The following is a 55415-nucleotide window of genomic DNA, read 5'->3' on the forward strand; positions in this document are numbered from 1 at the left end:
GGGCCTCGGCGACGTCATCGGCGACGGGTTCTGGGACCAGGCCGCGCAGCCTCTCCGCGAGCTCTCCGACTCGATCTTCCCCGGCATCCGGGACGGCCTCGAAGGCACCGCCTCGGCTCTCGGATCCTGGACCGCCTCGCTCGCGGAGGGCTTCCAGTCCTCCCTCTCTGGCGCAGCCCTTGAGCAGCTGTTCGGGCGGCTGAACGAGAGCATCGCGATCGCCTCGGGCGGCACGGGAGCTTTCACCTCGGCCCTCGTGGATCTGGGCCTCGTCGGCTCTGACTACCTCCCGCAGCTCGCGCAGTGGATCTCGGATCTCACCACCCGCTTCGGCGAGTTCGTCGGCGCGGCCGCCGAGGACGGGAGTCTGAAAGGCTGGATCGACGGCGGCATCACGGCCGCGCAGGAGCTCGGCTCGGTCCTGTTCTCGGCCGGGTCGATCATCTCCTCGATCGCTGACGCCGCGCAGGCAGCCGGTGGCGGCGGCCTGGCGACCCTCGCAAGCGGCCTCGCGGGTATCGCGGAGGCCGTCGCATCCTCGGGCGCTCAGGAGGCGCTGAGCACCTTGTTCGGCGGTGCGGCAGAGGGTGCCACCGGTCTCGCGACGGCCCTCGGCCCGATCGGGTCCTTCTTCGGCGTCCTCGCGCCGATCCTCGCCGACATTATGGGCGGCGTTGGCGCCGGCATCGGCGGACTGTTCTCGGAAGTCGCTGAAGCGCTCTCGGCCCCTGTCTTCACGACCGGCCTGACGGAGTTCTTCGACGGTCTGCTGGCCGGCATCGACGGCATCGGCCCCGCGCTCCCCGCTGTTGCGGAGGCCCTCGGCTCGTTCCTATCCTTCGGCGGCGAGCTCGCCTCTAACGTCGGTCCGCTGCTGGGCGAGGTGCTCACCCTTTTTGCGCCGCTGTTCACGACGATCCTGACGGAGCTCGAGCGCCTCCTCCCGGTCCTCGGTCCGGCGCTGGAGCAGATCCTCCGCGATCTCGTTCCCGCCCTCCTGCCGCTCATCTCGGAGCTCCTGCCCAAGCTCGTCGACCTGTTCATCGCCGCGGTCCCCGTGATCGTCGACGTCATCCGCGCGGTCTCCGAGCTGAAGCCAGTCCTCGACTTCCTCCTCGACGTTGTCGAGTTCGGGATCGGCCTGTGGACGGCGCTCCTGAAGGTCCTCGGCGACCCGACCGCGTTCAACGATCTGCAGGGCTTCATCAAGTCCGTCGACGGGCCGTTCGGGGACTTCATGCAATTCGCCTTCGACGCCGGCCAGCAGTTCGGGCAGACCGTCCGCGACATCGTCGACGGCTTCGCCGGCATGGTCGGCGACGGGATGGCGAACGTGCGGGACTTCGTGAACTCCGCCATCAGCTTCGTGAACACGGGCATCAGCGGCATCAACACGGCACTCTCCGGCCTCTCCGCGATCGGCCTCGACATCTCGATCCCGGGCATCCCGGAGCTCGCCGACGGCGCCACGATCAACCCCCGCGAAGGCGGCACCTTGGTCCGCGTCGCCGAAGCCGGCCGCGCAGAGTCCGTGGTCGACACAGGACTCCTCAACCGGCACCTGGCCGCGTCACTGCAGATGCAGCTCGCGCAGCAGTCGGCCACTCCGCCCGCGATCTACGTGCAGAACCCTTGGACTGCTGAGTACCACGAGGCGCGGATGGCGGATGTCTCCGACCGGCGGATCGGCAGCAGCAACGAGCGCCGGGACCAGGACACGTCGCGGGGCCGCTGGTAGGGTCCTACTGGGTAGCAGTCCTTCAGAGGGGGGCCTCGATCGTGCAGAATGACTGCATGGTCGAGGCTTCTTCTGTGTTCAACGTCCGGCAGGCGGCGAGGCGCATCAAGCGCGATCGCGTCACGGTCCAGCGGTGGCTCCGTGAGGGTCTCCCGCACGAGCGCCTCTCGGAGTACGACGTGCGGATCCGGGAGGACGACCTGACGCTGTGGCTGCGAACGAAGATCATGAACCAGCGGGCATCGCGGTTCGGGGAGCGTGCAGCGTGACCGCGTACTCGGTCCGTGGAGCTGCTCGGCGGGTGAAGCGGACCCGGACGACGGTTCAGAACTGGCTGCGCGAGGGGATGCCCCATCGCCGGCTCGGCACGCACCGTGTGGAGATCGACGAGGACGTCCTGACGGATTGGCTGCGCCGCAAGATCGTCGCGAACCCGTGCCGTCCGGGCGCCATGAACTACAACGCACGCCAGGAGCCGGTGACCGACCCGGTGACGGTCTTTCACGCCGCCTAAGCACTCCCGGACCCAAGGAGCCCCACAGGGTGCAAGAGGGCCGACAGGCGCGCCACCGCGGTCCGTTTCGCGCCCGGCGCTCCGACCGTCGCGATGTCGCGTCACCCTGGACGCATGACCACCAGCGAGCATCACCTCGTCACCGTGACCCGCCTCTGGGCGTCCGCGCCCGCCGTCGTCGGTATCTTCACGACCCGCGAGGCTGCCGAGACCGCTGTCCGAGACGCCCGGGGCGACGGCTCGAGCCCCGACAGCTACTCGATTGAGACGTGGTTGGGCATTCAGCACCTCGAGACCTGGCCTAGGAGCCGGTGACCGAGTCGCTCCGGGCCGAACGCGGCGCCTTCGCACCCTTCCGGGCCGGCATTAGTTCAGATCGCGAGATGCCCGTTCACTGGCGGCGTGGGGTATCAACCATTGGTGGTTCACCCGTACACTGAAGCCAGGTCAGCGAGAAGACATCCAGGGGACGTCTTCCCGGAGGGGGCATTTCCCCGAAGGGATAGCTGGCCGCCCTCTTACGACGCTCTTCCCCAGGGGAAGAACGTCCCGCGGCACGAAGGCTCGACGTACTCCTGGTACCACGTGCCTGAACGGCCCTCGACGTGGCGCTGAACAGCCCACAGCCCGTAGTCGGCCACCTGAAGACCCCAAGATGTACTCGCGTCCCACACGCAGAGGACGAACTTGCGATCTACCTGCGCGCAAACGTCTCGGAGCGCAGCTTCTGCCTCGCGCTGCCGCGCGTTGGTCCCCAGCGTCGCAACAACCACGACCAACGTGTCGCCTCGGTTAGACACCTGCTGGGCGATGTACTTGAAGTGCAGGAACCAGGCCATCTTGTAGAGGTACATCTCGCCGCGAGATCGCACGGTGTCGTACGCGTTGGCCTTCGCGAGGAACGTGCTGTCGAAGCGGGGCTGCTGCATCTTGACGGCCTGGAACATCGCGGTCCTCGTAGCCCAGGAGTCCTGCACTGCATGGAACCCCTTCGGAAGAGGCACGCCGGGACGTCCGCCCTGGCCCGCTGCCAGGGAAGCGCGCAGGGAAAGCCCACCCCAGAGCGCCTCAGGGTGGTCGGACCGGAAGACGGCGGTGCCAAATCCGAAGTAGGCGGACGCACCGGACTTAGTGCCGTAGTCGAGATTGCCCGTCTCGTCCGCGTAGATGTAGACGTTCCCCACACTGTCCCCTTGCCGTCGCTCTTCCTGCCATCCTCGCAGAGGCCACCAGGAGCCAGTGACGAAGCCGCTCTCGGCCCTTCACGCCGTCCGGTCACTGCAGGACGCTCGGGGCGCCTGAAGCGGGAGAAAGGCAATCATCGCGTCCCGACCGGATGGCTGTAGCCATAAGGTGAGCGACATGACAGCAGAGATGCGACGCGACATTGCGAGCTGGTGGCCTCGGCTGCCGGAGGACGTGCGATCAGAACTCGGCCAGAACCTAGACCGAGAGCCGATGAGCTCGAGCGCCGTCGTCGCAGTCACGGCCGCCCGTGGCTTCGGTCCCGCGGCGGTCACCTTCGTGGAGGCGGAACCCACCGAGCATCCCAGGTTCTTCCTCGCCCACGACGACTACGTATGGATCGCGGCGGCGACCGGGCAACTCAGAGATGACGGGCAGTTCCAGGCAGCGTTCCCGCATGACCCGGGCGCCATCGATCGAGCGGTGCCGGCCGACGACGAGGCGTTCAATCGGCAGTTCCCGCCGCCTGAGCGAGACATTCGCGACGTAGCGTTCTAGCCGTTCGGGTGATGGACCTGCATCGCTCCCTCAGTCCGCAGCGAGTCCGCAGGAGTCCCAATTCTTCGCCCTCAGCGCCAATCATCGGCTATCACTAGATCGCCGGAATGACGCCGATCCCGACCGCCCACCATCACCGCCAATCACTGGCGGAAAGTTCGAGCTGTACTACGGGGTCTGATCCCGCAGCACTGCCGAAGGGCCGTTCCTCCTCGGAGGGGCGGCCCTTCGCCGTCCCCGGCGCGCGGGCGTCAGCGGTAGGAGGGAGCGTCTCCCGCGGCCGGCCCGTAGAACAGGCGCTCGAAGACCGCGCGGGAGCGGCGGGTCACGCCGAGGTAGTCGTCCTCGAGTGCCGTCGCGGACCCGGCCGGATACTCGAGCAGGCGCGCGACGCCCTCGAGCTGCCGGCGGTCGGTCGGGAGGACGTCGCTGGTGCGGTTGCCCCAGAGCGTGGTGCCCGAGCGGACACGGGACGCGAGGATCCACGCGGCGCGCAGCCGATCCGCGTCCTGCGGGCCGATCATGCCCTCCTCCTCCGCGACCGCGAGGGCGGTGAGGGTCGAGGTCGTCCGGAGCGCCGGGGTCCGCCGCGCGTGCTGCAGCTGGAGGAGCTGCACCAGCCACTCGACGTCGCTCAGCGATCCACGGCCGAGCTTGAGGTGACGGCGGGGGTCGGCGCCCTGCGGCAGACGCTCGCTCTCGACCCGTGCCTTGATCCGCTTCACCTCGCGGATGTCGCGGTCGGAGACCGCTCCCGGGTAGCGGACCCCGTCAGCCAGCTCCTCGAAGTCCTCGATGAGCGCCTGGTCCCCCGCCACTCCCCGCGCCCGGAGCAGCGCCTGCGCCTCCCAGGTCAGCGACCAGCGGGCGTAGTAGGCGCGGTAGGAGTCGAGGGAGCGCACGAGGGGCCCGTTCTTGCCCTCGGGCCGCAGGTCGGCGTCGAGGTCGAGCGGCAGGCGGGAGTCCTCCGTGAGCCGGACCAGCTCGGCGACGACGAACTGCGAGTAGAGCTGGGCCTGGTGCGGCTCGGCGGTGCCGGGTCGCTGGACGTACATCACGTCGGCGTCGGAGCCGAAGCCCAGCTCCGCCCCTCCGTACCGGCCCATGCCGATGATCGCGAACTCCGCGTCGGCGCCGGGCCGGGTCGCACTGCCGCGCCGGATGGCGGCGAGCACGCCGCCCAGCAGTGCGCTGATGATGTCGGTGAGGCTGGTCGCGATCTCCTCGATCGAGCTGAGACCGAGCACGCCCCCCATGGCGGTCCGCAGCACCTCGCGCCGGCGCATCGAGCGGAGGACCGAGGCGACTGCGTCGGGCGTCTCGTGCCGGGCGAGCACGGCGCGCACCTCCTCGGCGAGCTGGGCGGCGCTGCGGGGGCGGAGGGCGTCGTCGTCCTCGAGCCAGGCCGCCGACTCCGGGATGCGGTCGAGCAGCTCGCCGACGAAGCGCGATCCGGAGAGCACCGTGGTGAGCCGTTTGGCGGCTCCGGACGAGTCGCGCAGCATCCGGAGGAACCAGGGCGTCCCGCCCAGTGCGTCGCTGAGGCGCCGGAACGCGAGCAGGCCGTAGTCGGGGTCCGGTCCGTCGGCGAACCACTGCAGCATCACCGGCACGAGGTGGCGCTGGATGCTCGCGCGGCGCGAGACGCCCGAGGTCATCGCGGCGATGTGGCCGAGCGCCCCGCGGGCGTCCGCGAAGCCGATGGCGGCGAGGCGCGCCTCTGCCTGGCCGGTGGACAGCTCGGCGCCGCCGTCGGAGAGCGCGGCGACCGCGGAGAGCAGCGGACGGTAGAACAGGCGCTCGTGCAGGCCCCGGACGCGGTGCTTGATCCCGTTCCAGACGCTCAGCAGCTCCTCCGCCGTACGGGCGAGCCCGCTGGAGCGGGCGAGGGTCCGCAGCTCGTGCTCGTCCCGCGGCATCAGGTGCGTACGCCGAAGGCGCCGCAGCTGGAGGCGGTGCTCGAGCAGCCGGAGTGCCCGGTAGTCCTGCGCGAACTCCTCGGCGGCGGAGCGGCCGATGTACCCGCGGTCGGCGAGGGCGCCCAGGGCGAGGAGGGTCCCGGGCATGCGGATCTCGTCGTCGGTCTGCCCGTGGACGAGCTGGAGCAGCTGCACCGTGAACTCGATGTCGCGCAGTCCGCCGGGCCCGAGCTTGATCTGGTAGTGGACGTCGTTCTGCGGGATGTTCTCGGTGACCCGCTCCCGCATCCGCTGCACCGACTCGACGAAGTTCTCGCGGGAGGCGCTCGACCAGACCTTGGGCGCGACCGCGTCGACGTACGCCCGCCCCAGCTCCTGGTCGCCGGCGAGCGGGCGCGCCTTGAGCAGCGCCTGGAACTCCCAGCTCTTCGCCCACCGGTCGTAGTAGGTGATGTGCGACTCGAGGGTGCGCACGAGCGCGCCCTGCTTGCCCTCCGGGCGCAGGTTCGGGTCGACCTCCCAGAGTTCCGGCTCCATCGCCAGCGCAGAGGTCCCGCGCATGAGGAGCACGGCGAGCCGGGTGGCGACGTCGATCGCACGGGCGTTCGTCAGCTCCTTCTCCGGGTCGCCCTCGGCGACGAAGATCACGTCGACGTCGCTGACGTAGTTGAGCTCGGACGCTCCCGCCTTGCCCATGCCGATGACGGCGAAGCGGGTGGCGGCGACCTCGTCCCGGCCGAAGCGGCCCGGGCCCGTGCCCTCGACCAGCTCGGTCCGCGCCACGGCGAGGGACGCCTCCAGCGCGGCTCCGGCGAGGTCGGCCAGCGCCCTCGTCACCCGGTCGATCGCCGCGACGGGGTCGGCTTGGCTCAGGTCGTGGACGACGATCCTGGTGAGGAGGCGGCGGTACCGCACGCGCAGCGCCGTCCAGCCCGCCTCCTCCCGGAGCGACGAGAAGCCGTCGACGGCGCCGACCGACTCGAGCAGCTCGGCCTTCATCTCGGCGCGCCCGGGGAGCGTGCGCACCGGCTCGAGCACGCTGGCCAGCTCGTCGGGCCGGCGCTGGAGGAAGTCGGCGAGGCCGGAGGAGGCCCCCACCACCAGAAGCAGCCGGGTCAGGGCCTCGTCGTCGGCGAGGACCGCGTCCATCCGGTCGCGGTGCCGCCGCAGCAGGTCGATCAGAGCGAGCAGCGCCTCGTCCGGGTCCGCCACCCGGGCGAAGGAGGGCAGCACCGACTCGAGCTGCCGCCCGGCCAGCTCCTCCGCCTCGGCCAGCCGTGCCCCGGTCTCGCCGAGCGCGGCGAAGCCGAGGCGTGCGACATCGCGGAGGGAGCGTTCGCGGGGCATGGCCGAGGCGTCAGAGCATCTCGAGATTGCTGCGCAGCTCGTACGGCGTGACCTGGGCGCGGTACTCGGCCCAATCCTTCCGCTTGTTGAGCAGCACGAAGTTGAACACCTGCTCGCCCAGCGTCTCGGCCACGAGCTCGGACTCCTCCATCAGCGAGATGGCGCGGTCGAGGCTGGCGGGCAGAGCGCCGTAGCCGAGCGCCCGGCGCTCCGCGTCCGAGAGGGCCCACACGTTGTCCTCGGCCTCGGCCGGGAGCTCGTAGCCCTCCTCGATGCCCTTGAGCCCGGCCGCCAGGAGCAGCGAGTACGCCAGGTAGGGGTTCGCCGCGGAGTCCAGCGCCCGGTACTCGATGCGCGACGACTGCCCCTTGTTGGGCTTGTAGAGCGGAACGCGCACGAGGGCGGACCGGTTGTTGTGGCCCCACGAGACGTAGCTGGGCGCCTCGTCGCCGCCCCAGAGCCGCTTGTAGGAGTTGACGAACTGGTTCGTCACGGCGGTGATCTCGGGGGCGTGCTTGAGCAGGCCCGCGATGAACTGACGGCCGAGCTTCGAGAGCTGGTACTGGGCGCCCTGCTCGTAGAACACGTTCACGTCGCCCTCGAAGAGCGAGAGATGCGTGTGCATGCCCGAGCCGGGGTGCCCGGAGAGCGGCTTCGGCATGAACGTCGCGTAGACGCCCTGCTCGATCGCCACCTCCTTGATCACGGTGCGGAAGGTCATGATGTTGTCGGCCGTGGTGAGCGCGTCCGCGTAGCGGAGGTCGATCTCGTTCTGGCCGGGGCCCGCCTCGTGGTGACTGAACTCGACCGAGATGCCCAGATCCTCCAGCATGCGCACGGAGCGGCGGCGGAAGTCGTGCGCCGTGCCTCCGGGGACGTTGTCGAAGTACCCGGCGGAGTCGACCGGCTCCGGACCCTCGGCGCCGAAGGACGACGACTTGAGGAGGTAGAACTCGATCTCGGGGTGCGTGTAGAAGGTGAACCCGCGCTCGGCCGCCTTCGCCAGCGTGCGCTTGAGCACGTTGCGCGGGTCGGCGACGGCGGGCTGGCCGTCGGGCGTCGTGATGTCGCAGAACATCCGCGCCGTCGGGTCGATCTCTCCGCGCCACGGGAGGATCTGGAAGGTCGACGGGTCCGGATGCGCGAGGACGTCGGCCTCGAAGGAGCGGGTGAGGCCCTCGATAGCGGAGCCGTCGAAGCCGAGCCCCTCCGCGAACGCGCCCTCCACCTCGGCCGGCGCGATCGCGACCGACTTCAGCGTGCCGACGACGTCGGTGAACCAGAGGCGAACGAATTTGATCCCTCGCTCTTCAATGGTGCGAAGAACGAAGTCCCGTTGCTTGTCCATCCAGACCCCTCCTGTTTCGACCCTCAGGCTACTGCCTCCGACCGGGGCCCGCGGGGCGCCCGAGGCGCGCCGTAGACTGGCGCCCATGTCAGCGCAGCCCGTGAAACGCGTTCGAACCCGCCACTTCCAGAACGCGAAGGACTCCGGTGTCCGCATCACCGGGCTGACCAGCTACGACCAGCTCACGGCGAAGATCTTCGACGACGCCGGGATCGACTTCCTCCTCGTGGGCGACTCCGCCGGCAACACGGTGCTCGGCTACGACACCACTCTGCCCGTCACCGTCGACGAGCTCATCCCGCTGGCGCGTGCCGTCGCCGGAGCCGTCGAGCGCGCCTTCGTCGTCGCCGACATGCCCTTCGGCTCCTACGAGTCGGGTGCCGACGACGCGCTGCACACGGCGTTCCGCTTCATGAAGGAGACGCACGCGCACGCGGTGAAGCTCGAGGGCGGGGTCCGCTCCGCCGAGCAGATCCGGCGCATCGTCGAGGCGGGCATCCCCGTGATGGCGCACATCGGCTTCACGCCGCAGAGCGAGCACGGGCTCGGCGGCCACATGGTCCAGGGGCGCGGCGAGGGCATCGAGCAGCTGCTCGCCGACGCGCGAGCCGTCCAGGAGGCCGGGGCGTTCGCCGTCGTCCTCGAGATGGTGCCCGCGGACGCGGCACGTCAGGTGACGGAGGAGCTGCGCATCCCGACGATCGGAGTCGGAGCGGGACCGCACGTCGACGGACAGCTGCTCGTGTGGACGGATTTCGCCGGATTCACCACCGGCCGCATCCCCCGCTTCGTGAAGCAGTACGCGGATCTGCGCGGCGTGCTCACCGGAGCGGTCACCGCGTACCGGGACGACGTGGAGTCCGGCGCCTACCCCGGCGCCGAGCACAGCTACGAGTAGCCGCGGTCAGCGGTCCTCGGCGGCGTCCTCCTCGGCCCACTTGCGGCTGTTCTCGTGCAGCCGCTCGAGGGCGTGCTCCGCCTCCTCGCGAGAGGAGAAGGGTCCCACCCGGTCGACGGAGGGGGACACGAATCCCTGCTCCACCGTGCCGGCCTTGAGGTTGTACCACCAGGAGTTCGCGTCGCCGTCAGCCATGCCGCGATCCTACGCCGCAGCCCGCGTCGGTCCGCACCCCCGCCCTTCGCTAGCATGGCCGCTATGACTGCTGCGGCGACCGCCATCGGGATCGACATCGGGGGAACGGGCATCAAGGGGGCCTCGGTGGACCTGGCCGCGGGCACCCTGCTCAGCGACCGGATGAAGCTCGCCACTCCCCCGGGCGGCACGCCGAAGGACATCGTCGCCACCGTCCAGCAGATCCTCGAGAAGATCCCGGACCTGCCCTCGGACACCCCGGTCGGCATCTGCTTCCCCGCCGTCGTCGTCCACGGACGGACGATGTCGGCGGCGAACGTGTCGGACGAGTGGATCGGCCTCGAGGCCGAGAAGCTGTTCGAGGACGCGATCGGCCGGAACATCTTCTTCGTCAACGACGCCGATGCGGCGGGCTACGCCGAGTCGCGCTTCGGAGCGGCGAAGGACAAGGAGGGCCTGGTCATCATGACCACCCTCGGCACCGGCATCGGGACGGCGCAGATCCACGACGGGATCCTCATCCCCAACGCTGAGCTCGGCCACCTCGAGATCCACGGCGGCGACTACGAGAAGAAGGCCTCGTTCGCCGCCAAGGAGCGCGACGACCTCGACTACAAGCACTGGGCGAAGCGCCTGCAGCGCTACTACTCCCACCTCGAGGCGCTGCTCTGGCCCGATCTCTTCATCGTCGGCGGCGGCATCTCCAAGCACCACGACGAGTTCCTCCCGCTGCTCGACCTGCGCACCCCGATCATCCCGGCGGCGCTCCGCAACAACGCCGGCATCCTCGGCGCGGCCGCGCTCGCAGGGCGGGGCTGAGTCTTTTTCCTCGGCGGTCCCCGCCCGCCGAGGCGCGGTCGGCCTCGGGAGGTGACGCGTTCCGGGGAGCGGGGTGCGGACGGCTACGGCGAAACGCCGGCACGCGTTTCGCCGGTTCGCCTGGTGCGTGGCGCCGTGGCGCACGGACGTGATCGGACCTTCGGGGTCCAGCGGTCGCGGTGAGCCACGACGGGGCGGGGGCACCTGGTCCTCGGCGGCGATCCGCAGCGGCGTCTCAGGACCGTCCTCCGGGATCGGCGCCTGCCGGACGTCGTGCTGCACCGCTTCGTCCGCAGGAGGCAGCGCGAGAGACGGACCGCGCCAGTCCTGTCGAGTGGCGGCGCAAGGATGTATCGAGACCCGGGAACCGCCACGGCAGGCCGTCGCGCTGCCTGCGGGCGGGAGCGCGAGCTCGGCGACCGGCGGAGACGCGAGATGCCCCGCCGGGGCGGGGCATCTCGTGGCGAAGGGGTCGGCTGATACGCCGGGTTCTGTTCACGCCGCGCCTCTCGGCGGGCGCTGGACGGCCATCTCTCTCGGAGCCACGTCGCCGTGACCCTCCAGCGGTCTACCCGAGGACCCGACGAGCAGCCGCATCGTCCTCTGTCTGACCTTGCTCCGGGCGAGGTTTACCGAGCGGACAGGATCACTCCGGCCCCTGGTGGTCTCTTACACCACCGTTTCACCCTTACCGCCGGCCGGAGCCGACGGCGGTCTGTTCTCTGTGGCACTGTCTCGCGGGTCGCCCCGGGTGGGTGTTGCCCACCGCCCTGCTCTGCGGAGCCCGGACGTTCCTCGGCACCACGGCTCTCGCCGCGGTGACGCGACCGTCTTGCCGGCCCATTCGCCCGTCCAGTGTACGGCTCAGGCGAGGGTGGACTCCTCGCCGCGCACCAGGATGCAGCCGCTGTCGGGGCAGAGGACGACCTCGTCGGGAGCGGAGGCGCGGATCCAGGAGAGGTCCGACTCGGTGAGGGCCACGCCGCTCCCCTCCGACACCTTCCCGCGGAGGAGGGCCGCGCCGACTCCGTAGCGGGCGCGCTGCTTCTCGTACAGCTCGACCAGGTCCTCCGGAAGGGTCGTCACCAGGTCCGCCCGGTCCCGGGCGAGCGCCTCCTGCTTGTCGCGGAGCTTCTCGGCCTGCGCGTCGCGCTCCTCGGCGAGGGTCCCGAGCGAGGCGACGACCTCGTCGCGCTCGGCCTGAGCCGCGGCGACCTCGGACTCGATGCCCTCGATCCGCTCCATCAGGGTCAGCTCGATGTCCTCGAGGTCTCCCCGTCGCTTCACGAGGGAGGTGATCTCGCTCTCGAGCGCGGCGATGTCCTTGGCCGCGGAGGCGGTCTGCAGGCGGTCGCGATCGCGGGTGAGCCGCTTCTCGACCACGCCGACGTCGGACTCGATGCGCCCGAGCTCGGTGCGCACGTCCTCGAGGCGCCCTGTGCGCTCGGCGAGGGAGCGGCGGGTCTCGTTGTCGCGGGCCTGCATCGCCTGGATCCGCGCGATCTGCGGGAGCGTCGCGAGGGCGTGGCGCAGCTGCGCGCCCCTCGTGTCCAGACTCGCCAGAGTCAGGAGTTCGCGCTGGTGTGCGGGGCTGGCTTTCACGTGGCGGTCCTCGTTCCCGGCGCGCAGTACGGGCGCGCCGCGTCCATTCTCCCGTGCCCGCGGCGGGTCAGTGCACGATCGCGAAATCCCACGGGTCGGTGCGGGTCTCGCTCACCTCGACGGTGACCGTGGGCAGGGCCTCCCGCAGCGCGGTCGCGGCGACGTCGAGCCACAGCCACTCGCTCGCCCAGTGCGAGACGTCGATGAGGGCGGGGCCGGTGCCGTGCAGGGCCTTCTCGCGCGCCTCGGAGGCCGGGTGGTGCCGGAGGTCGGCGGTGATGAAGACGTCGCTCGTGCGGACGGCGGGGGCGTCCAGGAGCGAGTCCCCCGCTCCCCCGCAGAGCGACACGCGGCGCACGGGCGTCTCGTAGGCGCCCGCGGCCCGCACTCCCCCTGCGGTGGCCGGCAGGAGCTCGGCCACGGCTCCGGCCAGGCGTCCGAGCGTCACCTCCTCGGGCAGGTCGCCCACTCGGCCGAGCCCGACCGACGGGTCGGCGCCCGGGACGAGCGGAGTCGCGCCGGTCAGGCCGAGGCGGGTGGCGATCACGTCCGAGACCCCGTCCGCGACGATGTCGGCGTTCGTGTGGGCCGAGATCAGTGCGCAGCCGCCCCGGATGAGGTCCGCGAGCAGGCGGCCCTTGTAGCCGTCCTCGGCGATCGAGGTGACGCCGCGCAGCAGCAGCGGGTGGTGCGCGACCAGGAGCTGGTATCCGCCGTCGACGGCCTCCGCGACGGTGTCGGAGACCACGTCGACCGTGAGCAGGATCCGCTCCACCGCGGCGTCGGGGTCGCCGGTGACCAGGCCGGGCGCGTCCCAGCTCTCGGCGGCCGCCTCCGGCCAGAGACGGTCGATGACGGCATGGACGTCGCGCAGTGAGGGCATGCGTCCAGGGTAGGGCCGCTCAGCGCGGGTGGTCGGTCTCCACGGCGCGGATCGCGGCGTCTGCGTCGGCCGCCGCGTCGAGGTCGGCTCGCAGGTGGTCGTCCGACTCCGGCACGCGGACGGTGATGCCGCTGTACCGCTCGATCTCGATCAGGCCCGCGACTCCGGAGGCGGCGAGCACGTGGCCGCCGATCCCGCCGGTGGTGTCGACGACGTGCGTGTGCAGGCCGGCGACGCTGATCCCCTGGAACGGCTGCGGGCCGACGAAGCCCAGCAGCGTGCCCTCGACGCCGGTCGGCCGGACCTCGTGCTGGTCGCGCATCGCGTCCGCCGGGCGGCGGTAGGGCTCCGCCCGCGCGATCGGCCGGCGCAGGGTCGGGGTCTCCGCCCGCGCGCGCAGGCGGACGCCGACGAAGACGTCCGGAGTGGGCACGAGCGAGCGCACTGCGGCCAGTCTGCCGAGCGGCGCGATCGGGAGCCGTCGCGGCGCACGGTCGGTGGTCCGTGCTTGCCTGGGGACCATGAACGAGTACCTGCCCTGGGCCGTCGCGGCCGCCCTGCTCCTGGCCCTCCTCATCACGGTCGTCGTCGGCCGCCGACGGCGCACTGCGGCGGGAGCGGCGGCGGAGCAGGCCGCGAAGGAGGCCTCGGAGGAGCACCAGCGAACGATCACCGAGCGCGACCGGAGCCACGAGGCGGCGCTGAAGGCATTGACGGGCGCGCGCGACGCCGAGCGCGACCTCAGTCGGACCGAGCTCGAGACGGCGCAGGAGGAGGCCGAGCAGACCCGTGACGCCCTCGCGCGGACCTGGAGGAGCGAGGCCGTCTCGCACACCCTGATCCGGGAGGCGTGCGCCTCGGCGGGGCTGTCCGGCGTCCTCGCCACGAACGTCGTCTTCGTACCGGTCGACGCGCGCACGACGCGCCGCTTCCTCGCGCAGATCGACCATCTGCTGCTCACCCGGCACGGCGCGCTCATCATCGAGGCCAAGTACTGGCAGGGGGTCGTCTTCGACGGCGTGCGACCCGGTACTGTCCACCCCTCCTACGGCGTCCTCCTCGACGAGGACGCCCTGCCCGAGGCCTTCGCGGTTCAGATCGCACCGGGGACGGTGTCGCGGTGGACGGTGCGCACGCATGTCGAGCAGCACGTCCCCGCCCGGCAGGTCCGGATCCAGGCCGCGAGGCTCAAGGAGTACCTGGCCCTGAACGGTCTGCCCACGCCGTGGTTCGAGACGGCCGTGCTCTACAGCCACCCCGACGTCAGGACGTACGCGCCCGGATGGCAGGGCACGGGAGCGGCACGGACGAGGATCGTGACGGGAGTCGACGAGCTGACGGACGCTCTGGCCGATCTCGCACGGCGCCCGGGCACCACGATCGGGGAGGACGCCTGGGGCGAGCTCTCCGGATTCCTCGCCGGATGCGGCGGCCATGTGGAGCCGGTCGGGCCGACCCGTGCGTGACCAGCAGGGGGACCCGGTGGCCGGACGGGCACGGTCCTGGCTGGCCTGACCGGCCTGAGCCGGACAGGACGGCGCCGGACAGGACGACGCCAGACCCTGTAACGCCGGGAACGACGAAGGTCCGCACTCCCGAAGGAGTGCGGACCTGTTCGGTGGATCCGAGGGGATTCGAACCCCTGACCCCCTGCATGCCATGCAGGTGCGCTACCAGCTGCGCCACGGACCCATGTTCTGTTCTGTCTTGCTTCGTACTGCCTTTCGCTGTCTCCGCCCGGCGGAAGCAACTCGAATAAACTACAACACGATTCGCGTGAAGTGAAATCGAGCGCTGTCGCCGGGCGTGTTCGTCAGTTCGAGGCCGTCGACGTGTCGACGGCGACGGGCTGCTCGAGGGTGAACGGCACCGTCGGGCAGTCCTTCCAGAGGCGCTCGAGCGAGTAGTACATGCGGTCCTCCTCGTGGAAGACGTGCACGACGAGGTCGCCGAAGTCGAGGAGGATCCAGCGGCCCTCCGCACGGCCCTCGCGGCGCAGCAGCTTGGCGCCGGAGTCGTTCAGGCGGTCCTCCACCTCGTTCGCGATCGCGACCACGTTGCGCTCGGAGCGGCCGGTGGCGAGGAGGAAGATGTCGACCAGCGGCAGCGGCCCCGAGACGTCGAGGGCGACGAGGTCCTCACCGCCCTTGGAGTCGGCGGCGGTGGCCGCGAGCTGGAGCAGGGCGCGGGCGGAATCGGTCGCAGTCATGAAGCCTTCAGTGTCGGTGGTGGAGATCAGAAGATGTTGAGCACGAAGCCGCCGATGAACAGCGCGATCGCGCCGACCAGCAGGACGGCCGCGGTGATCGCGAGGACCACCGGGACGCTCACGCCCGCGCGCTTCTGCGGCGCGATCATCGAAGTGCCGGCGGCGTGGGTGGAGACGGCGCTGGACGCCCGGACCGGCTCGGACTCGCCGACGGGCTGCTCGCGGTCGATGCGGTCGACGTAGCGGTCCACATCGGGCGAGTCGTAGAGGTTCGGGTGCTGGCCCGTGGAGCCGAGGCTGCGCGGGAGGTCGAACGAGCCGGTGACGAGGATCTCCCCCGTGTCCGTGCCGACGGTCGCGCCGGGACCCGTGGTCGGCAGGATCAGCGCGTTGGTGGTGGTGACGGCACCGGTGGCGGCGACTCCGCTCGCGATGAGGGAGTCGAACGAGGCGTCCACCTCCTCCTTCGACTTGCTGTCGAGCTCCTCGGTGATGGCGAGGTGCTCGATCGGCGGCTCGAAGCTCCCGGTGATCTCGGTGGCCTTCTCGTCGGCGATGTCGAGGGATCCGCCCACCGACGCGAAGAGCGCGGTGTTCAGATGCGGCTGCTCGGGCTGCTCGCCGGCCGTCGGCTGCTCGTCGTCCGCGTCCCGCTCGTCGGAGGCGTCCGCGGACGGCGTCTCGTCGTCGGAGGAGGAGCTCTCGATCTCGGCCTCGTGCACCTCGGCCGCGCCGGCGTCCGCGGTCGCATCGGTGGCGGACTCGTCCGCCTCCTCCTCGGACGCCTCGGGGGCGTCCTCGGTGACGACGTCCTCGTCGCCCTCCGGCTCCTGCTCCGCTGCACCCTCGGGCACCGGCTCCGCATCACGGGACTCGTCGGCCGCCTCGATCACGGGGACCGCCCCGGTCGGCGGGAGCGCCGAGGCGCGCTCCAGGGCGCCCTCGACGTCGTCTGAGCGCTCGTCGTCGGACCGCTCCTCGTCGGCGGGCGGCTCCGCCTCCGGGGCGGCGGCGACCTTCTCCGCCTGCTGCTGCGCCAGCAGTGCGCGCAGCTCCCGACGGGTCAGCTGGCGGCCCGTGGCGTTCTCGGTGGCGACGATCTCCATCGAGGAGGTGCGCAGGTCGGGCTCGCTCGCGGGGCTCGGCTCGACGGGGGTGATCCGCAGGGCCTGGGTGGGGGTCAGCACCGGCATGTCGCCGGCGGTGGTGGCGGTCGCGGTGGCAGCCCGGCGGGACGTCGTCGGAACGGCGGCGGTCGTGGCCGCACCGGCCTCGCGCCTCTCGCGCTCGCGGATCTCGCGCCGGGTGAGCGGCTTCTCCTCGGGCTGAACTGTCATGACGTGCTCCGATACAGGTGGTGCTTCGAGATGTACTGGACGACACCGTCGGGAACCAGGTACCAGACCGGATGACCCCGGTTGACGCGGCTCCGACAGTCGGTCGAGGAGATCGCCAGTGCCGGAATCTCCAACAAGGATACGTCCTGGGCCGGCAATCCCGAAACGTTGAGGACGTGCCCCGGCCGGCTGACGGCGACGAAGTGGGCCAGCTCCCACAGCTCGTCGTAGTCCTTCCAGCTCAGGATCTGAGCGACCGCGTCCGCGCCGGTGATGAAGAACAGCTCGGCGTCGGGGTGCGCGGCGTGGATGTCGCGCAGGGTGTCGATCGTGTAGGTCGTGCCGATCCGGTCCACGTCGACGCGGCTGACGGTGAAGCGCGGGTTCGACGCCGTCGCGATCACCGTCATCAGGTACCGGTGCTCGGCGGAGGTCACCGTCTTCTTGTGCCACGGCTGGCCGGTGGGCACGAAGACGACCTCGTCCAGGTCGAACGACTGGGCCACCTCGGAGGCGGCGACCAGGTGACCGTGGTGGATCGGGTCGAAGGTGCCGCCCATGACGCCGATGCGCGGACGCCGCGGGCCTCCGCTCGCGGCGGACGTCACGATCGCTGGGCTCCCCGCCTAGTGTCCGTGACCGTGCTGGTCGTGGGAGCCGGCGCCGGTCTTGTGCGAGTGGCGGTTCGCCACGTCGCGGTAGCTCCAGGTGACGAAGCCGAGGGCCGTGAAGGCGACGGCGGCGATCAGGCCGAAGACGATCGGGGGGAACGGCAGCTCCGTGTGGGCCGCTGCTTCGGCGAGGACGGTCGTCGCGAGGGACATGCAGTGCTCCTTGGAGGTCGTGGTCGCCCCGGCGGGGCTCCGACGAGTCTACCCGGACGCCGCTCGACGCCGGATCGCCGGTCCGGGCGCTAGGCGCGGACCTGTCCCGCGCCGCGCAGCAGCCACTTCGTGCTGGTCAGCTCGGGAAGACCCATGGGGCCCCGAGCGTGCAGCTTCTGCGTCGAGATGCCGACCTCGGCGCCGAACCCGAACTCCCCGCCGTCGGTGAAGCGGGTGGAGGCGTTGACCATCACGACCGCGGAGTCGACCTCGGCGAGGAAGCGCTCGGCGCTCCGGAGGTCGTTCGTCACGATCGACTCGGTGTGGTGGGTGGAGTACCGGTCGATGTGGGCCATCGCGGCGTCGAGGTCGTCGACGATCGCGACGGCGACGTCGAGCGAGTAGTACTCCGCGGACCAGTCCTCATCGGTGGCGGGCACCGCGTCGGGCCAGAGCGCCGCGACGCGCTCGTCGCCGTGCACGGTCACTCCCGCTTCCGCGAGCCGGCCGAGGACGGGCGGGAGGAGGCGCTCGGCGGCGTCGCGGTGGACGAGGAGGGTCTCGAGGGCGTTGCAGGTGCTCGGACGCTGCACCTTGGCGTTGTGGACGATGTCCACGGCCCACTGCTCGTCGGCACTGGCGTCGAGGAAGACGTGGACGACTCCGGCGCCCGTCTCGATCACGGGGACCGTCGACTCCGTCACGACCGACTCGATGAGGCCCGCGCTCCCCCGCGGCACCAGGACGTCGACGTAGCCGCGCGCTCGCATGAGGGCCTTCGCGCCCTCGCGGCCGTGGTCGTCGACCGTCTGCACCAGCTCGGCGGGCAGCCCGACGGAGGCGACGGCCTCCTGCAGCAGCTCCACCAGGACGCGGTTCGTGTTCTCCGCGGCCGAGCCTCCGCGCAGGATCACGGCGTTCCCGCTCTTGAGGGCGAGCGCCGCGATGTCGATGGTGACGTTCGGGCGCGCCTCGTAGATCGCTCCGACCACGCCGAACGGGACCCGCACCTGGGTGAGGGAGGCGCCGTTGGGCAGGTTCGATCCCCGCACCGTCTGCCCGACCGGATCGGTGAGCCCGACGACCGCGACGACGGCGTCGGCGAGGGACCCCAGGCGCGCCGCATCGAGGCGGAGGCGGTCCTGCAGGCCCGCGCTCATGCCGCTCTCGCGACCCCGCTGGAGGTCGAGCTCGTTCGCCGGGACGACGCGCTCGGCGCTCGAGCGCACCGCGTCGGCGATGGCGAGCAGCGCCCGGTTCTTGAGGTCGGTGGTCGCACTGCGGAGGGAGCGCGACGCGACGCGGGAAGCGGCGAACCGCTCGGTCAGCGCACTGCTGTCGGGGGTCGTCTGCGGCATCCGGCCAGTGTAGAGGCAGACGACCCCGGCGGCGGGAGTCAGCTCTCCTCGCCGGCCTCCGTGCCGTCGCCCTCGTCGGCGACGCGCCAGACGCCGCCCTGGCGCTCGCGCTCGAGCTCCGCGCGGGCCTCGGCCTTGGCGTCCATCCGCTCGAAGTAGTCCTCGCGACGCTCGTTGCGGGTCTTGCGCCGGTTGTCCTCGAGGCGGAGGTCCGTTCCGCGGGGCGCGGTGATGAGCTCGGCCGTCGAGGTGAGGGTCGGCTCCCAGTCGAAGACGACGCCGTCGCCGGGGCCGATGACGACGGTGGAGCCGGCGACCGCTCCGGCCGAGAACAGGCCGTTCTCGACTCCGAGCTTGGCCAGGCGGTCGGCGAGGAAGCCGACGGCCTCGTCGTTCGTGAAGTCGGTCTGCGCGACCCAGCGCACGGGCTTGGTGCCCAGGACCCGGTAGACGTTGCCGTACGAGCCGCCCTCGACGCGGATCTCGAAGTCCTTCTCGTCCACGGCGCGGGGGCGGATGGTGATGCGCTCCACCCGCGGCACGGCGGCGAGCTCGAGGCGGTGCTTCTCGACGATCTCGGCGAGGGCGAACGTCAGCTGGCGGAGTCCCGAGTGGCTGACCGTCGAGATCTCGAACACGCGGTAGCCGCGGCCCTCGAGGTCGGCCCGGACGAAGTCGGCCAGTTCCTGGGCCTCGGGCACGTCGACCTTGTTGAGCGCGATCAGCTGCGGCCGCTCGATCAGCGGCACCTGTCCGTCGCCGACGGGGTACGCCGCCAGCTCCCCGAGGATGATGTCGAGGTCGGTCAGCGGGTCGCGGCCGGGCTCGAGCGTGGCGCAGTCGAGCACGTGGACGAGCGCGGTGCAGCGCTCGACGTGGCGGAGGAACTCCAGGCCCAGGCCCTTGCCCTCGCTCGCGCCCTCGATGAGACCGGGCACGTCGGCGACGGTGAACCGCGACTCCCCCGCCTGCACGACGCCGAGGTTGGGCGCGAGGGTCGTGAACGGGTAGTCCGCGATCTTCGGCTTGGCCGCCGAGATCGCCGCGACGAGGCTCGACTTGCCCGCCGAGGGGAACCCGACGAGCGCGACGTCCGCGACGGTCTTCAGCTCGAGGACGACGTCGCCCTCCCAGCCCGGCGTGCCGAGCAGCGCGAAGCCGGGCGCCTTGCGCTTCGTGGTGGCGAGCGAGGCGTTGCCGAGCCCGCCCTGCCCGCCCGGAGCGATGACGAACCGGAGGCCGGGCTCGTCCATGTCGATCAACTGGTCGCCGTCGGGCGACTTGACGACCGTGCCGACCGGGACGGGGAGCTCCATGAGCTCGCCGTTCCCGCCCGCGCGGTGGTCGCCCATGCCGGGACCGCCGTTCTCGGAGCTGCGGTGCGGGTGGCGGTGGTAGGCGAGCAGCGTCGTCGTCTGCGGGTCGGCGACGAGGACGATGTCGCCCCCGTGCCCGCCGTTGCCGCCGTCGGGGCCGGCGAGCGGCTTGAACTTCTCGCGACGGACGGAGACGCAGCCGTTGCCGCCGTGGCCGGCACGCAGATGCAGCGTGACGTTGTCGACGAAGGTGACCATGGTGTGAATCCGTCCGTGAGTGCGTGCGGCGCCGGGATGCCGGCGCCGGGGGGCTGTGCCCCGGTAAACGCGCAAGGGGCGAGCCGAAGCCCGCCCCTTGCGTCCTGTGCCTGTGCGGCCGAGGAGGTCGACCCTACTGGGCGGCCGCCACGATGTTGACGACCTTGCGGCCGCCCTTGCTGCCGAACTCGACAGCGCCCGCCGAGAGGGCGAACAGGGTGTCGTCGCCACCGCGTCCGACGTTCGCGCCGGGGTGGAAGTGGGTGCCGCGCTGGCGGACGATGATCTCGCCCGCGTTCACGACCTGGCCGCCGAAGCGCTTGACGCCGAGACGCTGCGCGTTCGAGTCGCGACCGTTGCGAGTGGAGCTCGCGCCCTTCTTGTGTGCCATTTCTCATCTCCTCGAGACCGGGGGGCCGCAGCCCCGTGCTGTTGCCCTGCAGGGCGATGGCTCGCTCCGCAGGGCAGCTCAATTCCTTTGCAGGACTACTTGATGCCAGTGACCTTGACGCGCGTGAGGTCCTGACGGTGCCCCTGGCGCTTCTTGTAACCGGTCTTGTTCTTGAACTTCTGGATGATGATCTTCGGACCACGGAGGTCCTCGAGCACCTCGGCGGTGACGGTGACGCCCGCGAGGGTCGCCGCGTCCGAGGTGATCGACTCACCGTCGACGAGCAGCACGGCAGGAAGCTGCACAGTGCCGTTCTCGTCGGCCTTGACGCGGTCCATCGTCACGATGGTGCCGACCTCGACCTTCTCCTGCCGACCGCCGGCGCGCACAACTGCGTAAACCACTTCTCGTACCTGTTTCTCGTCTGGACGGAGCGGAGGCCTCGTCCGGGGCTTGTAGGGACGGGGCTGAGCCCCGGTCTTCCGGTTCGTACCCGTCTCCTCACGACACGAGGGAACCGGCACCGCGGCCCGCGCCCCGTGAGGGGCGGAGCGACAACGGAAATCTGCGTGAGCACATGGATCGCGCCACACCAACGGTCAAGAGTACGGGATCCGCGCTCCACGGTCAAACGCACACGACTGTGAAGCCGTGTCCACCCGACCGGCGACCCCGTCACGATAGTCGAGGAGGAGGCGCGTGGACGGACGGCGCGCCGCCTACGATCGGGGAATGGCCATCCTCGTCGACGCCGCGCGCTGGCCGGCGCACGGCCGGCTGTGGGCGCACCTCGTGAGCGACGTCTCGCTCGAGGAGCTCCACGACTTCGCGCGCCGTCTCGGCGTGCCCGAGCGCGGCTTCGACCTGGACCACTACGACGTGCCCGAGGAGCGGATCGACGAGCTCGTCGCCGCGGGCGCGGTCCCCGTCGGCGCGCGGGAGCTGGTCGAGCGGCTGATGCGGAGCGGGCTCCGCGTCCGCGGGCGCGACCGGGATGCCGAGAGGGCCCGGCGCCGGCTCTCGCCGGGCACCGGGCCCTCCTGACACCGGGTCGCGCTACTGGTCGGCGCGGCGCGGGGTCTGCTCGGGGATGACCGCGACTCCGGTGAGCGCGGCCGTCGTGACGCGCCGGCTCTTCGCACGGCCCTGGCCGGGCTGCTTCGGGGCCGGCAGAGCGTCGAGCACGGAGTCGAGCAGGTGCTCGGCGACCTCGCTGCGGACGCGGCGCGGAGGCGTGACCGGCGCGATCGGGATGTCGAGGATCGGCGCGGCAGCGGCCGGCTCGATCTCCTTCTCGACCGGGGTCTCGACGGGAGCCGACTCGACGGACGCCGTCTCGGCGGCCTCCTGGCGCGGCTCGCGGTCGCGGCTGCGACGACGGCGCTCGCCCCGGGCGGGACGCTCGCCGCGACGACTCGGCTCGGACGGCTGCTCCTCGGGAGCCGTGGCGGACTCCTCCGGCGCCATGGCCTCGACGGTCTCGGCGGCGTCCTCGACCAGCGCGGCCGCCTCCTCCGCCGCCTGGCGCACGGCCTGGGGGTGGATGGTGCTGGCGGCGATCTGCGCGAGCGCGTTCTTCGCGTCGTCCGTGATGGCGTGGGTGCTGACCGGCTTGGTCACCGGCGCGCCCTGCCCGTTCTGCCCGCCGTTCGAGCGCCCGGAGGCGGCGGGCTGCTGCTCGCCGCCCTTGCCCCGGCGGCGCTGCTCCTGCTGCGGAGCGGCGGTCGACCGGTGCTTGAGCACGGGGTCGTGGTGGACGATGACGCCGCGTCCGGCGCAGATCTCGCAGTTCTCGCTGAAGGTCTCGAGCAGGCCCAGGCCCAGCTTCTTGCGGGTCATCTGCACGAGGCCGAGCGAGGTGACCTCGGCGACCTGGTGCTTCGTCCGGTCGCGGCTCAGGCACTCGACCAGGCGGCGGAGCACGAGGTCGCGGTTGGACTCGAGCACCATGTCGATGAAGTCGACGACGATGATGCCGCCGATGTCGCGCAGGCGCAGCTGGCGGACGATCTCCTCGGCCGCCTCCAGGTTGTTCTTCGTGACCGTCTCCTCGAGGTTCCCGCCCGAGCCGACGAACTTGCCGGTGTTGACGTCGACCACGGTCATCGCCTCGGTGCGGTCGATCACGAGCGAGCCGCCGCTGGGCAGCCAGACCTTGCGCTCCAGCGCCTTCTCGATCTGCTCCGTGATGCGGAACTCGTCGAACGCGTCCTTGTCACCCGTGTAGACCTCGACGCGCTCGAGCAGATCGGGGGCGACCTGGCTGAGGTAGAGCTCGATGGTCTCGCGGGCGTCGTCGCCTGCGATGACCATCTTCTCGAAGTCCTCGTTGAAGACGTCGCGGACGATCTTGATCAGCAGGTCCGGCTCGCTGTGCAGGAGAGCGGGAGCCTGCCCGGTCGCGGCCTTCGCGCTGAGAGCCGTCCACTGCGCGGTCAGGCGCTCGACGTCGACGGTCAGCTGCTCCTCCGTGGCGCCCTCGGCCGCGGTCCGGACGATGACGCCCACGTTCTCGGGCAGCACCTCCTTGAGGATCTTCTTCAGGCGGGCGCGCTCGGTGTCCGGGAGCTTCCGCGAGATGCCGTTCATCGAGCCGTTGGGCACGTAGACGAGGTAGCGGCCGGGGAGCGAGATCTGGCTCGTGAGACGGGCGCCCTTGTGGCCGACGGGGTCCTTCGTGACCTGGACGAGGACCCGGTCGCCGGGCTTGAGCGCGAGCTCGATCCGGCGGGGGCCGCCGGCGTTGTTCGCGGCGTCCCAGTCGACCTCGCCGGAGTAGAGCACGGCGTTGCGCCCGCGTCCGATGTCGACGAAGGCGGCCTCCATGCTCGGGAGGACGTTCTGCACGCGGCCGAGGTAGACGTTGCCGATGAGCGACGCCTCCTGCGAGCGGGCGACGTAGTGCTCGGCGAGGACGCCGTCCTCGAGCACGCCGATGCGGATGCTGTCCTCCTTCGAGCGGACGACCATGACGCGGTCGACGGCCTCCCGGCGGGCGAGGAACTCGGACTCGGTGACGACCGTGCGGCGCCGGCCGGCGTCGCGGCCGTCGCGGCGGCGCTGCTTCTTGGCCTCGAGGCGGGTCGAGCCCTTGATGCGCTGCGGCTCGGTGATGAGCTCGGGCTCGCGGGCCTCGCGCTGCTCGCGCGGCTGGCGGACCCGGACGACGGTGTTCTCGGGGTCGTCGGAGCCGGACCTCTCGCTCTCGCCGCTGCGGCGGCGCGAGCGGCGGCGGACGGAGCCCTGCTCCTCGGCCGGGCTCTCGCGCTCCTCATGGACGCCCAGCGGCGCACCGCGGGGAGGCAGCGGAGCCAGCTCGACGTAGTCGGGCAGGACCGGCGCCTGGAACAGCAGCGACGGGCTCGGCAGTGCGGGCCGTCGCGGCTCCTCCTGCTCGGCGCCCGGAGTCTGCGGGAGGGCGTTGAAGAACACCGCGCCCGTCGACGTCGACGGCTCGGCCGCCTCCGCGGCGCTCCCGGTCTCGGGCAGCTCGGCGCCCTCGGCTCCGGTCTGGTCGGTCTCGTTGCTGTCGATGATCGTCTCCCCTGTCGCTGGCGCGCTCGACTCGGTCCGCCGGGTCGCCCGGCGGCCACCGAAGAGGCGGCTGATCTTCCTGGCCCCGCTGCGGGGCTCGTCGCGGTCCCGATCGGATCCGCTCGTACTGTTGTCTTCCACCATTCCTGGTGCACTCCTCGGCCGGGTCGTCCGCCGCGTCGTCTTCCCGGATGCTTCTCTCGTGCGAGGGGCCTCGGCCCGCCGCGAATCCTTCCGCTCCCCCGGTCCCGTCGCGCTCGTGGCGCGGGACTCCGGTTGCAGCTGCACTCTCGGAACTGACTATCCGACACGCGCTCCTCCGCGGTGCGACCTGCGGTCGACTCCCGGCGGAGCGGAGATCCGGCGCGTCCATTCGCGGAACGCTGTCGATCTCCTGTGGCCCGGTACTCGCCCGGTAAACCTTCTTCGCGTCGATGCGGGGTCCCCCGGACCGACGGCTCCGATTATCGCACGCATTCCCAGAGGCGCCGATCCGGCGCGTGCCATAATCCCCCGGTGTCCAGCGATCCCGGGGTGCGCGACGCCCCCACCCAGCAGCGCCCCGTCGTCTTCGCCGTCCTGCTGATCGTCCTCGGCGTGATCGGCTGGACCGCCGCCTTCGCCCTCACGAACGACAAGTTCGCCGCTCTCGAGAACCCGGATGCGGGCCTCGGCTGCGACTTCAGCCTGCTCGTGCAGTGCAGTGCGAACCTGAACTCGGCGCAGGGCGCGGTCTTCGGCTTCCCGAACCCTCTCATCGGCCTGGCGGCCTGGATCGCGCCGATCGTGGTGGGGTTGGGCCTGCTCGCGGGCGCCCGGTTCGACCGATGGTTCTGGGCGTCCTTCAACGTCGGCTTCCTGCTGGCCCTGGTGTTCGTGGGCTGGCTCATCGCGACGAGCGTCTTCGCGCTCGGGACGCTCTGCCCCTGGTGCATGCTCACCTGGGCCGTCGTCATCCCGGGCTTCTGGCTGGTGACGCTCCGCAACCTCCGTGAGGGCGTGTTCCCCGCCCCCGCCGGGGTGCGCCGCTTCGCGGGTGCCGCCTACGGCTGGGTCCCGTTCATCACGCTGCTCTGCTACCTGCTGATCGCGGTGATCGCGCAGGTGAGGCTGAACGTGCTCGCCTACCTCTGACGGACGTCGTCAGAGGCAGGCGGCCGAGCGGCTCAGGCGAACCAGAGGCCGAGCTCGCGCGCGGCCGATTCCTCGGAGTCGGACCCGTGCACGAGGTTCTGCTGGACCTTGAGGCCCCAGTCGCGGCCGAGGTCGCCGCGGATGGTGCCGGGAGCGGCCGTGGTCGGGTCGGTGGTGCCGGCGAGGGCGCGGAAGCCCTCGATCACGCGGTCGCCCGCGATGCGCAGGGCGACGATCGGGCCGCTCTCCATGAACTCGACGAGCGGCTCGTAGAAGGGCTTGCCCTCGTGCTCGGCGTAGTGGGCGGCGAGCAGCTCGCGGTCGGCCTCGACGAGCTTCACGTCGACGAGGGAGTAGCCCTTCGCCTCGATGCGGCGGAGGATCTCGCCGGTGAGGTTGCGGGCGACGCCGTCGGGCTTGACGAGGACGAGGGTCTCCTGGGTGGCCATGGTTCAGCGGTCTCCTTCGGTGGGGTCGGTGGGCTCCGCCGCCCGGCGCGTCTGAGCGTCGAGGCGGGTGCCGGTCACCATGCAGTACGTCCACAGCGCCACGAAGGCGGCGCCGATCACGTACATGATCGGGACCAGCAGGCCCGAGGCCACGATAACGAACTGGAGCACCCAGCCGATGCGGAAGCCGACCGGCCGGTTCAGCAGGCCCAGAGTGGCGACGAGCGCGAGGCAGACCACCGCTCCCCCGACCAGCACGACCACGGGGTCGGCCGCCTTCAGCCCGAAGGCGACCAGGGTGGCGAGGAAGACGATGACCGCCTCGAAGCCGAGCACGATCGAGCCGAGGCTCTCCCGGACGGTCCGCGAGCGCCGCGGGCGTCCGGCCCTCACGCGCCCATCCAGTTCTCGTCGCGGGCCGCGGTGATCGTGCGGCCGACGAGGGTGATCGAGCCCGTGACCAGCAGGGCGCCCTTGTCGGTGCGCGCCGCGAGGACGCGACCGGCCGTGAGAGCACCCAGCGGGTCGTCGGCGACGCGGACCGCCTCCTCCGGGAACACGGTGCGGGCGAGCGCGGCGAGCTCCTCGGCGGGCATCGCCCGATCGCTCGGCGCCGTGGTCAGGATCAGCTCGTCCACCACGGGGCGGAGCTCCCGGAGGATCCCCTCGGCGTCCTTCTCGGCCAGCACGCCGAGGACGGCCGTCACGCGGTCGAAGTCGAAGTAGCGGCCGAGAGCGGCGGCGAGGGACGCGGCACCGTGCGGGTTGTGCGCCGCGTCGACGACGGTGCGCGGAGCGAGTCCGACGAGCTGCAGGCGGCCCGGGGAGGTCGCGGCGGCGAAGCCCTCGTCGAGGACGTCGCCGGTGAGCTCCTGCGTCCCGCCTCCCAGGAACGTCTCGACCGCGGCGACGGCCACGGCGGCGTTCTCGGCCTGGTGGTCGCCGAAGAACGGCAGCAGCAGCTGCTCGTACGTGGTGACGAGTCCCCGGACGGTGACGACCTGGCCGCCGACGGCGACGGTCGTCGACTCGACGTCGAACTCCGCCCCCTCGACGACGATCGTCGACTCGGTGGCCTCGGCCGCGTGCCGCAGCACCGCCTCCGCCTCCGGGACCTGCCTCGCGGAGACCACCGATGCGAGCGGCTTGACGATGCCCGACTTGGTGCGCGCGATCTCCTCGATCGTCGAGCCGAGGCGGTCGGTGTGGTCGAGGGCGATCGGCGTGAAGACGGCGACCTGCGCGTCGGCGACGTTCGTCGAGTCCCACTCGCCGCCCATCCCCACCTCGACGACGGCCACATCGACCGGCGCGTCGGCGAAGGCCGCGTAGGCCAGGACGGTGATCGCCTCGAAGAAGGACAGCGGCGCCTCGCCCTGCTCGGCCAGCTCGGCGTCGGTCATCCGCAGGTACGGCTCGACGTCCTGCCAGTTGTCGGCGAGGCTCCGGTCCGAGATCGGCTCTCCGTCGATGACGATGCGCTCGTTGAAGCGCTCGAGGTGCGGACTGGTGAACAGGCCCACCCGCAGCCCGTGGGCGCGCAGCAGGCTCTCGATCATCCGGCTGGTCGAGGTCTTGCCGTTGGTTCCGGCGATCTGGATCACCGGGTAGGCGCGCTGCGGGTCGCCGAGGATCTCGACGGCGCGCCGGGTCGGAGCGAGGCGCGGGCGGACGCTCGCCTCGCCCAGGCGCTCCAGCAGCGCGGCGTAGACGGCGTCGGCGGCCGCGCGGTCGGCGTCGTCCGGCTCGAACGGATCAGACATCGGCGGCCTCGACCTTCTCGACGCGGATGATGGCGGTGCCCGCGGGGCCGACGGCGATCGCGCCCTCGCCGCCCTCGAGAGCCGTGGTGAGCGGAGTGAACGCGCATCCGGTCGCGAGGGTCTCCTCCGCGATCCAGAGCGCGTGCGGCTCGAGCGCCTGCAGGCTCGGCTCGTCGAGCACGACCTCCAGGACGATCCGGTCGCTGACCTCGAACCCGGCCGCCTTGCGGGCGTCCTGCACCGCGCGGATGAGGTCGCGGGCGAGCCCCTCCGCTTCGAGCTCGGGGGTGGTCGCCGTGTCGAGGAGCACGAAGCCCCCGCGCGGGAGCAGGGCGATGGCGCGGTCGTCGCCGGCCGAGCCGCCGACCTCGAGCGTGAGCTCGTACTCGCCCTCGACCAGCTCGACGCCGCCGGCGGTGACGACGCCGTCCGTCTCGCTCCAGTCGCCGGCCTTGGCGGCCCTGATCACGGTCTGCACGCCCTTGCCGAGCCGGGGCCCGGCGGCGCGCGCGTTGACCGCGAGACGGGAGGTGACGCCGTAGTCGGCGGCGCTGGAGTCGACCAGCGGCACCAGCGACACCTCCTTCACGTTCAGCTCGTCGCGGAGGATCGCCTCGAACGGCGCGAGCTCGGCGGCGTCGGCGACCACCACGGTCAGGCGCGCGAGCGGCAGGCGGACGCGGAGCCCGGCCTGCTTGCGGAGGGAGAGCGCGGTGGACGAGATGCCGCGGACCGCGTCCATCGCGTGCACGAGCGCCGGGTCGGCGGGGAACTCGTCCGCCTCCGGCCAGTCGGTGAGGTGGACGCTGCGGCCGCCGGTCAGGCCCTGCCAGATCTGCTCCGTGACGAGAGGCAGGAGCGGGGCGGCGACGCGGCACACGGTCTCGAGGACCGTGTAGAGCGTGTCGAACGCCTCCGATCCGCGGCCGTCCTCGTCGACGCCCTGCCAGAAGCGGTCGCGGGAGCGGCGCACGTACCAGTTCGTGAGCACGTCGCTGAAGTCGCGGAGCGCGGCGGCCGCGAGCGTGGAGTCCAGCGCCTCGAGCCGGCCGGTCACGGTCTCGACCAGATCGCGGGTCTTGGCCAGCAGGTAGCGGTCGAGGACGTCCTCGGAGCCGGTGCGCCTGGTCGCCTCGTAGCCGCCGCCCGCCGAGGCGTTGGCGTAGAGGGAGAAGAAGTACCAGGTGCTCCACAGCGGCAGCAGCACCTGGCGGACGCCCTCGCGGATGCCCTCCTCCGTCACGACGAGGTTGCCGCCCCGGAGGACCGGGCTCGACATCAGGAACCAGCGCATGGCGTCGGAGCCGTCGCGGTCGAAGACCTCGGCCACGTCCGGGTAGTTGCGCAGCGACTTGGACATCTTCTGCCCGTCGTTGCCCAGCACGATGCCGTGGCTGACCACGTTGCGGAACGCCGGGCGGTCGAAGAGCGCGGTGGAGAGCACGTGCAGCGTGTAGAACCAGCCGCGCGTCTGCCCGATGTACTCGACGATGAAGTCCGCCGGGTTGTGGGTGTCGAACCAGTCCGCGTTCTCGAACGGGTAGTGCACCTGGGCGAAGGGCATCGATCCGGAGTCGAACCAGACGTCGAGGACGTCGCTGATCCGGCGCATCGTCGAGCGCCCGGTCGGGTCGTCGGGGTTCGGGCGGGTCAGCTCGTCGATGAACGGCCGGTGCAGGTCGTCCGGGCGCACGCCGAAGTCGCGCTCCAGCTCGTCCAGCGAGCCGTAGACGTCGATCCGCGGGTACTCCGGGTCGTCGCTCTTCCACACCGGGATCGGCGAGCCGAAGTAGCGGTTGCGGCTGATGGACCAGTCGCGCGCGCCCGAGAGCCACTTGCCGAACTGGCCGTCCTTGACGTTCTCGGGGACCCAGGTGATCTCCTGGTTGAGCTCCTCCATGCGGTCGCGGATCGCGGTGACGCGGACGAACCAGCTCGAGACCGCCTTGTAGATCAGCGGATTGCGGCAGCGCCAGCAGTGCGGGTACGAGTGCTCGTAGCTCGCCTGGCGGAGCAGCCGGTGGCCCGCGCGCAGGAGCTGCGTGAGGGGCTTGTTCGCGTCGAAGACCTGGAGGCCGGCGACCTCGCTGATCTGCGGCAGGAAGCGGCCGCCGTCGTCGACCGAGATGATGACGGGGATGCCCGCCGCCTCGCAGACCTTCTGGTCGTCCTCGCCGTAGGCGGGCGCCTGGTGCACGATGCCGGTGCCCTCGCTGGTCGTCACGTAGTCGGCGACGAGGATTCGCCACGCGTTCTGCGTGCCCCAGGCCTCGGTGTCCGCGTAGTGGTCCCAGAGGCGGTCGTAGCTGATCCCCTCGAGCTCGGAGCCGCGGTGGGTGCGCGAGACGGCGGCCAGGGCCGACTCCGCGTCCGGATAGCCGAGGTCCTTCGCGTAGGCGCCGACCTGGTCGATGGCGAGCAGGTACTCGGCCGAGAGCTCGCGCTCCTCGGGCTCGCCCCTGCCGTCGGCCGCGCCGTTCGGGCCGGCGGGGACGACCGCGTACTCGATGTCGGGCCCGACGGCGAGCGCGAGGTTCGTCGGCAGCGTCCACGGCGTCGTCGTCCACGCGAGAGCGCGGACCGCCGTCAGCTGGAGCGCCTCCGCCGTCTCGCCGACCAGCGGGAAGGTGACGGTGACCGTCTGGTCCTGGCGCATCTTGTAGACGTCGTCGTCCATCCGCAGCTCGTGGTTCGAGAGCGGCGTCTGGTCGCGCCAGCAGTACGGCAGCACGCGGTGGCCCTCGTAGGCGAGGCCCTTGTCGTAGAGCTGCTTGAACGCCCAGATCACCGACTCCATGAAGGTGGGGTCGAGCGTCTTGTAGTCGTCGTCGAAGTCGACCCAGCGCGCCTGGCGGGTGACGTAGTCCTGCCACTCCCCGGTGTAGCGCAGCACCGACTCCTTCGCGGCGGCGTTGAAGGCCGCGACGCCCATCTCCTCGATCTGGGACTTGTCGGTGATGCCGAGCTGCCGCTCCGCCTCGAGCTCGGCGGGCAGGCCGTGGGTGTCCCAGCCGAAGCGGCGGTGCACCTGGCGTCCGCGCATCGTCTCGAAGCGGGGGAAGACGTCCTTGGCGTAGCCGGTGAGGAGGTGCCCGTAGTGCGGCAGGCCGTTGGCGAAGGGCGGGCCGTCGTAGAAGACCCACTCCGGCGCTCCCTCGCGCTGCCGGATCGACTCCTGGAAGGTGTCGTCCGCCTTCCAGTACGCGAGCACGCGCTCCTCGATCTCGGGGAAGCGCGGCGACGGGGACACGCCCCGGCCGAACGCGGAGCCCTCGGTTGGCTCGGCTCCGTGCGGGGTGGGCGGGGTCAGGGGGTAGGTCACGTGCGGTCTCCTGGCAGTGCTGCTGGTCTGCACGAGGACGGCCCGCCCGGATCTCAGACCCCGGGCCGGGTCGCGGTACCACCTCGCTTGGACCGGTCGGCCGGTCGCTCCCGGAGGAGTGCCCGCTGACGCGTTCCCACTCGATCGGCTGTCACGGGCCGCACCCGTCCGGGTCTACTGAGCGCAGGCCGGAGCCGGCGCCGTTCTTCCGGAGACTCACCGGTGATGGCCGGGTCGAAGTCGTCCGGCGCTATCCTAGCGCGTCGGGGGAAGCGGAGCAGGAGCGGGTCATGGTGCGAGGAGTGCAGCGCGGACGGCCCCGCGCGTCGTCGCGCTCCATGCTGGAGGACGCCGCTCTGGACCTCTTCGTCGAGCAGAGCTACGCGGGCACGACGATCGAGCAGATCGCCCAGCGCGCGGGCGTCTCGCGCAACACCTTCTTCAACTACTTCGAGTCCAAGAGCGACGTCTTCTGGGTGCTGGTCGACGATCGGCTGGCCGAGCTCCCGGAGGCGCTGGCCGAGACGGCGGCCGGGGCGCCGGTGATGGACGCGCTCGGCGACGCGCTGCTCGCGATCGGCTCCGGCTTCGGACCCGCGACGGTGCCGTGGGTGCTCACCCAGTCCGAGATGATCGGCAGCGTCCACGAGCTGCAGGCGTCGGCCCTCGGCCGCCTCGCCCGGCAGGCGGCCGTGATCGCCCGCTTCGTGGAGGAGCGGAGCGCGCGCCCGCTGCCCTCGCACCTCTCGCGCGCCATCGCCTACGCGAGCGTCGGAGCCGCGGTGGCGGCCGTGCAGGCCTGGGCCGCGGCGGGCCCCACCCGCGGCGAGCTCGTGCCCTACCTCGACGAGGCGCTCGCGCCCGTCCGCGCCGGCTTCGCCCCCGTCGTCGACTGACCCGGCTCCCGCCGCTCCGGTAGAATCGTCGCGGCCGGCGGGCGACTCGCCCCGGAGCCCCCATCCAGGCACCATCACCACCGACACGGTGCCGCCCATAGCGAACCGGAGCATCATGACCCTCGCCGACCGCCTCCCCGCGAAGCCCGCCCTCGAGGGCCTGGAGGGCACGTGGGGCCTCCGCTGGCAGGCCGACGGGACCTACCGGTTCGACCGCACCGGCCTCACCCGCGCCGACGTCTACTCGATCGACACCCCGCCGCCCACCGCGTCCGGGTCGCTGCACATCGGGCACGTCTTCTCCTACACGCACACCGACGTCGTCGCGCGGTTCCAGCGGATGCGCGGCAAGAGCGTCTTCTACCCGATGGGCTGGGACGACAACGGCCTGCCCACCGAGCGCCGCGTGCAGAACTACTACGGTGTGCGCTGCGACCCGACGCTCCCCTACGAGCCCGGCTTCACGCCTCCGTTCGAGGGCGGCGACAACAAGAGCAGCAAGGCCGCCGACCAGAAGCCGATCTCGCGCCGCAACTTCGTCGAGCTGTGCGAGCGCCTCACCGTCGAGGACGAGAAGCAGTTCGAGGACGTCTGGCGGGCCCTGGGCCTGTCCGTCGACTGGTCGCAGAGCTACCGGACCATCGGCGACGAGTCGCAGGCCGCCTCGCAGCGCGCCTTCCTCCGCAACCTCGCCCGCGGCGAGGCCTACCAGGCGCAGGCCCCGACGCTCTGGGACATCACCTTCCGGACCGCCGTCGCCCAGGCGGAGCTCGAGGACAAGGACCAGCCCGGCGCCTACCACCGCCTCGGCTTCCACCGCGAGGGCGGCGAGGACGTCTTCATCGAGACGACCCGTCCCGAGCTGCTGCCGGCCTGCGTCGCCCTCGTCGCGCACCCCGACGACGAGCGCTACCAGGCGCTGTTCGGCACCACCGTCCGCACGCCGCTCTTCGACGTCGAGGTCCCGGTGCTCGCGCACCACCTCGCGCAGAAGGACAAGGGCTCGGGCATCGCGATGATCTGCACCTTCGGCGACATCACGGACGTGGTCTGGTGGCGCGAGCTCGACCTGCCCAACCGCGCGATCATCGGCTTCGACGGCCGCCTGATCTCGGAGGCGCCCGCCGCGATCACGAGCGACGGGGGCCGCGCCGCGTACGAGCAGCTCGCCGGCAAGACCGTCTTCTCCGCGAAGCAGGCCGTCGTGGCACTGCTGAAGGAGTCCGGCGAGATGGTCGGCGACCCGCGCCCCATCACCCACCAGGTCAAGTTCTTCGAGAAGGGCGACAAGCCGCTCGAGATCGTGTCGACCCGCCAGTGGTACATCGGCAACGGCGCTCGCGACGCGGTGCTCAAGGAGCGCCTGCTGGAGCTCGGCCGCGACGTGCGCTTCGTGCCGGAGTTCATGCGCGTCCGCTACGAGAACTGGGTGAACGGCCTCTCCGGCGACTGGCTGATCTCGCGCCAGCGCTTCTTCGGCGTGCCGATCCCGGTGTGGTACCCGCTCGACGGCGACGGCAACCCCGTCTTCGACTCCCCGATCGTGCCGGACGAGGCGGCGCTGCCGGTGGATCCCTCCAGCGACCCGGCCCCCGGCTACACGGAGGACCAGCGCGGAGCGGCGGGCGGCTTCCAGGGCGAGCTCGACGTGATGGACACCTGGGCGACCTCCTCGCTGACCCCGCAGCTCGCGGGCGGCTGGGAGCGGGACGACGAGCTCTGGCAGCTGGTCGCTCCCTACGACCTGCGCCCGCAGGGCCAGGACATCATCCGCACCTGGCTCTTCTCGACCCTCCTGCGCTCGCAGCTCGAGGACGGCCGCGCCCCGTGGAGCACGGCGACCGTCTCCGGCTTCATCGTCGACCCCGACCGCAAGAAGATGTCGAAGTCGAAGGGCAACGTGGTCACTCCCGCCGCGATGCTCGAGCAGCACGGCTCGGACGCGGTCCGCTACTGGGCCGCCTCCTCGCGCCTGGGTACCGACGCGGCCTTCGACCCGCAGAACCCGACGCAGATCAAGATCGGCCGCCGACTGGCGATCAAGATCCTCAACGCGGCGAAGTTCATCCACGGCTTCCCTCTCGCCGAGGGCGCCGAGGTCACCGACCCTCTCGACCTCAGCATGCTGGCCACCCTCGACACCGTGGTCGCCGACGCGACGACGGCGCTCGAGAACTACGACCACGCCCGCGCTCTCGAGACGACGGAGGCGTTCTTCTGGACGTTCTGCGACGACTACCTGGAGCTGGTGAAGGAGCGCGCGTACAGCGAGGACGGCGCGTCCGCCGCGGCCGCCCTGCACCGGGCGCTCGACGTCCTCCAGCGCCTGTTCGCGCCGTTCCTGCCGTTCGCGACGGAGGAGACCTGGTCGTGGTCGCACGACGACTCGGTGCACCTGCGCCCCTGGCCGACCGTCGAGGGACTGGGCGGTGACCCCGCCGTCCTGGCCGCGGCGAGCTCGGTCCTCACGGCCATCCGGCGCGCGAAGACCGATGCGAAGGCCTCGCAGAAGACGCCGGCCCGCTCCGCCCTGGTGACGGCGCCCGCCGAGCTCGTCGCGTCCCTCCGGCTCGCCGCGGGAGACCTCGCGGCCGTCGGCAGGATCGCGGCGCTCGACTTCGCCGAGGGCGACGCCCTCGCGGTCGGCATCGAGCTCGAGACCGAGGCGTAGCGCCGCTCCCGGGAGGCGGGAATGGTCCCGCCTCCCTCCCCACCGTCGAGAGGACCCCTCCCATGCAGCTCGGAACCCGCTGGTCGGTCGGCCAGGTGCCGCCGCAGACCCTCCCCGAGATCGTCGTCACCGCCATCGGCGACGTCGAGGGCGAGCTCGCCGCGGCCGGCACGGCGACCGCCGACTGGCGCTGGACGCTCACCTGGCTCGAGGGCAGGCCCGTCCTCGAACTCGACGACGGCACGACGATCACCTACCGTCCTGACGAGGATGCTGCCTACATCACGCAGCCGCAGGGCCGCGTGGAGGGCGAGGACGACGACGACTGGGGCTGACGCCCCTTCGCGGCGCGGTCGTCGAGTCCGGTGAGCGCGCGCGTCCTGCGATCCTGAGTCGGAGCCCTCTCCCCCGCTCGCGCTCTAGGCTCGCAGGATGAGCGCACCCGATCCCGTCGCCGTCCTGCTCGAGCCGAGCGGACTCCCCCACGGGCTCCCCGACTTCGCCGCCGTCGACCCCGAGGCCTACCGCCCGGCGTTCCTCGAGGCCCTCCGCCGGCACCGCGCCGAGATCGACGCGATCGCCGGCGCCTCCGAGCCGCCGACCGTCGAGAACACCCTCGTCGCCCTCGAGCGGGCGGGCCGCGAGCTGCGCCGGGTGAGCGCCGTCTTCTTCACCGTCGCCGCCTCCGACCGCACTCCGCTCACCGACGCTCTGGAGGCCGAGCTCGCTCCGCTGCTCTCGGCCCACAGCGATGCGATCAGCCTCGACCCGCGCCTGTTCGCCCGTCTCCGCGCTCTCGCCGAGCAGTCGACGGAGCTCGACCTCGACGCCGAGACGGCCTACCTCCTCGAGCGGAGGATCACCGGGTTCGAGCGCTCCGGTGCGCTCCTCGACGACGTGGGGAAGGCACGGCTCGGCGAGCTGAACGAGCAGCTCTCGACCCTGACCACGCGCTTCGAGAAGGACCTGCTCGCCGAGTCGAACGACCGGGCTGTCCTTCTCGAGGACGTCGCCGGCCTCGACGGGCTCGACGAGTCCGACGTCTCGGCCGCCGCGCGCGCCGCCGCCGACCGCGGTGTCGACGGCTGGCTGATCGCCCTGCCCCTCTACTCCGGCCACCCCTGGCTCGCGCGTCTGCGCGACCGCGGCGTCCGCGAGCGCGTCCTGCGCGCCTCTGTCGGCCGCGGTGCGGAAGGCGGGCCGCACGACACCACCGCGACCCTGCAGCGCATCGTCGCGCTGCGGGCCGAGCGCGCAGCTCTGCTGGGCGCGGCCTCGCACGCCGAGTTCGTGATCTCGGGCCAGACCGCGGGCTCGCCGGAGCGCGTCCTGTCGCTGCTGCGCGAGCTCGCCGCTCCCGCCGCCCGGAACGCGAGGATCGAGCTCGAGCGGATGCAGGCCTCCGCCGACGCCGAGCACGACGCCGCCGGAGCGCCGCGCTTCACGATCGAGGCGTGGGACCGCGCCTACTACGAGGAGCGCGTGCGGTCGGAGAGCTACTCCGTCGACTCCAGCGCACTGCGTCCCTTCTTCGAGCTGGAGCGGGTGCTCCGGCACGGCGTGTTCGCCGCCGCCACCGGTCTCTACGGCGTCCGCTTCTCGGAGCGGAGCGACCTGGCCGGCTACAGCGAGCACGTCCGCGTGTTCGAGGTGCACGAGGAGGACGGGACGCCGCTGGGCCTGTTCCTGCTCGATCCCTTCACCCGCGACTCGAAGCGCGGCGGGGCGTGGATGAACTCCCTGTCCAGCCGCACCTCGCTGCTCGGCGACTCCGCCGTCGTCGTGAACAACCTGAACCTGTCGGCTCCAGGCCCGGGCGAGCCCGCCCTTCTCAGCCTCGACGAGGTGGAGACGCTCTTCCACGAGTTCGGGCACGCCCTGCACGGCCTGTTCGCGAGCACGCGGTACCCGCGCTTCGCCGGTACCGCGGTGTTCCGGGACTTCGTCGAGTTCCCGAGCCAGGTGAACGAGACGTGGGTGCGCCGCCCCGGGCTCCTCGCCGAGTACGCCCGCCACGTCGAGACCGGCGAGGCCCTGCCCGCGGGGACCGTCGAGCGCCTCGAGGCGTCCGCGCTGTGGGGCGAGGGCTTCGCGACGAGCGAGTACCTGGCGTCCGCCCTGCTCGACCTCGCCTGGCACTCCCTGCCGGCCCCGGTCGAGCCGCGCGACGCGGCCGCCTTCGAGCGCGACGTGCTCGACGGCGCGGGCCTCCTCCTTCCCGCCGTGCCGCCCCGCTACCGCAGCACGTACTTCGCGCACGTCTTCTCCGGCGGCTACTCCGCGGGCTACTACTCCTACATCTGGAGCGAGATCCTCGACGCGGACACGGTCGAGTGGTTCGAGGAGAACGGCGGCCTCGACCGCTCGGCGGGCGAGCGCTTCCGCCGCGGGGTGCTCGAGCTCGGCGGCTCCCGCGATCCGCTCGACGCGTACCGCGCGTTCCGCGGGCGGGATGCGCGGACCGAGCCGCTGCTCGCGCGCCGCGGCCTCCTCTAGCGGCGCCGGGGGACGAGCCAGGCGAGGAGGACGAGTCCCACGACCAGGCCCCAGAACGCCGATCCGATCCCCGCGATGGTCGTGCCGGAGGCGGTGACCAGGAGCGTCGCCGCCGCCGGCAGCCGCAGCCGCGCGTCCTCCACAGCGGCCTGCACCGCCGACACGAACACCCCCAGCAGCGCCAGACCGGCGACCGCCTCGATCAGCAGCGGGCTCGCGGAGGACACCAGCGCGGCGGCCGCTCCGGCGAACACGCCCAGCACGAGGTAGGAGGCGCCCGCCGAGACCGAGGCGACCCAGCGCTGCTCCGGCCGCGGCGAGGCCTCGGGTCCCGCGGTCAGCGCGGCGCTGAGCGCGGCGTAGTTGATCGGCACGCCGCCGAAGACCGCCGAGACCCCCGAGAGAGCACCGGTCGAGACGATCCCGGGACGCGAGTGGGCCGCGAAGCCGAAGCTCGTCAGCACCGCGATGCCCGGGATGTTCTGCCCGGCCATGGTGACCACGTAGAGCGGCAGGCCGATCCCGACCATCGCTCCGATCTCGAACACCGGAGCGACGAACTGCGGCACGGGGAGCAGCGGCGCACCGGCGAGTGCCGCGCCGTCCGTCACGATCAGCAGCACGATCGCCAGGGCGATCGCGGCCGGCACCGCCCAGCGGGGCAGGAGCCGCAGGAGCAGCAGCCAGAGCAGGATCACCGGCAGCGCGAGCGCGGGGATCTCGACCGCCGCGCGCACCGGCGCCAGGACGAGCGGGAACAGGATGCCCGCGAGCATGGCGTTCGCGAGCGGCCGCGGGATGCGCGCGACGAGCCTCCCGAGCGCCGGCCACAGCCCGGTGACCACCAGCAGAGCGGAGGCGACCAGGAACGCCCCGACCGCGCGGTCGAAACCACCGGGGAGCGTCGCGGTCGCGGCCAGCAGGGCGGCTCCCGGCGTGCTCCAGGCGAAGGTCATCGGCACGCGGTAGCGGATGCTCAGCACGATGCAGAGGACCCCCTGCAGCACGCAGACGGCGAGGAGGCCCGAGGCTGCCTGCACGTCGGTGGCGCCCACCGCGACCACCCCGGCGAGCACGATCGCGAACGAGCTCGAGAAGCCGGTCAGGGCGGCGACGATCCCGGCGAGCAGCGGCTGGACGATGGCGGAGCCTCCCGGAAGATCGACCGGCACCGAGGCGACCGGACGCGCAGTCGGCGCGCTCCGCCAGGTTAGGGAAGCAGGAGCGCCTCGCCCGACGATCCGCCGGGCCAATCGCGGTGAACTGGCAGAGCGGGGCGGGGAGCGACTAGGCGCTCTTCTCCTGGCGACGGGGAGCGTGGGGCACGATCGTCGGGGCCGCGTTGTCGAGCACCGCGGCGCGGGTGACGACGACGCGCGCCACCTCGTCCGAGGAGGGCACCTCGAACATGATCGGGCCGAGCACCTCCTCGAGGATCGCGCGCAGTCCGCGGGCGCCGGTCTGGCGGAGGACCGCCAGGTCCGCGATGGCCTCGAGAGCGCCCCGGTCGAACTCGAGCTCGACGCCGTCGATCTCGAACATCCGCTGGTACTGCTTCACGAGCGCGTTGCGCGGCTCGGTGAGGATCTGCATGAGCGCGACCTGGTCCAGCTGCGTGACCGTCGTGACGACGGGGAGGCGCCCGATGAACTCGGGGATCAGCCCGAACTTGTGCAGGTCCTCCGGGAGGACCTCGCTGAAGATGTTGATCTCGTCTTCCTTGTTGTGCAGCGGGGCGCCGAAGCCGATGCCGCGCTTGCCCGCCCGCGACGAGATGATGTCCTCGAGTCCGGCGAAGGCGCCGGCGACGATGAAGAGGACGTTCGTCGTGTCGATCTGGATGAACTCCTGGTGCGGGTGCTTCCGCCCGCCCTGCGGGGGCACGGAGGCGACGGTGCCCTCGAGGATCTTGAGCAGTGCCTGCTGCACTCCCTCGCCCGAGACGTCGCGCGTGATCGAGGGGTTCTCGGCCTTCCGCGCGATCTTGTCGACCTCGTCGATGTAGATGATGCCGGTCTCGGCACGCTTGACGTCGTAGTCGGCGGCCTGGATGAGCTTGAGGAGGATGTTCTCGACGTCCTCGCCGACGTAGCCCGCCTCGGTGAGGGCCGTGGCGTCCGCGACGGCGAAGGGCACGTTGAGGCGCTTCGCGAGGGTCTGGGCGAGGTAGGTCTTCCCGCAGCCCGTGGGGCCGATGAGCAGGATGTTGCTCTTGGCGATCTCGACCTCGTCGTGGATCGCGTCGGCGGCGGTGATGGTGTTGCGGGCCCGCACGCGCTTGTAGTGGTTGTACACGGCGACGGCGAGGGCCTTCTTGGCCTGCTCCTGCCCGATCACGTACTCCTCGAGGAAGCCGAAGATCTCCTTCGGCTTCGGGAGGTCGAACTCGTGGCTCGTCTCCTCGCTCGACTCGGAGAGGCGCTCCTCGATGATCTCGTTGCAGAGCTCGACGCACTCGTCGCAGATGTAGACGCCCGGTCCCGCGATGAGCTGCTGGACCTGCTTCTGGCTCTTGCCGCAGAAGGAGCACTTCAGCAGGTCGGCGCTTTCGCCAATACGTGCCACGGGGATGCCCCACTTCCTTGTCGTGCGTCTGTCGTGCGTCGGTCGGTCGTGCAACGGAGCCCGGAGCTCCGGCCGGTGCGAGCGGGACGAGCCCCCTGACACTGCTCCGAGCCTAGCCGCTGAGCCGCGAGGGCTCGGCAGGCGGGCCGGATTCGCCGTGCCTTGCGCCTCGTGTGGCGCTTTGCTACGGCGACGGAGGACGCAGAGAGGGGCCGGGCGGCGGATCGCTCCGCCACCCGGCCCCTCCTGGACGCCCTACGCCGTGAGAGCCGGGAGGCTCTTGCGGCTGGTGAGCACCTGGTCGATCAGCCCGTACTCGAGCGCGTCGCTCGCGCCGAGGATCTTGTCGCGGTCGATGTCCTTCTTGACCTGCTCGATCGAGCGGTTCGAGTGGTGCGACAGCGTCTCCTCGAGCCACTCGCGCATGCGCATGATCTCGGCGGCCTGGATCTCGATGTCCGAGGCCTGGCCCCCGCCCTGCTGCACGGCGGGCTGGTGGATGAGGATGCGCGCGTTCGGCAGCGCGAGGCGCTTGCCGGGCGTTCCCGCGGCGGTGAGCACGGCGGCGGCCGAGGCGGCCTGGCCGAGCACGACGGTCTGGATGTGCGGGCGGATGTACTGCATCGTGTCGTAGATCGCCGTCATCGCGGTGAAGGATCCACCGGGCGAGTTGATGTACATGACGATGTCGCGGTCCGGGTCCTGGCTCTCGAGCACGAGGAGCTGGGCCATGATGTCGTCCGCGGAGGCGTCGTCGACCTGGACGCCGAGGAAGATGATGCGGTCCTCGAAGAGCTTGGCGTACGGGTCCTGGCGCTTGTAGCCGTAGGCCGTGCGCTCCTCGAACGTGGGGAGGATGTAGCGCGAGGACGGTGCGGCTCCGGAGCCGAACGCCGTTCCGCCGAAGGTGGGTGTGGTCATTGTCTGTTCCTGATCTCTCGGCGCGTTCGCTGGACTACTCGTCGATGGCGGTTCCGCCACCGCCGGCCACGTCGGTCGCCGACGAGCGGATGTGGTCGACGAAGCCGTAGGCGAGGGCCTCCTCGGCGCTGAACCAGCGGTCGCGGTCGCCGTCCTCGTTGACCTGCTCGACGGTCTTGCCGGTAGCCTTGGCGGTGATCTCGGCGAGGCGCTTCTTCATGTCGAGGATGAGCTGCGCCTGGGTCTGGATGTCGGAGGCCGTGCCGCCGAAGCCGCCGTGCGGCTGGTGGAGGAGCACCCGCGCGTTCGGGGTGATGTAGCGCTTGCCCTGGGTTCCGGCGGTGAGGAGCAGCTGGCCCATGGAGGCCGCCATCCCGATGCCCACGGTCACGATGTCGTTCGGGACGAACTGCATCGTGTCGTAGATCGCCATGCCCGCGGTGATGGAGCCGCCGGGCGAGTTGATGTAGAGGTAGATGTCCCGCTCGGAGTCCTCGGCTGCCAGGAGCAGGAGCTTCGCGGCGATCTCGTTCGCGTTCTCGTCGCGCACCTCGGAACCGAGCCAGATGATCCGGTCCTTGAGCAGGCGGTCGAAAACACTGTTGGGCATAACCATGTCGGCCATGTATTGCTCCGTTTCAGTTGTCGCTTCGGAGGCGAATCTATCGGACGCCGCCAGGCCGATCCGGCCGTGTTCGCCCGGGGCGGAGCGGGAGTCGCCCGTGTTCGCCCGGGGCGGACCGGAGCCCCGCAACGAGAGGAGCCGCCCTCCGACGGATCGGGGGGCGGCTCCTGACGTGCTCGCGGGGACTACTCCGCGGCCGGGGTCTCCTCGGCGGGAGCGGCGGCCTTCTTCTTGGCCGGCGCGCGCTTCTTCTTGGGGGCCGGGGCGGGCTCCTCCTCGGCAGCGGGCTCCTCGGCGACGGGCTCCGCGGGGACCTCGGCGTCGGCGGCGGCCTGAGCCTCCTCCACGACCTCGGTCTCGTCCGAGGCGACGGCCTCGTCGGAGGCCTCGACGGCCTCGTCGTCACCGGGGACCGCGGTGAACGCGGTCAGGTCGACGGCGTTGCCCTCGGTGTCGGTGACCTTCGCCTTGCCGAGGACGATCGCGAGCGCCTTGTTGCGGGCGACCTCGCCGACCATCTGGCCGATCTGGTTGTTCTCGGACAGGATCTTGATGAACTCGTTCGGCTCCATGCCGTACTGCGCCGCACCCTGGATGAGGTACTGCGTGAGCTCGTCCTGGCTGACCTGGACCTTCTCCTGCTCGACGACGTGGTCGAGGAGGATCTGCGTCTTGAAGGTCTTCTCGCTGGCCTCCTTGACCTCGGCGCGGTGCTCGTCGTCCTCGAGGCGGTTCTCGCCCTCGAGGTGGCGGTGCACCTCGTCCTCGACGAGACCGGCGGGCACGGGGACCTCGACGAGGGCGAGCAGCGCCTCGACGAGCTTCTCGCGGGCCTCGCCGCCCTGGCCGAAGGTCTTCTGCTGAGCGGCCTGCTCCTTGAGCGACTCGCGCAGCTCGGCGATGGTGTCGAACTCGCTGGCGATCTGCGCGAAGTCGTCGTCGGCCTCGGGGAGCTCGCGCTCCTTGACGGCGGTGAGCGCGACGGCGATCTCGGCCTGCTCGCCGGCGTGGTCGCCGCCGAGCAGCGGAGCGGTGAACGTGGTGCTCTCGCCCGCGGTGAGCGAGTCGAGCGCCTCGTCGATGCCCTCGATCAACTCGCCCGAGCCGAGCTCGTAGGAGATGGCGTTGGCGGTGTCGACCTCGACGCCGTCGATGGAGGCGACCAGGTCGATCTGCGCGAAGTCGCCGGTCTTCGCCGGGCGGTCCACGGTGACCAGGGTGCCGAAGCGGCTGCGGAGCTTGTCCAGCTCGGCGTCGACGTCGGCGTCGGTGACCTCGGCCGCCTCGACGGTGAGCTCGATGCCGTCGTAGTCCGGGACGGTGATCTCGGGGCGCACGTCGACCTCGATGGCGAGCTCGAGGTCGCCGGTGAAGTCCTTGTCGCTCGGCCAGGCGACGATGTCGGCCTGCGGGCGGCCCAGGGGGCGGACCTCGGTCTCGCGGACGGCCTCGCGGTAGAAGCCGTCGAGGCCCTCGTTGACCGCGTGCTCGAGCACCGCGGCCTTGCCGACGCGCTGGTCGACGATGGCGGGCGGGACCTTGCCCTTGCGGAAGCCGGGGACGTTGATCTGCTCGGCGATGTGGCCGTAGGCGTGCGTGATGCTGGGGCCGAGCTCGTCCGGGGTGACCGAAATCGCGAGCTTCACGCGGGTCGGGCTCAGCTGTTCTACCGTGGTCTTCACGTGAGGGGATCTCCTGTGCTGGTTGGTGTCGGCGCCGGATGACGGTCGTCACGGGTCGATGTCGTCACGATGAGTAATCGTGGTCGGGGCGACAGGATTCGAACCTGCGACCTCCCGCTCCCAAAGCGGGCGCTCTAGCCAAGCTGAGCTACGCCCCGGATGCGCGGGCCTGGGCACCGTGCGTGAGACTCTCGTCGAGCCGTCCCCGCACGTGCGCTTGCGCGACACGCCGAAATGGCCTTCGCAAGTGTACTGCACCGCGGCAGCGGCGACCGGAACCGCGCGGCGGAGGACGACCGAGTGTCCACGGTGCTCGCGCGATGTACTACGCTGTCCTGGTGCCCGGTCGAGAGACCCGGTCGCACCGGTTCGCGGTCGTCTGGCCGCCGATCCGGGGCTGTAGCTTAGTGGTAAAGCCTCTGTCTTCCAAACAGATGATGCGAGTTCGATTCTCGTCAGCCCCTCTCCTCTCGAAGAGCCCCGGATGTCCGGGGCTCTTCGTCGTTCCGAGGCGTTCCGGGCGTGCTCAGCCGACCGCGCCGCGGTGCTCCTCCGTCAGGGCGAGGTACGAGGCGGCGTTCCGGCGGATGCCCTCGCGCTCCTCCTCCGTCAGCTCCCGCCGGACCCTCCCGGGGACGCCCGCCACGAGCGAGCCCGGCGGGACGACCGTCCCCTCGAGGACGACGGCGCCCGCGGCGATCAGCGAGCCGGTGCCGATGACGGCCCCGTTCAGGACGGTCGCGCTCATGCCGACCAGCACGTCGTCCTCGAGGGTGCAGCCGTGCAGCACGGCGTTGTGCCCGACCGAGACTCCGGCGCCGATGACCGCGTCGTAGTCGGCGTCGACGTGGACGACGACGCCGTCCTGGAGGTTGCTGCCGGCGCCGAGCTCGATCCGCGCGTGCTCGGCGCGCAGGACGGCGCCGTACCAGACGCTCGCCCGCTCCCCCAGGCGCACGGAGCCGATCACGGTGGCGCCCGGAGCGACCCACGCGGTGTCGGCGATCTCCGGGGCGCGTCCCCCGGTCAGGGCGAGGACGCGGGCGCCCTCCGCAGGACTCGACGGCATCGGGTTCTCCTCTTCTCCGGTGGTCAGCGCCCGGCGCGCAGGAAGGCGAGGACCGCCAGCACCCGCCGGTGGTCGGAGCCCGAGTCCTCGAGCCCGAGCTTCTGGAAGATCGCGGTCACGTTCTTCTCCACGGCGCCCACGCCGACGAAGAGAGCGGAGGCGATGCCCGCGTTCGTGCGCCCCTGGGCCATCTGCTCCAGCACCTCCCGCTCCCGCGGGGTCAGCGAGGCGAGCGGGTCGTGGTTGCGCTGCAGGAGCGAGGCGACGACCTGCGGGTCGAGGACGGTTCCGCCCGCCGCGACGCGCTCGACGGCGTCGCGCAGCTCCTCCACGGAGGCGACCCGGTCCTTCAGGAGGTAGCCGAGTCCGCCGTCGCCGGAGCCGAGCAGCTCCTGCGCGTAGGTGACCTCGACGTACTGGCTGAGCAGCAGGACCGACACCTGCGGGTAGCGCCGGCGGATCTCCAGCGCCCCGCGGACGCCCTCGTCGCGGAAGGTCGGCGGCATCCGGACGTCGAGCACGGCGACGTCGACGCCGGCCGGGTCCCGCGCCAGATCGGCGAGCAGGGCGTCCGCGTCCCCGAAGGCGCCGACGGAGGCGAACCCCGCGTCCTCGAAGAGGCGGACCAGGCCCTCGCGCAGGAGGACCGAGTCCTCGGCGATGGCGACGCGGATCACGGGCACGCCCTCAGGATAGGACGGCCGGGCGGTAGGGGACGTGCACCCCGACCGTGGTCGGCCCGCCGACCGGCGACTCCACGCTCAGGATCCCGCGCAGGCCCCGGACGCGCCCGCCGACCCCCTCGAGGCCGTGACCGGCGACCGGCGACGCCCCGCCGACTCCGTCGTCGACCACCCAGGCGTCGAGCCAGCGCTCCCCCGGAGCGCCGGAGTCGCGGGTGTCGAGGTGCACCCGCACCGATCGGGCACCGGAGTGCTTGGAGACGTTGGCGAGCAGCTCGGCGACGACGAAGTAGACGCTGCGCTCGACCTCGGGCGGCACGTCCGCCACGGGGTGCTCGGTGAGGACCTCGACCGGCACCGGGCTGAGCTCGGCGAGCGAGTGCACCGCCGCCTCGAAGCCCCGGTCCTGCAGGATCGGCGGCGCCACTCCGCGGGAGAGGGCGCGCAGCTCGTCGAGCGCGGCGCGCACGTGCTCGCGAGCCTCGTCGACCAGGCGGGCGGCGGACTCCGGGTCGGCGGCGAGTCGGTTGCGGGCCGAGGCCAGGTCCATCTGCACCCGGATCAGGCGCTGCTGCGGGCCGTCGTGGATGTCGCGCTCGAGCCGGCGCAGCGCGCGGTCCTCGGCGGCGACGGCTGCGCCGCGGGAAGCGCTCAGCTCGGCGACCTCGCGCTGGAGCGCCTCCGACTCCCACGGGCCGAGCAGGAGACGGTCGACCAGCCAGTGCAGGAGGGAGAGGCCGCGGGTGGCGAACGGCAGGGTCGAGACGAAGAGGACGGTCGTGGCGACCGTCGCCGCGGCGACCAGTCCCGCCGGAGGCTGCGGGGCGCCCAGCAGAGCGGCCCCGCTCTCGGCCAGCAGGCGGGCCGGACCGGGGGCCCCCGTGAGCGCGGCGGCCACCGTGCCCGGGCCCGCCCAGGTCCACAGCGCGAGGAGCAGTCCGGACAGCAGCGCGAGCACCGGAGCCACGACGAGCGTGTGCAGGAGAGCGAGCCAGTAGTGCCCGTCGATCACCGGACCGTAGAGGGCGAAGGTCGAGGGAGTGACGGCGGAGGGCGGTCGCCGCCACTGCGGCCGGGGGACGGCGGGCCGTCCGGCCAGCACGTCGAGGCCGACGGCGGCCCGCGAGAAGAAGCGCGCCGTGTAGAGGGCGGCGGGCAGGAACACCAGGCCGATCAGGACTCCGACGAGCCCGAGCGCGACGGCCAGCGCGACGCCGGCGCAGAAGGCACCGAGGAGCGCGACCGGGATCGCGGCCACCAGCGCGAGCACCTCCCGGGGCAGTCCGCGCCAGAGCCGGAGGTAGGCGCGCGAGGCCTCGCCGAGGGCCGTCGATGCTCCGCTCATCCGCGCCTCCTGTCCGCTCCCGCCGCCGCCGCGACCCGGTCGAGCGTACCGGCGGCACGGCTCCGGGCACCCGGGGGGAAGCCCCCGTGACGCCCCTCCGCGACCGAGGTGAGCCTGTCCTTCACCGGACTGAGCCGAGCCTGCGCTTCCTTGCGGCGCCGGGGGATCTGCGTACTGTTGACGATCAGTCACCCCCTCTCGAAAGGACCAGACGATGTCCACCACGTCCGTCACGTCGCTCACCTCGTCGAACCCGGATGTCGCATCCGGAGTCGCCCAGTTCCTCAGCCCCGTCGTCGTCGAGATGACCGCGCTCGCCGTCAACGGCAAGCAGGCGCACTGGCACGTCCGCGGCGCCAACTTCATCGGCGTCCACGAGCTGCTCGACGCGATCGTCGGCCGCGCCATCGAGTGGGCCGACCTCGCCGCGGAGCGCGTCGTCGCCCTCGGCCTCCCGGTCGACGCCCGCATCCAGACCGTCGCCTCGGCGACGCGGTCCGAACCCCTCACCCCCGGCTTCCAGCGCTCCGAGAACGCGATCGTCGAGATCATCCGCCAGATGGACGTCGCCATCGCGACCGTCAACACGGCGATCGCCGAGCTCGCCGAGATCGACGCGAGCAGCCAGGACGTCGCGATCGAGATCGGCCGCGGCCTCGAGAAGGACCGCTGGTTCCTCTTCGCCCACGTCAGCGAGAGCTGAGCACCACGCCTCGACCGGCCCGCGGATCCTCGGATCCCGCGGGCCGTCGTCGTTCCCGGGCCCGTCCGCGCGATCCGGAGCAGCCGGTGTCGCGACGGGCGCGGGTCAGCCGCCGTGCGTGAAGCGGCCCGCCAGGAGGGTCGCGGCGACCGGCATGGATCGGAGGGCTCCCGCGTCGGCGGCGAGCGGATCGCGGTCGACCACCACGAGATCGGCGGGATCGCCGGCCGCGGGCCTGAGCCGGCGCACCCGGGTCGAGGCGACGATCGCCTCCTCGACGCTCACCCGCTGCTCCGGATGCCAGGGCTCGTCGCCGGGCAGCGCCCGCGCGACCGCGGCCGAGATCGCGACCCACGGGTCGAGCGGAGCGACCGGAGCGTCCGAGCCGAGCACCACGCGGGCCCCGGAGTCGAGCAGCGAGCGCAGCGGGAACGCCCGGCCGGTGCGTCCCGGCCAGTACCGCTCCGCCACCTCGCGGTCGTCGAGCGCGTGCGCGGGCTGCACTCCGGCCTCCACGCCGAGCGCGGCGAACCGCGGAAGGTCGGCCTCCGCGAGCAGCTGAGCGTGCTCGATCCGGCCCCCGCCGATCCGGCCGAGCGCGTCCAGAGCCAGCGTCGCCGCGGCGTCTCCGATCGCGTGCACGGTGGAGCGGATGCCCCCGGCGGCCGCGCGGGCGAGCAGCTCGTCCAGCTCGGCGGGCTCCACGGTGAGGACGCCGTTGCCGTCGTGGTCGGCGTAGGGGTGGGCACAGTAGGCGGTCCTCGTGTTGAGGGAGCCGTCGATCAGGACCTTGAGCGGGCCCATCCGCAGCAGGCCGTCACCGCCGTCGAGCTCGTCGCCCGTGCGCAGTCCGTCCGCGAGGGCGCGGTCGAGGTGGTCGCGGTAGACGCCGGTGTCGACGCGGAGGGAGCGGGTTCCGCCGTCGACGCGACGGGGCCAGTCCCCCGCGTTCCAGCGCATCTCGAGGTCGACGACGCCGACCACCCCGCGGGCCGCAGCCCGCCGGGCCGCCGCGTCGGCGAGCGCGTCGAGCTCGTCGTCGCCGAGGGCTCCGAGTGCGGTGACGAGCTCGAAGCAGGCGTCCTCGCGCAGCAGCTCGGGCTCGGGAGCGACGGCGTAGCGCCGGTACGCGGCGGAGTTCAGCCAGGCGCAGTGCAGGTCGCCGCTGATCAGCACGACGGGCCGTTCCGGAGAGACCTCGTCCAGGAGCGCGGTCGTCGGCGGCTCCAGCCAGAGGCCGTCGCGGAAGCCGAAGCCGATCAGCGTGCCGGTACCGGGCTCCTCCGCCAGGCGACGTCGGACCGCGTCCGCCGTTCCGCGGGCCGAGTCGGCTGACGAGACGTCCAGGCGCGGTGCCGTCATCGCCCACTGGGAGAAGTGGACGTGCTCGTCCCAGAGGCCGGGGAGCACCCAGCGCCCGTCGAGGTCGCGCACCTCGTCGCCCGGGGCGGCGGCGGCGTCCGGTCCGACCGCTTCCACGCGGCCGTCGCGCAGGAGCACGGCACCGGGTCGGGACGAGCCGAGGAGGCGGGCGCCCCGGAGCAGGAGACCGCCGGTCATCGGGCGGCCTCGCGGAGCGCGGGGCGGACGGCTCGGCGGGCGCGGGACCGGGCCGGCGTCTCTCCACCGGCGCTCACGACTGGCACACCGGGCACCAGTAGAGCTTGCGCGCGCCGATCTCCTCGAGCAGCACGTTCGTGCCGCAGACGCGGCACGGCAGACCCTCGCGCTTGTAGACGTAGTTGCGCTCGGCGCGGCTGCGGACGGCTTTCGAGCGCTCGGTCTTCGTCAGGCCGCGGCGCGTGATCATCATCCCGGTCCGGATGCCGTCCTCGAGCAGGTCCGCCCAGTCCCGCCACAGCTCCTGTGCGAGCTCCAGCGGCACCTGCTTGCCGGGAGTGTGCGGGTCGAGGCCGGCGCGGTAGAGCAGCTCCGCGCGGTAGATGTTGCCGATGCCGCTGACCACGGACTGGTCCATCAGCACCAGCCCGACCGGCGTCGCCGTCCTGCGGAGCCGGTTCACGAAGCGGTCGCGAGCCTCGTCGGAGTCGTCGTCGGCCGGATCCGGACCGAGGCGGGCGAGGAGGGCCTCCACCTGGGCGGGGTCCATCACCTCGCAGGCGGTGGGGCCGCGCAGGTCGGCGACGGTCTCCTCCGTCATGATGCGCACGCGCACCGCGCCCACGGGCTTCGGCGGGAACTCGTCGAGATCGGAGTCGGTCTCGTGCTCCGTCTCGGAGAGGCGCACGGCGCGGCGGCGCCGGGGAGCGCCGATGCTGCTGCCGGCCTTCCCGTCCGGGAACAGCGGCGAGACGTGCCCGAGGAAGTCCCACGCGCCGTAGAGGCCGAGGTGGACGTGCAGCGTCAGGTCGCCCTCGAAGCGCAGCAGCAGGTGCTTGCCGACGGCCGTGGACTCGAGGACCTCGCGCCCGTCGAGGAGCGCGGCTCCCTCGGTGAAGCGGCCCTGGGGGCTGCTGGTCGCGACGCGGTGCCCGACGACGTCGCGCTCGAACTGCAGGGCGATCCGATGGACGGAGTGCCCCTCGGGCACTCAGCGCTCCTTCGCGGCGGAGTCGACGACCCGGCCGGCGATGTCGCCGGTGGCCTCGTACTCGGCGAGCTGCGCGATGCGGCGCACGTGGCGCTCCTCGAAGGTGAAGGGCTCGGCGACGAACGCGTCGATGAAGCCGGTGGCCTCCTCGACGGAGTGCTGGCGGGCCCCGATCGAGATGACGTTCGCGTCGTTGTGCTGGCGGGCCAGCACGGCGGTGCTCAGGTTCCAGACGAGCGCCGCGCGCACGCCCGCGACCTTGTTCGCCGCGATCTGCTCGCCGTTGCCCGAGCCGCCGAAGACGACGCCGAGGGCCTCGACCCCCGCCTCCTGATCGCGGACGACCGCGGCGGCGGCGTTGATGCAGAAGGACGGGTAGTCGTCCAGCGGGTCGTAGGACGTGGGGCCGTGGTCGATCACGTCGTGACCGGCGGCGCCGAGGTGCTCGATCAGGTGACGGCTGAAGTCCAGCCCTGCGTGGTCCGTGGCGATGTGGATGCGCACGAGAGAACTCCTCCGGAAGAGCCGTCTGGGGCCCGCGGTGCCCGGGCCGGGAGTCAGAGTACCGCGAGTCGGCTCAGTCGAACTGCGGGTCGCGGGTCCGCGAGCGCTTGAGCTCGAAGAAGCCGTCGAAGGAGGCGGCGGCGACGATGCCGTCCCAGAGGGTCAGCGCCTGCTCGCCCCTCGGGATCGGCGAGATGACGGGGCCGAAGAAGGCGACGTCGCCGATCGCGATCACCGGAGTGCCGACGTCCTGGCCGACCCGCTCGATCCCGTCGAAGTGGGAGGCGCGCATCGGCTCGTCGTACTCGTCCGTGTCGGCGTGGGCGGCGAGCTCCGCAGGCAGGCCGAGCTCGGCCAGCGACTCGGCGATCACCGCGTCGACGTCGGTGCGCCCCCCCGGATGGATCCGGGTGCCGAGCGCGTCGTAGAGCGGCTTCACGTGCTCGCGGCCCTCGCGCTCGGCGACGGCGGCCACCAGGCGCGTGTAGCGCAGCGCGCGCGGGAGGAAGGCGCGGTACGAGTCGTCCACGTCCTTGTCCTCGTTGAGGACGGCGAGGCTCATGATGTGCCACTGCACGTCGAGGTCGCGCGCGGGGGTCACCTCGTCCACGAATCGCGAGGTCATCCAGGCCCACGGGCAGGAGGGGTCGAACCAGAAGTCCACAGAGGTCATGGGGACACGCTACGCCGCTCGCCGCGGCCGCGTCCGCGCTCCCCGGCGGCTCCGCAGGATCGGCGCCACGGGGCTCCATGGCGGGTCCCGGCAGCTCTAGGGTGGATCGGCGGCGCCCGCACCCCGGCGCCCGCGGCAGCGCCCGAGACGAACGGATGGAGCACCCCCGTGCCAGGAGACAACCTCACCCGGAGCGAGGCGCAGGAGCGCGCCTCGCTGATCCAGGTCCACGACTACGACATCGCCCTCGACCTGACCCGGGGAGCCGAGACCTTCCTCAGCACGACCACGGTGCGCTTCTCCGCCACCGAGGGCGCCTCGAGCTTCATCGACGCCGTCACGGGCACGGTCCACTCCGTCACCCTCAACGGCGCGGAGCTCGACCCCGCCGACGTCGCCGACGGCGTCCGCATCCGCCTCGACGCCCTGGCCGCGGACAACGAGCTCACCGTCGTCGCCGACATGCTCTACACCAACACGGGCGAAGGCCTGCACCGCTTCGTCGACCCCGTCGACGGCGAGGTGTACCTGTACTCGCAGTTCGAGGTGCCCGACTCCCGCCGCGTCTTCGCGGTGTTCGAGCAGCCGGACCTCAAGGCCGAGTTCCGCTTCACCGTCACCGCGCCCGCGCAGTGGCAGGTCGTGTCGAACCAGCCCACTCCCGAGCCGGTCCCGGCGGGCGAGGGGATCGCGACGTGGAGCTTCGAGCCCACCCCGCGCATCTCCTCCTACATCACGGCCCTCGTCGCCGGACCCTACGTGGTCGAGACCGACTCGCTCGTCTCCTCCGACGGCCGCACCATCCCGCTGGGGGTCTTCGCCCGGGCCTCGCTCGCGCCCTTCCTCGACGCCGACTACGTGTTCGAGAAGACGAAGCAGGGCTTCGCCTTCTACGAGGAGAAGTTCGGCGTCCCGTACCCGTTCGCGAAGTACGACCAGCTGTTCGTCCCCGAGTTCAACGCCGGCGCGATGGAGAACGCGGGAGCGGTGACCTTCACCGAGACCTACGTGTTCCGCTCCAAGGTGACGGACGCGATCAAGGAGCGCCGGGTCGTCACGATCCTCCACGAGCTCGCCCACATGTGGTTCGGCGACCTGGTCACGATGAAGTGGTGGAACGACCTCTGGCTCAACGAGTCGTTCGCCGAGTACGCCTCCACCCTCGCCACCGCGGAGGCGACGGAGTGGACCGAGGCGTGGACCACCTTCGCCGCGATGGAGAAGAGCTGGGCCTACCGCCAGGACCAGCTGCCCTCGACCCACCCGATCGTCGCGACCATCAACGACCTCGAGGACGTCCAGGTCAACTTCGACGGCATCACCTACGCCAAGGGCGCCTCGGTGCTCAAGCAGCTCGTCGCGTGGGTCGGCGAGAAGGAGTTCCTCGCCGGCGTCCACGAGTACTTCGTCAAGCACGCCTTCTCGAACACGGAGCTGCGCGACCTGTTGGTCGAGCTGGAGGCCACCAGCGGGCGCGACCTCACCGAGTGGTCGGCGCAGTGGCTCGGGACGGCCGGCGTGAACACGCTCCGCCCCGAGATCGCGGTCGACGAGAGCGGAGCGATCGCGTCCTTCGCGATCCTGCAGACCGCGGTCGAGGAGTACCCGACGATCCGCCCGCACCGCCTGGCGATCGGCCTGTACGACTTCAAGGGCGAGCGCCTCGTCCGCGTCGAGCGCCTCGAGCTGGACGTCGACGGGGAGCGCACCGAGGTGCCCGAGCTGATCGGCCGCACCCGTCCGGCGCTCGTGCTGCTCAACGACGACGACCTCGCCTACGCGAAGGTCCGCCTCGACGACGCCTCGCTCGCCGTGGCCGTCGAGCACCTCGCGAGCATCGACAGCCCCCTGGCCCGCTCGCTGGTCTGGGGCTCGGTCTGGGACTCGACCCGCGACGCCGAGTCGGCGCCGCGCGACTTCGTCCGCCTCGTCCTGGGCAACGTCGCGACCGAGACCGAGTCCACGACCCTGCGGACGGTGCTCAACCAGCTCGTCGCCACCGCCACCCAGTACGTCGCTCCGGAGTACCGGGCCGAGGTCGTCGAGGAGGCGGGCGATCAGCTGTGGACGCTCGCGCAGAGCGCCGAGCCGGGCAGCGACGCGCAGTTCCAGTTCGTGAAGTTCTTCGCCGCGATCGCGTCCACCCCGGCGCACCTCGAGGCCGTGCAGGCGCTGCTCGACGGCTCCACCGCCCTCGGCGGCCTCGACATCGACACCGACCTCGGATGGGAGCTGCTGATCGCTCTCGTCGCCGGCGGGCGGGCCGGTGCGGACGACATCGACGCGGCGCTCGCCTCGGACAACACGGCGACCGGCCAGCAGTCGGCCGCGCACGCCCGTGCCGCACTGCCGACCGCGGAGGCGAAGCGCGCGGCGTGGGACTCCGTCACGGCCGACGACTCGGCACCGAACACGATCGTCCGCTCGACGGGCCTGGGCTTCCAGCGCGCCGCCGACCCGCGCCTGCTCGACGCGATGGTCCCGGTCTACTTCGACGCCCTCCGCACCCTCTGGGAGTCGAAGAGCTACAAGATCGCCGAGTACCTGGTCGTCGGCTTCTACCCGGCCGCCACGCCCTCGCAGGAGATCGTCGACGCCACCCGCGCCTGGCTCGACGCGAACCCGGAGGTCCCGGCGCTGCGCCGACTCGTGATCGAGAACCTGGCCGGCGTGGAGCGTGCGCTCCGCGCCCAGGAGCGCGACACCCGGGGCTGACAGCGAGCCGCCCGGTCCCCCGGCGCTCGGCGCTGCGGGACCGGGCGGCTCTCCCCGCTCCCGGCGCCTAGCGCTGCGGGACCGAGCGGCGCTCCGGCCCGTCATAGGCGGACAGCGGCCGGATGAGTGCGTTCGAGCCCCGCTGCTCGATCACGTGGGCCGTCCAGCCCACCACCCGCGCGGCGACGAACAGCGGAGTGAAGATCCCGGTGTCGAAGCCCATCAGCCGGTAGGCGGGGCCGGACGGGTAGTCGAGGTTCGGCAGGATCCCCGTCCGCTCGGCCATCGCCGCGGCCAGGGCGTCGTACAGCTCCATCATCTCGCCGGCCCCCTCGTGCTCGGCGAGCCGCCGGAGAGCGGCGTCCATGGTCGGCACCCGCGAATCGCCCGACTTGTAGACCCGGTGGCCGAACCCCATGACCTTCCGGCGCTGTCCGAGAGCCTCGGCGAGCCACTCGCGGGACCGCCGGTCCGCCTCCGGTCCGGTGCCGACCTCGTCGAGCACGTGCAGCACGGCCTCGTTCGCCCCGCCGTGGAGCGGTCCCTTGAGCGCTCCGACAGCGGCGGTCACGGCGGAGTGGACGTCCGACAGCGTCGACGTCACGACGCGGGCCGTGAAGGTCGAGGCGTTGAAGGAGTGCTCGGCGTAGAGCACCAGCGAGACGCGGAACGCGTCGACGACGACCGGCTCCGGCACCTCGCCGAAGGTCGTCCAGAGGAAGTTCTCGGAGTAGTCGAGGTCGTCGCGCGGCTCGATCGGCTCGAGGCCGCGCAGGCGGCGCTGGGCGTAGGCGACGATCGCCGGCAGTGCCGCCCAGAGCCGCACGGAGCGCTCCAGCACGGCCTCGGGAGGGTCGGCGTCCGGATCCTCCTCGAGCGCGCCCAGGACGCTCACCGCCGTCCGCACCACGTCCATCGGGTGCGCCGACAGAGGCAGCAGGTCGATCACGGTGCGCACCTCGGGGGCCAGGGCGCGGTGGGCCCGCTCCACGGCGGCCAGCCCGGCCGTCTCCTCCGCAGTGGGGAGCTCGCCGTGCCAGAGCAGCCAGGCCACGTCCTCGAACGAGGTCCCCGCCGCGAGCTCCTGCACGGGGTAGCCGCGGTAGAGCAGCGAGTTCGACGCCGGGTCGACCTTCGAGACGGCCGTCGTGTCGACGACGACCCCCACGAGTCCCTTGCGGATGTCCTGATCGGTCGTGCTCATCCTTCGCTCCTTCGCGAGAGGCGGGCGGCGGCGCCGGGGAGCGCCGCCGGTTCGTGCGGGTCGGCGCGCTCAGGCGCCGTAGTGGTCGGCGAGCGAGAAGTCGAAGACGCCCTCGTCGAAGCGGCTGTACGAGGCGTAGTCGAGGAGCTCGTAGAGCTCGGCGCGCGTCTGCATGCCCGGGACCTCCGAGCGGAGCGAGCCCTCCGCCTTGAGGGCGTCGAGTGCCCGCATCGCGGCGCCCATCGCGATCCGGAGCAGCGAGACCGGGTGGATCACGACGTTCACGCCGACGTCGGCGAGCTGCTGCGCGGTGAACAGCTCGCTCTTGCCGAACTCGGTCATGTTGGCGAGGATCGGCACGTCGATCGCGGCGCGCACGGCCTCGAACTCGGACAGGTCGCGCATCGCCTCAGGGAACACTGCGTCGGCTCCGGCGTCGACGAGGCGCTTGGCGCGGTCGATCGCGGCCGGCAGGCCGTCGAGGGCGCGGATGTCGGTGCGGGCCATGATCACCAGGTCGGAGTCGCGGCGCGCGTCGACGGCCGCCGCGATCCTCCGCACCGAGGTCGCCTCGTCGACGACCGCCTTGCCGTCGAGGTGCCCGCAGCGCTTGGGGTTCACCTGGTCCTCGATGTGCAGCCCCGCGACTCCGGCGTCCTCGAGCATCTGCACCGTGCGAGCGACGTTCAGCGGCTCGCCGAAGCCGGTGTCCGCGTCGACGAGGACGGGCAGGTCGGTCAGGCGCGCGATCTGCTGCGAGCGGCCGGCCACCTCGCTGAGCGTGGTGAGCCCGATGTCCGGCAGCCCCAGCTCGGCCGAGAGCACGGCGCCCGAGACGTAGATCCCGTCGAAGCCCTTCGCCTCGATGAGGCGCGCGGAGAGCGGAGTGAACGCGCCGGGCAGCTGCAGCAGCTCGCCCGAGGCGAGGCGCTCGCGGAAGAGGCGGCGCTTCTCGGCGGGAGTCCGGGTGGAGTGGAGCATCGGGCGTCCTTCCCAGGGCGGTGTCCGGGTCCGAGCGGACCCGCCTCGAATCTATACGCGCTCGGGGCTCGTGCACCCGTCTCGGAGGGAGGCGTCCCGTAGCCTGGAGCGGTCATGCTGCTTCTTCAGACCTCCACCCCGGACCCTGTCGCCGCCACCGTCTCCTTCTTCGAATCCGAGCCCTTCTGGAAGGTGGTCGCGATCCTCGGGATCGTGCTGGGCGCGCTGCT

51 protein-coding genes, 3 tRNA genes and 1 other RNA gene (1 of these 55 running past the window's edge) are annotated in these 55415 nt (G+C 71.7%); 18 read left to right on the forward strand and 37 right to left on the reverse strand.

Annotated elements, in window-relative coordinates:
- From C5B95_RS17440 to C5B95_RS07470, 4 genes are all read left to right on the forward strand, one after another.
- Window positions 1-1738: hypothetical protein (locus C5B95_RS17440; protein WP_219813831.1), on the forward strand; the 1738-nt coding region annotated here is incomplete at its 5' end.
- 56 nt (window positions 1739-1794) lie between these two features.
- Window positions 1795-2007 (forward strand): hypothetical protein, encoded by a 213-nt coding sequence (locus C5B95_RS07460; protein ID WP_104348860.1) that lies wholly within the window; start codon window positions 1795-1797, stop codon window positions 2005-2007.
- A complete protein-coding gene (locus C5B95_RS07465) occupies window positions 2004-2252 on the forward strand; it encodes a hypothetical protein (RefSeq protein WP_181068028.1) in 249 nt (82 codons plus the stop codon). Before C5B95_RS07460 ends, C5B95_RS07465 begins: the two co-directional genes overlap by 4 nt.
- Before the next feature lie 114 nt (window positions 2253-2366).
- Window positions 2367-2567 (forward strand): hypothetical protein, encoded by a 201-nt coding sequence (locus tag C5B95_RS07470; protein ID WP_104348862.1) that lies wholly within the window; start codon window positions 2367-2369, stop codon window positions 2565-2567.
- Window positions 2568-2770: 203 nt separating this feature from the next.
- Here C5B95_RS07470 and C5B95_RS07475 read toward each other — a convergent pair whose 3' ends face one another.
- Window positions 2771-3436 (reverse strand): DUF3800 domain-containing protein, encoded by a 666-nt coding sequence (locus C5B95_RS07475; RefSeq protein WP_104348863.1) that lies wholly within the window; start codon window positions 3434-3436, stop codon window positions 2771-2773.
- A 178-nt stretch (window positions 3437-3614) separates the two neighbouring features.
- Here C5B95_RS07475 and C5B95_RS07480 point away from each other — a divergent pair, with 178 nt between their 5' ends.
- On the forward strand, window positions 3615-3995 hold the full coding sequence (locus C5B95_RS07480) for a hypothetical protein (protein WP_146076540.1): 381 nt from the start codon (window positions 3615-3617) through the stop codon (window positions 3993-3995).
- Between the two features lie 251 nt (window positions 3996-4246).
- Here the strand turns inward: C5B95_RS07480 and C5B95_RS07485 are convergent, their stop codons facing one another.
- Both C5B95_RS07485 and C5B95_RS07490 read right to left on the reverse strand, forming a co-directional pair.
- Complete coding sequence (locus tag C5B95_RS07485; RefSeq protein ID WP_104335685.1) at window positions 4247-7261, reverse strand: bifunctional [glutamine synthetase] adenylyltransferase/[glutamine synthetase]-adenylyl-L-tyrosine phosphorylase; 3015 nt, start codon at window positions 7259-7261, stop codon at window positions 4247-4249.
- Between the two features lie 10 nt (window positions 7262-7271).
- Window positions 7272-8609, reverse strand: coding sequence for a glutamine synthetase family protein (locus C5B95_RS07490; protein ID WP_068253236.1), 1338 nt, complete (start codon window positions 8607-8609; stop codon window positions 7272-7274).
- Between the two features lie 85 nt (window positions 8610-8694).
- Between C5B95_RS07490 and panB the strand changes: the two genes are divergently transcribed.
- On the forward strand, window positions 8695-9507 hold the full coding sequence (panB, locus tag C5B95_RS07495) for a 3-methyl-2-oxobutanoate hydroxymethyltransferase (protein ID WP_104226711.1): 813 nt from the start codon (window positions 8695-8697) through the stop codon (window positions 9505-9507).
- Window positions 9508-9513: 6 nt separating this feature from the next.
- Here panB and C5B95_RS07500 read toward each other — a convergent pair whose 3' ends face one another.
- On the reverse strand, window positions 9514-9702 hold the full coding sequence (locus C5B95_RS07500) for an SPOR domain-containing protein (RefSeq protein WP_104223671.1): 189 nt from the start codon (window positions 9700-9702) through the stop codon (window positions 9514-9516).
- A gap of 63 nt (window positions 9703-9765) precedes the next feature.
- Here C5B95_RS07500 and ppgK point away from each other — a divergent pair, with 63 nt between their 5' ends.
- Window positions 9766-10521, forward strand: coding sequence for a polyphosphate--glucose phosphotransferase (gene ppgK, locus C5B95_RS07505; protein ID WP_104239180.1), 756 nt, complete (start codon window positions 9766-9768; stop codon window positions 10519-10521).
- 464 nt (window positions 10522-10985) lie between these two features.
- On the opposite strand, the gene rnpB is transcribed toward ppgK, so the two are convergent.
- From rnpB to C5B95_RS17445, 4 genes are all read right to left on the reverse strand, one after another.
- Window positions 10986-11364, reverse strand: an RNA gene (gene rnpB / locus C5B95_RS07510) — RNase P RNA component class A.
- Window positions 11365-11385: 21 nt separating this feature from the next.
- Complete coding sequence (locus C5B95_RS07515) at window positions 11386-12123, reverse strand: zinc ribbon domain-containing protein (protein ID WP_104239181.1); 738 nt, start codon at window positions 12121-12123, stop codon at window positions 11386-11388.
- 67 nt (window positions 12124-12190) lie between these two features.
- Window positions 12191-13006, reverse strand: a complete 816-nt coding sequence (locus tag C5B95_RS07520) for a Nif3-like dinuclear metal center hexameric protein (RefSeq protein WP_104223674.1) — start codon at window positions 13004-13006, stop codon at window positions 12191-12193.
- Window positions 13007-13025: 19 nt separating this feature from the next.
- Window positions 13026-13451, reverse strand: a complete 426-nt coding sequence (locus tag C5B95_RS17445; protein ID WP_181068029.1) for an acetolactate decarboxylase — start codon at window positions 13449-13451, stop codon at window positions 13026-13028.
- 76 nt (window positions 13452-13527) lie between these two features.
- Between C5B95_RS17445 and C5B95_RS07530 the strand changes: the two genes are divergently transcribed.
- Window positions 13528-14472, forward strand: a complete 945-nt coding sequence (locus C5B95_RS07530; protein ID WP_104348865.1) for a nuclease-related domain-containing protein — start codon at window positions 13528-13530, stop codon at window positions 14470-14472.
- Window positions 14473-14625: 153 nt separating this feature from the next.
- Here C5B95_RS07530 and C5B95_RS07535 read toward each other — a convergent pair.
- The 9 genes from C5B95_RS07535 to rplU all read right to left on the reverse strand — a co-directional run bounded on the left by C5B95_RS07535 (window position 14626) and on the right by rplU (window position 21103).
- Window positions 14626-14698: transfer RNA gene (locus C5B95_RS07535), tRNA-Ala, on the reverse strand.
- A gap of 121 nt (window positions 14699-14819) precedes the next feature.
- Window positions 14820-15215, reverse strand: a complete 396-nt coding sequence (rsfS, locus tag C5B95_RS07540; RefSeq protein ID WP_104348866.1) for a ribosome silencing factor — start codon at window positions 15213-15215, stop codon at window positions 14820-14822.
- A gap of 26 nt (window positions 15216-15241) precedes the next feature.
- Window positions 15242-16552 (reverse strand): hypothetical protein, encoded by a 1311-nt coding sequence (locus C5B95_RS07545; protein ID WP_104348867.1) that lies wholly within the window; start codon window positions 16550-16552, stop codon window positions 15242-15244.
- Complete coding sequence (gene nadD / locus C5B95_RS07550; RefSeq protein WP_104223678.1) at window positions 16549-17160, reverse strand: nicotinate-nucleotide adenylyltransferase; 612 nt, start codon at window positions 17158-17160, stop codon at window positions 16549-16551. The genes C5B95_RS07545 and nadD overlap by 4 nt, the downstream gene beginning before the upstream one ends.
- 18 nt (window positions 17161-17178) lie before the next feature.
- Window positions 17179-17376: a hypothetical protein gene (locus C5B95_RS07555; protein ID WP_104223679.1), complete on the reverse strand. Its 198-nt coding sequence runs from the start codon at window positions 17374-17376 to the stop codon at window positions 17179-17181.
- A gap of 89 nt (window positions 17377-17465) precedes the next feature.
- The gene (locus C5B95_RS07560) at window positions 17466-18734 is read right to left on the reverse strand and encodes a glutamate-5-semialdehyde dehydrogenase (protein WP_104348868.1); all 1269 of its coding nucleotides are present in this window, start codon (window positions 18732-18734) and stop codon (window positions 17466-17468) included.
- A 38-nt stretch (window positions 18735-18772) separates the two neighbouring features.
- Window positions 18773-20308 carry a GTPase ObgE gene (gene obgE, locus C5B95_RS07565; protein ID WP_104223681.1) on the reverse strand — a complete coding sequence of 512 codons (1536 nt, stop codon included), beginning with the start codon at window positions 20306-20308 and terminating at the stop codon, window positions 18773-18775.
- A gap of 133 nt (window positions 20309-20441) precedes the next feature.
- On the reverse strand, window positions 20442-20699 hold the full coding sequence (gene rpmA / locus C5B95_RS07570; protein ID WP_068209107.1) for a 50S ribosomal protein L27: 258 nt from the start codon (window positions 20697-20699) through the stop codon (window positions 20442-20444).
- Window positions 20700-20794: 95 nt separating this feature from the next.
- On the reverse strand, window positions 20795-21103 hold the full coding sequence (gene rplU, locus C5B95_RS07575; RefSeq protein WP_104223682.1) for a 50S ribosomal protein L21: 309 nt from the start codon (window positions 21101-21103) through the stop codon (window positions 20795-20797).
- 328 nt (window positions 21104-21431) lie between these two features.
- Between rplU and C5B95_RS07580 the strand changes: the two genes are divergently transcribed.
- On the forward strand, window positions 21432-21743 hold the full coding sequence (locus C5B95_RS07580) for a DUF4031 domain-containing protein (protein ID WP_104348869.1): 312 nt from the start codon (window positions 21432-21434) through the stop codon (window positions 21741-21743).
- Window positions 21744-21755: 12 nt separating this feature from the next.
- Here C5B95_RS07580 and C5B95_RS07585 read toward each other — a convergent pair whose 3' ends face one another.
- Window positions 21756-24377 (reverse strand): Rne/Rng family ribonuclease, encoded by a 2622-nt coding sequence (locus C5B95_RS07585; RefSeq protein WP_104348870.1) that lies wholly within the window; start codon window positions 24375-24377, stop codon window positions 21756-21758.
- A 372-nt stretch (window positions 24378-24749) separates the two neighbouring features.
- Between C5B95_RS07585 and C5B95_RS07590 the strand changes: the two genes are divergently transcribed.
- Window positions 24750-25367, forward strand: coding sequence for a vitamin K epoxide reductase family protein (locus tag C5B95_RS07590; protein ID WP_258059863.1), 618 nt, complete (start codon window positions 24750-24752; stop codon window positions 25365-25367).
- Window positions 25368-25399: 32 nt separating this feature from the next.
- Here C5B95_RS07590 and ndk read toward each other — a convergent pair whose 3' ends face one another.
- From ndk to ileS, 4 genes are read right to left on the reverse strand one after another with little or no spacing between them, the layout of a single operon-like run.
- Entirely contained in the window at window positions 25400-25816 is a 417-nt protein-coding gene (gene ndk, locus C5B95_RS07595) for a nucleoside-diphosphate kinase (protein WP_104223686.1), read from the reverse strand.
- A gap of 3 nt (window positions 25817-25819) precedes the next feature.
- Window positions 25820-26209, reverse strand: a complete 390-nt coding sequence (locus C5B95_RS07600; RefSeq protein ID WP_104262805.1) for a DUF4233 domain-containing protein — start codon at window positions 26207-26209, stop codon at window positions 25820-25822.
- Window positions 26206-27579 carry a folylpolyglutamate synthase/dihydrofolate synthase family protein gene (locus C5B95_RS07605; RefSeq protein ID WP_104327685.1) on the reverse strand — a complete coding sequence of 458 codons (1374 nt, stop codon included), beginning with the start codon at window positions 27577-27579 and terminating at the stop codon, window positions 26206-26208. Before C5B95_RS07605 ends, C5B95_RS07600 begins: the two co-directional genes overlap by 4 nt.
- Window positions 27572-30901: an isoleucine--tRNA ligase gene (gene ileS / locus C5B95_RS07610; RefSeq protein WP_374954092.1), complete on the reverse strand. Its 3330-nt coding sequence runs from the start codon at window positions 30899-30901 to the stop codon at window positions 27572-27574. The genes C5B95_RS07605 and ileS overlap by 8 nt, the downstream gene beginning before the upstream one ends.
- 290 nt (window positions 30902-31191) lie before the next feature.
- Between ileS and C5B95_RS07615 the strand changes: the two genes are divergently transcribed.
- The 4 genes from C5B95_RS07615 (at window position 31192) to C5B95_RS07630 (ending at window position 36964) form a co-directional block, all read left to right on the forward strand.
- Entirely contained in the window at window positions 31192-31797 is a 606-nt protein-coding gene (locus C5B95_RS07615) for a TetR/AcrR family transcriptional regulator (protein WP_104239720.1), read from the forward strand.
- 115 nt (window positions 31798-31912) lie between these two features.
- Window positions 31913-34468: a valine--tRNA ligase gene (gene valS / locus C5B95_RS07620; protein ID WP_104348872.1), complete on the forward strand. Its 2556-nt coding sequence runs from the start codon at window positions 31913-31915 to the stop codon at window positions 34466-34468.
- 62 nt (window positions 34469-34530) lie between these two features.
- Entirely contained in the window at window positions 34531-34803 is a 273-nt protein-coding gene (locus C5B95_RS07625; RefSeq protein WP_104250565.1) for a hypothetical protein, read from the forward strand.
- 97 nt (window positions 34804-34900) lie between these two features.
- Entirely contained in the window at window positions 34901-36964 is a 2064-nt protein-coding gene (locus tag C5B95_RS07630; RefSeq protein ID WP_104348873.1) for a M3 family metallopeptidase, read from the forward strand.
- Here the strand turns inward: C5B95_RS07630 and C5B95_RS07635 are convergent.
- The 6 genes from C5B95_RS07635 to C5B95_RS07660 all read right to left on the reverse strand — a co-directional run bounded on the left by C5B95_RS07635 (window position 36961) and on the right by C5B95_RS07660 (window position 42915).
- A complete protein-coding gene (locus tag C5B95_RS07635; RefSeq protein WP_104348874.1) occupies window positions 36961-38136 on the reverse strand; it encodes a benzoate/H(+) symporter BenE family transporter in 1176 nt (391 codons plus the stop codon). The genes C5B95_RS07630 and C5B95_RS07635 overlap by 4 nt on opposite strands.
- Before the next feature lie 115 nt (window positions 38137-38251).
- Window positions 38252-39529 (reverse strand): ATP-dependent Clp protease ATP-binding subunit ClpX, encoded by a 1278-nt coding sequence (gene clpX, locus C5B95_RS07640; RefSeq protein WP_104223693.1) that lies wholly within the window; start codon window positions 39527-39529, stop codon window positions 38252-38254.
- A 255-nt stretch (window positions 39530-39784) separates the two neighbouring features.
- Window positions 39785-40450 (reverse strand): ATP-dependent Clp protease proteolytic subunit, encoded by a 666-nt coding sequence (locus tag C5B95_RS07645; protein ID WP_068253282.1) that lies wholly within the window; start codon window positions 40448-40450, stop codon window positions 39785-39787.
- A 34-nt stretch (window positions 40451-40484) separates the two neighbouring features.
- Window positions 40485-41075: an ATP-dependent Clp protease proteolytic subunit gene (locus C5B95_RS07650; protein WP_097165884.1), complete on the reverse strand. Its 591-nt coding sequence runs from the start codon at window positions 41073-41075 to the stop codon at window positions 40485-40487.
- A gap of 185 nt (window positions 41076-41260) precedes the next feature.
- Entirely contained in the window at window positions 41261-42757 is a 1497-nt protein-coding gene (tig, locus tag C5B95_RS07655; protein WP_104232539.1) for a trigger factor, read from the reverse strand.
- A gap of 80 nt (window positions 42758-42837) precedes the next feature.
- A tRNA-Pro gene (locus C5B95_RS07660) sits at window positions 42838-42915 on the reverse strand.
- Between the two features lie 235 nt (window positions 42916-43150).
- Here C5B95_RS07660 and C5B95_RS07665 point away from each other — a divergent pair.
- Window positions 43151-43221 (forward strand) — tRNA-Gly (locus C5B95_RS07665).
- 62 nt (window positions 43222-43283) lie between these two features.
- On the opposite strand, the gene C5B95_RS07670 is transcribed toward C5B95_RS07665, so the two are convergent.
- From C5B95_RS07670 to C5B95_RS07680, 3 genes are read right to left on the reverse strand one after another with little or no spacing between them, the layout of a single operon-like run.
- Window positions 43284-43826 carry a gamma carbonic anhydrase family protein gene (locus tag C5B95_RS07670; protein ID WP_104226728.1) on the reverse strand — a complete coding sequence of 181 codons (543 nt, stop codon included), beginning with the start codon at window positions 43824-43826 and terminating at the stop codon, window positions 43284-43286.
- A gap of 23 nt (window positions 43827-43849) precedes the next feature.
- On the reverse strand, window positions 43850-44509 hold the full coding sequence (locus C5B95_RS07675; RefSeq protein WP_104348875.1) for a response regulator transcription factor: 660 nt from the start codon (window positions 44507-44509) through the stop codon (window positions 43850-43852).
- Between the two features lie 4 nt (window positions 44510-44513).
- On the reverse strand, window positions 44514-45854 hold the full coding sequence (locus C5B95_RS07680; protein WP_104267229.1) for a histidine kinase: 1341 nt from the start codon (window positions 45852-45854) through the stop codon (window positions 44514-44516).
- A 214-nt stretch (window positions 45855-46068) separates the two neighbouring features.
- Here C5B95_RS07680 and C5B95_RS07685 point away from each other — a divergent pair, with 214 nt between their 5' ends.
- Complete coding sequence (locus C5B95_RS07685; RefSeq protein WP_104232536.1) at window positions 46069-46557, forward strand: Dps family protein; 489 nt, start codon at window positions 46069-46071, stop codon at window positions 46555-46557.
- A 105-nt stretch (window positions 46558-46662) separates the two neighbouring features.
- On the opposite strand, the gene C5B95_RS07690 is transcribed toward C5B95_RS07685, so the two are convergent.
- From C5B95_RS07690 to C5B95_RS07705, 4 genes are all read right to left on the reverse strand, one after another.
- The gene (locus C5B95_RS07690; protein WP_104348876.1) at window positions 46663-48117 is read right to left on the reverse strand and encodes an amidohydrolase; all 1455 of its coding nucleotides are present in this window, start codon (window positions 48115-48117) and stop codon (window positions 46663-46665) included.
- A 73-nt stretch (window positions 48118-48190) separates the two neighbouring features.
- On the reverse strand, window positions 48191-49108 hold the full coding sequence (locus C5B95_RS07695) for an Fpg/Nei family DNA glycosylase (RefSeq protein WP_104348877.1): 918 nt from the start codon (window positions 49106-49108) through the stop codon (window positions 48191-48193).
- Window positions 49109-49612, reverse strand: a complete 504-nt coding sequence (locus tag C5B95_RS07700) for a ribose-5-phosphate isomerase (RefSeq protein WP_104223700.1) — start codon at window positions 49610-49612, stop codon at window positions 49109-49111.
- 73 nt (window positions 49613-49685) lie between these two features.
- Window positions 49686-50285, reverse strand: a complete 600-nt coding sequence (locus C5B95_RS07705) for a DsbA family protein (RefSeq protein WP_104348878.1) — start codon at window positions 50283-50285, stop codon at window positions 49686-49688.
- A gap of 168 nt (window positions 50286-50453) precedes the next feature.
- On the opposite strand from C5B95_RS07705, the gene pepN reads away from it, so the two are divergent.
- A complete protein-coding gene (gene pepN, locus C5B95_RS07710) occupies window positions 50454-53000 on the forward strand; it encodes an aminopeptidase N (RefSeq protein WP_104348879.1) in 2547 nt (848 codons plus the stop codon).
- Window positions 53001-53067: 67 nt separating this feature from the next.
- Here the strand turns inward: pepN and C5B95_RS07715 are convergent, their stop codons facing one another.
- Both C5B95_RS07715 and prpB read right to left on the reverse strand, forming a co-directional pair.
- On the reverse strand, window positions 53068-54204 hold the full coding sequence (locus tag C5B95_RS07715; protein ID WP_104348880.1) for a bifunctional 2-methylcitrate synthase/citrate synthase: 1137 nt from the start codon (window positions 54202-54204) through the stop codon (window positions 53068-53070).
- Between the two features lie 69 nt (window positions 54205-54273).
- A complete protein-coding gene (gene prpB / locus C5B95_RS07720) occupies window positions 54274-55185 on the reverse strand; it encodes a methylisocitrate lyase (RefSeq protein WP_104223704.1) in 912 nt (303 codons plus the stop codon).
- A 114-nt stretch (window positions 55186-55299) separates the two neighbouring features.
- Here prpB and C5B95_RS07725 point away from each other — a divergent pair, with 114 nt between their 5' ends.
- A protein-coding gene (locus C5B95_RS07725; RefSeq protein WP_104223705.1) for a mechanosensitive ion channel family protein crosses the window boundary here: on the forward strand, window positions 55300-55415 show its 5' end (the start). Its footprint extends 973 nt past the window's final position; the window shows 116 of its 1089 coding nt (coding positions 1-116); the start codon lies at window positions 55300-55302; its stop codon lies beyond the right edge, outside the window.

It is taken from the genome of Rathayibacter sp. AY1A7, from assembly GCF_002930845.1.
Taxonomy (GTDB): Bacteria; Actinomycetota; Actinomycetes; order Actinomycetales; family Microbacteriaceae; genus Rathayibacter.

Excerpts from the sequence above, each read along its gene's own strand:
- C5B95_RS07625 (WP_104250565.1), top strand. The coding sequence starts at position 34,531 with ATGCAGCTCGGAACCCGCTGGTCGGTCGGCCAGGTGCCGCCGCAGACC.
- C5B95_RS07520 (WP_104223674.1), bottom strand. The coding sequence starts at position 13,006 with ATGCCCTCACTGCGCGACGTCCATGCCGTCATCGACCGTCTCTGGCCG.
- prpB (WP_104223704.1), bottom strand. The coding sequence starts at position 55,185 with ATGCTCCACTCCACCCGGACTCCCGCCGAGAAGCGCCGCCTCTTCCGC.
- C5B95_RS07630 (WP_104348873.1), top strand. The coding sequence starts at position 34,901 with ATGAGCGCACCCGATCCCGTCGCCGTCCTGCTCGAGCCGAGCGGACTC.
- C5B95_RS07460 (WP_104348860.1), top strand. The coding sequence starts at position 1,795 with ATGGTCGAGGCTTCTTCTGTGTTCAACGTCCGGCAGGCGGCGAGGCGC.
- C5B95_RS07580 (WP_104348869.1), top strand. The coding sequence starts at position 21,432 with ATGGCCATCCTCGTCGACGCCGCGCGCTGGCCGGCGCACGGCCGGCTG.
- C5B95_RS07545 (WP_104348867.1), bottom strand. The coding sequence starts at position 16,552 with ATGACAGTTCAGCCCGAGGAGAAGCCGCTCACCCGGCGCGAGATCCGC.
- C5B95_RS07645 (WP_068253282.1), bottom strand. The coding sequence starts at position 40,450 with ATGACCACACCCACCTTCGGCGGAACGGCGTTCGGCTCCGGAGCCGCA.
- C5B95_RS07685 (WP_104232536.1), top strand. The coding sequence starts at position 46,069 with ATGTCCACCACGTCCGTCACGTCGCTCACCTCGTCGAACCCGGATGTC.
- C5B95_RS07585 (WP_104348870.1), bottom strand. The coding sequence starts at position 24,377 with ATGGTGGAAGACAACAGTACGAGCGGATCCGATCGGGACCGCGACGAG.
- C5B95_RS07615 (WP_104239720.1), top strand. The coding sequence starts at position 31,192 with ATGGTGCGAGGAGTGCAGCGCGGACGGCCCCGCGCGTCGTCGCGCTCC.
- C5B95_RS07555 (WP_104223679.1), bottom strand. The coding sequence starts at position 17,376 with ATGTCCCTCGCGACGACCGTCCTCGCCGAAGCAGCGGCCCACACGGAG.
- C5B95_RS07530 (WP_104348865.1), top strand. The coding sequence starts at position 13,528 with ATGAACGAGTACCTGCCCTGGGCCGTCGCGGCCGCCCTGCTCCTGGCC.
- C5B95_RS07715 (WP_104348880.1), bottom strand. The coding sequence starts at position 54,204 with ATGAGCACGACCGATCAGGACATCCGCAAGGGACTCGTGGGGGTCGTC.
- C5B95_RS07500 (WP_104223671.1), bottom strand. The coding sequence starts at position 9,702 with ATGGCTGACGGCGACGCGAACTCCTGGTGGTACAACCTCAAGGCCGGC.
- rpmA (WP_068209107.1), bottom strand. The coding sequence starts at position 20,699 with ATGGCACACAAGAAGGGCGCGAGCTCCACTCGCAACGGTCGCGACTCG.
- panB (WP_104226711.1), top strand. The coding sequence starts at position 8,695 with ATGTCAGCGCAGCCCGTGAAACGCGTTCGAACCCGCCACTTCCAGAAC.
- C5B95_RS07670 (WP_104226728.1), bottom strand. The coding sequence starts at position 43,826 with ATGCCGTCGAGTCCTGCGGAGGGCGCCCGCGTCCTCGCCCTGACCGGG.
- C5B95_RS07705 (WP_104348878.1), bottom strand. The coding sequence starts at position 50,285 with ATGACCTCTGTGGACTTCTGGTTCGACCCCTCCTGCCCGTGGGCCTGG.
- C5B95_RS07480 (WP_146076540.1), top strand. The coding sequence starts at position 3,615 with ATGACAGCAGAGATGCGACGCGACATTGCGAGCTGGTGGCCTCGGCTG.
- C5B95_RS07560 (WP_104348868.1), bottom strand. The coding sequence starts at position 18,734 with ATGCCGCAGACGACCCCCGACAGCAGTGCGCTGACCGAGCGGTTCGCC.
- C5B95_RS07650 (WP_097165884.1), bottom strand. The coding sequence starts at position 41,075 with ATGGCCGACATGGTTATGCCCAACAGTGTTTTCGACCGCCTGCTCAAG.
- C5B95_RS07490 (WP_068253236.1), bottom strand. The coding sequence starts at position 8,609 with ATGGACAAGCAACGGGACTTCGTTCTTCGCACCATTGAAGAGCGAGGG.
- valS (WP_104348872.1), top strand. The coding sequence starts at position 31,913 with ATGACCCTCGCCGACCGCCTCCCCGCGAAGCCCGCCCTCGAGGGCCTG.
- ndk (WP_104223686.1), bottom strand. The coding sequence starts at position 25,816 with ATGGCCACCCAGGAGACCCTCGTCCTCGTCAAGCCCGACGGCGTCGCC.
- ppgK (WP_104239180.1), top strand. The coding sequence starts at position 9,766 with ATGACTGCTGCGGCGACCGCCATCGGGATCGACATCGGGGGAACGGGC.
- rsfS (WP_104348866.1), bottom strand. The coding sequence starts at position 15,215 with ATGACTGCGACCGATTCCGCCCGCGCCCTGCTCCAGCTCGCGGCCACC.
- C5B95_RS07690 (WP_104348876.1), bottom strand. The coding sequence starts at position 48,117 with ATGACCGGCGGTCTCCTGCTCCGGGGCGCCCGCCTCCTCGGCTCGTCC.
- C5B95_RS07485 (WP_104335685.1), bottom strand. The coding sequence starts at position 7,261 with ATGCCCCGCGAACGCTCCCTCCGCGATGTCGCACGCCTCGGCTTCGCC.
- obgE (WP_104223681.1), bottom strand. The coding sequence starts at position 20,308 with ATGGTCACCTTCGTCGACAACGTCACGCTGCATCTGCGTGCCGGCCAC.
- C5B95_RS07680 (WP_104267229.1), bottom strand. The coding sequence starts at position 45,854 with ATGAGCGGAGCATCGACGGCCCTCGGCGAGGCCTCGCGCGCCTACCTC.
- C5B95_RS07605 (WP_104327685.1), bottom strand. The coding sequence starts at position 27,579 with ATGTCTGATCCGTTCGAGCCGGACGACGCCGACCGCGCGGCCGCCGAC.
- C5B95_RS07470 (WP_104348862.1), top strand. The coding sequence starts at position 2,367 with ATGACCACCAGCGAGCATCACCTCGTCACCGTGACCCGCCTCTGGGCG.